The organism is Streptomyces corchorusii (assembly GCF_001514055.1).
GTDB lineage: Bacteria > Actinomycetota > Actinomycetes > Streptomycetales > Streptomycetaceae > Streptomyces > Streptomyces olivaceoviridis.
The window spans coordinates 303,623-357,495 of record NZ_KQ948361.1 but is presented as its reverse complement, the minus strand read 5'-3'; the positions used below and the strand labels follow the sequence as shown (position 1 = coordinate 357,495).

Sequence of the window (53,873 nt, the reverse complement as noted above, 5' to 3'; positions counted from 1 at the left end):
CAATTTTTGAAAAGGTCGGATCCTGAACTTCGGTTCAGGGTCCGGCCTTTTTCTGTTGTGCGTAACGTGTCGTTCACGTTGCGAGCCCAGCATCCCAGACATGGGAACCGCAGCAATGCTCAGGGCCGCCGGCGTAGGAGCCGGTGACGAGGTCGTCGTACCGGCCTTCGGGAACGTCGAGGTCGCCGAGGCCGTGACCCTGGCGGGCGCGCTCCCGGTGTTCGCGGACATAGATCCCGTGACCTACTGCCTCGACCCGGACGCGGTCGAGGCGGCCGTAACCGCACGTACGGCCGCGGTGGTTGTCGTCCACCGCTTCGGACGGCGGGCCGACATCGGGCGGTTGCACGCGCTGGGGCAGCGGCACGGGTTGCTGGTGCTGGAGCAGGGCGAGTCCGAGGCACCGTACGACGAGATAGCGCAGCGCAGGCAGCGCGCGGCCTATCTCGACGCCAAGTTGAAGGGCGTACGGACGCCGGACGGTGGGGACGGGCACACCTATCAGCAGTACGTCGTGCGGGTGCCGGGGAACGGCCGGCCGGACCGGGACGCCTTCGCGCGGGCCGTACGGGCCAAGGGAGTCGAGTGCCGGGTGCCGGTGAAGACGCCCGTGCACCGGCTCCCGGAATTCCGCCGGTGCGTGTCGTTGCCGCAGACCGAGCTGGCCGCCGACGAAACGCTCGCGCTGCCCGTGGACGCCACGCTCACCAAGCGGGAGATGCACCGCATGGTGTCCGCCTGCAACGCCCTGGGCGGTCTGCTTCAGCCCGCCTTCTGACCGGACAGCGCACGAATTTGGGAACTCGGGCCTGCTCGGGGTACAGTTTCTTCGTCGCCGCGAGGGAAACCTCGAAAACGACAGGCCCCTATAGCTCAGTCGGCAGAGCGTCTCCATGGTAAGGAGAAGGTCAACGGTTCGATTCCGTTTGGGGGCTCCAGCAAAAATGCCCCACCCTTCCCGGGTGGGGCATTTTCGTGCTTGCTCAGGCCTCCTTGTGGATTCCCGGGACCCGCATCGCCAGAATCGCCATGTCGTCGGAGGGGGCGTCGGAGGCGAAACGCTCGACCGCGCGCATGATGCGTGCCGCGACCGCGCCCGCCGTCAGACCCGTGCACGTCGTGAGGACGTCGGCGAGGCCGTCGTCGCCCAGCATGCGCGAGCCCTCCCGGCGTTCGGTGACGCCGTCCGTGACGCACAGCAGCACGTCGCCCGGGTCGAGCGTGACCGTCTCCTCGTACAGCTCCAGGTCCTCGATGACGCCGAGCAGCGGCTGGGGTTCGGCCGCGGCCGTCACCGTGCCGTCCTGGCGCAGGCGCAGCGGGAGCGGGTGGCCGGCGCAGACCACCTTCAGCTCGGCGCTGCCGTCCTCCTGTGGGCGCATCTCGCCGTAGAGGAGGGTCAGGAAGCGGCTGCGGTCGCCCTCGTCGAGGATCGCGGAGTTCAGGCGCTCCAGCACGGCCGGGCCGGACAGGCCCTCGCGGGCCAGCAGGCGCAGGGCGTGCCGGGCCAGGCCGGTGACCGCCGCCGCGTTGGGGCCCGTACCGCAGACGTCGCCGATGGCGAAGCCGTACGCGCCGTCGCCGATGGGGAAGAGGTCGTAGAAGTCACCGCCGACCTCGTTGCCCTCGCCGGCCGCGCGGTAGATGACCTCGACCTCGACGCCGTCGATCTGCGGCAGGCCCGGCGGGAGCAGGCTGCGCTGGAGGGACTGGCTGATGGCCGTGCGCTCCGAGTACAGGCGGGCGTTGTCCAGGGCGAGGGCGGCCCGGCGGCTCAAGTCCTCGGCGAGTTCCAGGATTTCCTGGCGGAAGTGCTCGTCGGTGGGCTTGCCGAGGGTCAGCATGCCGATGACACGGTTGCGCGCGACGAGCGGCAGGACGACCGTCTCGCCGCCGACCGCGGAGGCCGTCGCGAGCGTCGGGCCGATGCCGGAGGCGATCTGGTGCGTGGGGCCGCCGGCCAGGCCCAGGCTGCGCATGGAGGTGCGCAGGGCGGCCTGGTGGGCGATCTCGCCGGGGGCCGTCCACACGCGGGCGCCGGGCGTCGGCACCGGGTCCGGCGGGGGGACCTTCGACAGCAGCGACTTGATGCCGTCGATGAGTTCCTCGTCCTCGTGCAGGACGTACGACAGGTACGGCTCGGAGGCCTGGTCGGCGATCGTGTAGACCGCGCACCAGGTGGCCAGCGTCGGGACCGTCATCTGGGCCATCAGGGCGAGGGTCTGGTCGCGGTCCAGGGTGCCGGCCAGCAGGTCGGAGGCCTCGACCAGGAAGCTCAGGGAGCCGCGGCGCAGCCGTTCCAGTTCGCCGAGGCGGGCCGACTCGACGGCCAGGGCGATGCGGTCGGCGGCGAACTGGAGGCGCAGCGCCTCCTCGTTGGTGTAGCGGCCGGGCGCCTCGGCGGCGACGCCGAGGGAGCCGGTGAGGCGGCCCTCGACCTTGAGCGGGACGGTGACGACGGAGCGCATGCCGGTTCCGGCGAGCAGGGGCACGGCGCCGGGGACGGCGGCGAGGTCGTCGTGGACGGCGGGCATGCGGGCGGAGCCGTAGCGGCCGGGGCCCGCTTCGACGGGCACGCGCGCGAAGCGCTGGCGGGCGGAGGGCAGGCCGGTGGAGGCGCGGACCTCCAGTTCCGTCTCGTCGTCGGTGGCGAGCAGCAGGAACGCGGAGTCGCCGTCGAGCATGTCGCGGGCGCGTTCCACCGTGCGCTGGAGGAGGCCGTCTAGGTCGTCCGGGGCGGGGGAGCCGATGAACACCTCGAAGGGGTCGGCGCTCTGCCCGTCGGCGGACGGGGCCGGGTCGGTGGCCGGGACGCGGGAGGGGGTTTGCAGGACGGCGCGCTCGTGGTCGCGGACGAGGAGGCAGACGGTGGAGGGCTCGCCGCCGGTGTCGCGGACCCTGAGGTGGGAGGCGTACACCTGGGCCACGCGGCCGTCGGCGCCGCGGATGCCGTAGGTGCCCTCCCAGCGGGAGAGCTGGAGGGCCTCGGCGATGCCGGTGCCGGTGCCCGGGGTGTGCGGCCAGGCGGCCAGGTCGACGAGGGGCTTGCCGATGACGTCGGAGGACGGGTAGCCGAACAGCTCCTCGGCGTCCTCGTTCCAGGCGCTGATGCCGCCCTTCCGGTCGACCTGGAGGACGGCGACGCGGACGCGGCCGTCGGCCAGCGGGAGGAGGTCGGCGGGCAGGGCCGGGCCGGCGGTGCGGGTGCCGACCGGGCGTTCGGGCAGGTTGAGCTGGAACCAGACGTTCTTGTGGGTGGGGGTGTAGTCCACGCCCCAGCGGGTGGCCAGGGCCGCGCAGAGCTGGAGGCCGCGACCGCCTTCGCGGTCGGGGCTGCTCATGGCGACGGCGGAGCTCTGGAGGGGGACCTCGCGCTCCGGGTAGCGGTCGGAGACCTCGATGCGCACGCCGTCCTCGGTGCGCAGGCACAGCACTTCCGCGTGCGTGCCCGCGTGGACGACGGCGTTGGTCACCAGTTCGCTGGTGAGGACGACCGCGTCGTCGACGATGTCGGCGAACCCCCAGCCCTGGAGGGTGTCGCGGACGAAGGACCGGGCGGTCGCGACCGATCGTCCGACGGGCTCGAAACTGGCAGCCGCGCGCGCGGTGATCACAGAACTCCTCGGCCGGTTGTCGACATGCAGGGCTGCGTGGCCGGCCGGCTCGCTCCGCTGCTGCGGCATCAGCTCGCCGGTCGGCTGTGGCTCCGGGGGATGTCCCCCGGGGATCAGTCCGGTGGTCATGGTGTCCGGCCGCCCCTCCGATGCCCGCTCGTACTCGTGCCACCGCCCAGACCGGTCGGACCGGTGCGGCTGGACAGCCGCATGCAAGGTTACTTACCTTCGCGGTCCCAGCGGATGCCGGTCGCCGGTGTTTACGCCCCCAGGGTGTGCGGACGATGTGCGAAGCTGCCGAACTGTTATGGCCTGGTTCGGCCGGGGTGAAACACTGGGCAGGCTTCTGACGAAGGTCGGGTCGGGTTGCGTGCGTTCCGTGTACGGCGGGCAGCAGCCTCTCGTGTGGCCAGATCCCGTCTGGCAGGAATACGCAGCAGTAACCGGTACGTGGAAGCAACCGGTATGCCGATGACCGGCAGGCCGGGCCGAAGCGATCGAGCACAGCAGTAACGGTCTACCCCTCCGGGAGGGACACAGTGGAGTCTGGCGCGGCGACGCGAGGCACGAGGACGCGCGCGAAAGGCGAATCGTCCCTGGGCAGGAGCGGCGGCACCACCACGGTGGACACGGTTGCCCTGAATCGGCTGCTGGCGGCCCTCGTGTCGATGCGCGACGGGAACTTCCGCAAGCGGCTCACGGTCTCCGGGGACGGCGTGATGTCGGAGATCGCGGCCGTCTTCAACGAGGTGGCCGACCGGAACCTGCATCTGACCGGTGAGCTGTCGCGGGTGCGGCGCATGGTGGGGCGTGAGGGAAAACTCACGGAGCGGCTGGAGACGGGGGCCTGTGAGGGCTCCTGGGCGACGGCCATCGACAACTCCAACGCGCTGGTGGACGACCTCGTCCGGCCGGTCTCGGAGGTCAGCCGGGTGCTCACCGCGGTCGCCGAGGGCGATCTGTCGCCGCGGATGGAGCTGCGGACGCAGGCGCCGGACGGCGGTACGGGGCATCCGCTGCGGGGTGAGTTCCTGAAGGTCGGCCGTACCGTCAACAACCTGGTCGACCAGTTGTCGACGTTCACGGACGAGGTCACGCGCGTGGCCAGCGAGGTCGGCACCGAGGGCAAGCTCGGCGGTCAGGCCCGGGTGCGCGGTATGTCCGGTTCGTGGAAGGACCTGACCGAGTCCGTCAACACGATGGCGGACCGGCTGACCGCCCAGGTGCGCGACATCGCCCTGGTGACGACGGCGGTGGCCAGGGGTGACCTGTCCCGGAAGGTGACCGTCCATGTCGCCGGCGAGATGCTGGAGCTGAAGAACACCGTCAACACGATGGTGGACCAGCTCTCGGCGTTCTCCTCCGAGGTCACGCGGGTGGCCCGGGAGGTGGGCACGGAGGGCATCCTGGGCGGCCGGGCGCAGGTGCCCGAGGTGGCCGGCGTGTGGAAGGAGCTGACGGACTCCGTCAACACGATGGCGGGCAACCTGACCGCGCAGGTGCGTGGGATCTCCCAGGTGACGACCGCCGTGGCGAACGGCGACCTGTCGCAGAAGGTGACGGTGCCGGCGCGCGGTGAGGTGGCGCAGCTCGCCGAGACGATCAACCAGATGACCGAGACGCTGCGGATCTTCGCTGACGAGGTCACGCGGGTGGCGAACGAGGTCGGCGCGGAGGGGCGGCTCGGCGGGCAGGCGAACGTGCCGGGCGCGGCGGGTACGTGGAAGGACCTGACGGACTCCGTCAACACGGTGTTCCGGAACCTGACCACCCAGGTGCGGGACATCGCCGCGGTGACGACCGCGGTGGCCAGCGGTGATCTGTCGCAGAAGGTCACCGTGGACGTGGCCGGCGAGATGCTGGAGCTGAAGAACACCGTCAACGGCATGGTGGACCAGCTGTCGGCGTTCGGTGCCGAGGTGACGCGGGTCGCCCGGGAGATCGGTGTCGAGGGCGAGCTGGGCGGCCAGGCGCAGGTGCCGGGGGCGGCCGGTACCTGGAAGGACTTGACGGACTCGGTCAACACCGCGTTCCGCAACCTCACCGGGCAGGTGCGCAACATCGCCCAGGTGACCACGGCGGTGGCCAACGGCGACCTGTCGCAGAAGGTCACCGTGGACGTGTCCGGTGAGATGCTCCAGCTGAAGAACACCGTGAACACGATGGTGGACCAGCTGTCGAGCTTCGCCGACCAGGTCACGCGGATGGCCCGGGACGTGGGTACGGAGGGCCGGCTGGGCGGTCAGGCCCGGGTGGACGGCGTCTCCGGTACGTGGAAGGAGCTGACGGACTCCGTCAACTTCATGGCCGGCAACCTGACGTCCCAGGTGCGGCAGATCGCCCAGGTGACGACGGCCGTGGCGCGCGGTGACCTGTCGCAGAAGATCGACGTGGACGCGCGCGGCGAGATCCTTGAGCTGAAGAACACGATCAACACGATGGTGGACCAGCTGTCCGCCTTCGCCGACCAGGTGACCCGCGTCGCGCGGGACGTGGGTACGGAGGGCCGCCTGGGCGGGCAGGCGCAGGTGCCCGGTGTGGCCGGTGTGTGGCGGGACCTGACCGACTCCGTGAACGGCATGGCGGGCAACCTCACGGCCCAGGTGCGCAACATCGCGCAGGTCGCCACCGCCGTGGCACGCGGTGACCTGTCCCAGAAGATCACCGTGGACGCGCGCGGGGAGATCCTGGAGCTGAAGAACACCCTGAACACGATGGTCGACCAGCTGTCGTCGTTCGCCCAGGAGGTCACGCGGGTGGCCCGTGAGGTGGGTACGGAGGGCATGCTCGGCGGCCAGGCCGAGGTGCAGGGTGTCTCCGGCACCTGGAAGGACCTCACGCAGTCCGTGAACTTCATGGCGAACAACCTGACCATCCAGGTGCGCAACATCGCCGAGGTGACGACGGCGGTCGCCAAGGGCGACCTGTCGAAGAAGATCACTGTTGACGCGAAGGGCGAGATCCTTGAGCTCGTCACGACGGTCAACACGATGGTCGACCAGCTGTCCAGCTTCGCCGAGCAGGTGACCCGGGTGGCCCGTGAGGTGGGCACCGAGGGCATCCTGGGCGGTCAGGCGCACGTGCCGGGCGTCACGGGCATCTGGAAGGACCTCAGCAACAACGTCAACCTGATGGCCAACAACCTGACCATGCAGGTGCGGAACATCTCCCAGGTGGCCGCGGCCGTCGCCAACGGCGACCTGACGCAGCAGGTGACGATCGAGGCGCGCGGTGAGGTCGCGCAGCTCGCCGACACCATCAACACCATGGTGAAGACGCTGAGTTCGTTCGCCGACCAGGTCACCAAGGTGGCCCGTGAGGTCGGCACGGACGGCATCCTGGGCGGCCAGGCGCACGTGCCGGGTGTGGCCGGCACCTGGAAGGACCTCACCGAGTCGGTGAACCAGATGGCGTCCAACCTGACCGGCCAGGTGCGCAACATCGCCATGGTCACCACGGCCATCGCCAAGGGCGACCTGACGAAGAAGATCGACATTGACGCGCGCGGCGAGATCCTTGAGTTGAAGACGACGATCAACACGATGGTCGACCAGCTGTCCAGCTTCGCCGAGGAGGTCACCCGGGTGGCCCGCGAGGTGGGTACGGAAGGCCAGCTGGGCGGTCAGGCACGCGTGCGTGACGTCGACGGCACCTGGCGGGACCTGACCGAGTCCGTGAACGAGATGGCCGGGAACCTGACCCGGCAGGTGCGGGCCATCGCGCGGGTGGCGACCGCGGTGACCCGCGGCGACCTGAACCTGAAGATCGACGTGGACGCGTCCGGCGAGATCCAGGAGCTTCAGGACTACATCAACAAGATGATCGCCAACCTGCGCGACACCACGATCGCCAACAAGGAGCAGGACTGGCTCAAGGGCAACCTGGCCCGGATCTCGGCCCTCATGCAGGGCCGCCGGGACCTGGAGGACGTGGCTTCGCTGATCATGAGCGAGCTGACGCCGGTGGTGTCCGCGCAGCACGGCGCGTTCTTCGTGGCGATGCCGCTCATGGAGGGCAAGGGCGTCGGCAACGGCGAGGACGACTACGAGCTGCGGATGCTCGGCTCGTACGGCTACTCGATGGGCTCCATGCCGACGTCGTTCCGGCCCGGTGAGGCGCTGGTCGGCACGGCCGCGCAGGAGAAGCGCACGATCCTGGTCTCGGACGCGCCGAGCGGTTATCTGAAGATCTCCTCGGGGCTCGGCGAGGCGCCGCCCGCGCAGGTCATCGTGTTGCCGGTGCTGTTCGAGGGCAAGGTGCTCGGGGTGATCGAGCTGGCGTCCTTCACGCCGTTCACGCACATCCAGAAGGACTTCCTCAACCAGATCGCCGAGATGATCGCGACCAGCGTCAACACCATCTCGGTCAACACCAAGACCGAACAGCTGCTCAAGCAGTCGCAGGAGCTGACCGAGCAGCTGCGGGAGCGGTCGGCCGAGCTGGAGAACCGGCAGAAGGCGCTCCAGGCCTCCAACGCCGAACTGGAGGAGAAGGCCGAGCTGCTGGCCCGGCAGAACCGGGACATCGAGGTGAAGAACACCGAGATCGAGGAGGCCCGGCAGGTCCTGGAGGAGCGTGCCGAGCAGCTCGCGGTCTCGATGCGCTACAAGAGCGAGTTCCTCGCCAACATGTCGCACGAGCTGCGCACCCCGCTCAACTCGCTGCTGATCCTGGCGAAGCTGCTCGCCGACAACGCCGAGGGCAACCTCTCGCCCAAGCAGGTCGAGTTCGCCGAGACCATCCACGGCGCCGGCTCGGACCTGCTCCAGCTGATCAACGACATCCTGGACCTGTCGAAGGTCGAGGCGGGCAAGATGGACGTCTCCCCGACGCGGATCGCGCTCGTCCAGCTCGTGGACTACGTGGAGGCCACCTTCCGGCCGCTGACCGCGGAGAAGGGCCTGGACCTGTCCGTCCGGGTCTCCCCGGAGCTGCCGGCGACCCTGCACACCGACGAGCAGCGGCTGCTCCAGGTGCTGCGCAACCTGCTGTCCAACGCGGTGAAGTTCACCGACTCCGGGTCGGTGGAGCTGGTGATCCGGCCCGCGGGCGCGAGTGTGCCGCAGTCCATCCGGGAACAGCTGCTGGAGGCCGGTTCGCTGCGTGATCCGGGCGGTGAGCTGATCGCGTTCTCGGTGACCGACACCGGTATCGGCATCGCGGCCAGCAAGATGCGGGTGATCTTCGAGGCGTTCAAGCAGGCCGACGGCACCACCAGCCGCAAGTACGGCGGCACCGGCCTCGGCCTGTCGATCTCGCGGGAGATCGCGCAGCTGCTCGGCGGTGAGATCCACGCGCAGAGTGAACCGGGCCGTGGCTCGACGTTCACGCTCTACCTGCCGCTGCACCCGAGCGAACTGCCGCCGCAGGGCTACCAGCAGTCCGTGCCCGCGCTGGAGGCCGGCGACCTGGTCGCCTCCGAGGCGCACCTGTCCTCGGAGCTGTCGGCGGTGGAGATCGAGACGCCGGCCGAGGTGAAGTCGTACCGGGAGACGCAGAACGGCGCCGCCGCGCTCTTCAGGCGCCGGCGGCGGAGCCGGCCGGAGGACGGGCAGCGGCCCGAGCAGTGGACGGCGGTGCCGGAGCAGGAGCACGCGCCGCAGCAGGGCCGCGCGGTGCGGTTCGGCGGCGAGAAGGTGCTGATCGTCGACGACGACATCCGCAACGTGTTCGCGCTGACCAGCGTCCTGGAGCAGCACGGCCTGTCGGTGCTGTACGCGGAGAACGGCCGCGAGGGCATCGAGGTGCTGGAGCAGCACGACGACGTGGCGGTCGTCCTGATGGACATCATGATGCCGGAGATGGACGGGTACGCGACGACCACGGCGATCCGCAGGATGCCGCAGTTCGCGGGGCTGCCGATCATCGCGCTCACCGCGAAGGCGATGAAGGGCGACCGGGAGAAGGCGATCGAGTCGGGCGCCTCCGACTACGTCACCAAGCCGGTCGATCCTGATCACCTGCTGTCGGTGATGCGCCAGTGGATGACCGCGGAGTGACCGCGGGGTGCCCAGGGTGAGCGGATCGGACGGGTGTGCGGTGAACGCCGGGGGAACCTTCGGGGGCCCCGGGGAGTTGCGGCATGATGAAGGCCGGGTACGCGGCGGAATCCCGGATTCCGGGAACCATCCGGGGTCTCGCCGCGTTTCCGCTATGTGCACAGTGACATCGCGGTGACAGGGTGTGGCGACGGGCGGGGTGCGGCTACGATGACCGGCACAAGGACGGGCGGCGAAAGGGAGTCGTCCCCTGGGGCGGCGCCCGGTGTACCGCCGGGGCGAGGAGGGCGGGCCATGGTGCAGAAGGCCAAGATCCTCCTGGTCGATGACCGGCCGGAGAATCTGCTGGCGCTGGAGGCCATCCTCTCTGCGCTCGATCAGACGCTGGTGCGGGCATCGAGCGGGGAGGAAGCGCTCAAAGCGCTGCTCACGGACGATTTCGCGGTCATTCTGCTGGATGTCCAGATGCCGGGCATGGACGGGTTCGAGACCGCCGCGCACATCAAGCGGCGCGAGCGCACCCGGGACATCCCGATCATCTTCCTCACGGCGATCAACCACGGCCCGCACCACACCTTCCGGGGCTACGCGGCGGGCGCGGTGGACTACATCAGCAAGCCGTTCGACCCGTGGGTGCTGCGTGCGAAGGTCTCGGTCTTCGTCGAGCTGTACATGAAGAACTGCCAGCTGCGGGAGCAGGCGGCGCTGCTGCGGCTCCAGTTGGAGGGCGGCGCCAAGGGCGAAGCCGCCGGCAAGGAGCCGGCCGGGCTCCTCGCCGAGCTGTCCGCGCGGCTCGCGGCCGTCGAGGAGCAGGCGGAGGCGCTGTCCAAGCAGCTGGACGACGACTCCGCGGACGCCGCCGCGGTGGCCACGGCGGCCCATCTGGAGCGCAAACTCACCGGGTTGCGCCGTGCGCTCGACGCCCTGGAGCCGGGCGCGGGCGGCGCCGGTGCCTCGGTGCCCTCGCAGAACTGACGTACAGGCGGAACCGACGCGCACCGGAACCGAGGTCACGGATGAGTGTGCGTCAGTTCCGGGCCCCGGCAGGCACGACACGAACGGGTGAAGCTGTGGGCACACGTGTCCGCTGTCGTCTCCCCCGGTAACCTCACACCATGGCCTCACGTCCCTCCGCAGCCAAGAAGCAGCCCGCCAAGAAGGCGGCGGCTCCCGCGAAGGCTCCGACGAAGAAGGCCGCCCCGAGGAAAGCCCCGGCCAGGAAGGCGCCCGCCAAGAAGGCCCCGGCGAGGAAGGCCGTGCCCGCCAAGCCGGCGCCCGCGCCTGCCGGGGGCCTGTACCGGCTCGTGCGCGCCCTCTGGCTCGGCCTGGCGCACGCCGTCGGCGCCGTCTTCCGCGGCATAGGGCAGGGCGCGAAGAACCTCGACCCGGCCCACCGCAAGGACGGCATCGCGCTGCTGCTGCTCGGCATCGCCCTGATCGTCGCCGCCGGCACCTGGGCGGACCTGCGCGGCCCCGTCGGCGACCTGGTCGAGATCCTGGTCACCGGCGCCTTCGGCCGGCTCGACCTGCTGGTGCCGATACTGCTCGCGGTGATCGCCGTCCGGTTCATCCGGCACCCGGAACAGCCGGAGGCCAACGGGCGGATCGTGATCGGCCTGTCCGCGCTCGTCGTCGGCGTGCTCGGCCAGGTCCACATCGCCTGCGGCTCGCCCGCGCGCAGCGACGGCATGCAGGGCATAAGGGACGCCGGCGGTCTCATCGGCTGGGCAGCCGCCACCCCGCTGACGTACACCATGACCGAGGTGCTCGCCGTACCGCTGCTGGTGCTGCTGACCGTCTTCGGACTGCTCGTGGTGACCGCCACCCCGGTCAACGCCATCCCGCAGCGGCTGCGGACGCTCGGCGTGCACCTGGGCCTGCTGCGCGATCCGGAGGAGGACCGGTTCGGGGAGGAGTACTACGACGAGCAGTGGCGCGAGGCGACGCCCGCGCGCCCCCGCCGACGCTCCGCCGCCCCGCAGGCGTACGACCCCGACAGCGCCGAGGAGGACGCCCTCTCGCAGCGCCGCGGGCGCCCCAGGCGCTCCGCGGTGCCCCAGCCGGACCCGCAGCGGCAGATGGACGCCGTGGACGTCGCGGCGGCGGCTGCCGCCGCGCTCGACGGCGCCGTCCTGCACGGCATGCCGCCGTCCCCGCTCGTCGCCGACCTCACCCAGGGGGTGAGCGCGGGCGAACGCGAGGACACCACCCCGGTGCCCGCGCCGGCGCCCGCCGACGAGCAGGACCCCGCTCCTGCCCCCAAGCCGGTCCCGGCGGCCCGCCCCCAGCAGGAGAAGCTGACGACCGGCTCCGTCCCGGACCTGACCAAGAAGGCCCCGGAGGAACCCCGCGACCTGCCCGCGCGCGCGGAGCAGCTCCAGCTGTCCGGCGACATCACCTACGCGCTGCCCTCGCTGGACCTGCTCCAGCGCGGCGGCCCCGGCAAGGCCCGCAGCGCGGCCAACGACGCCGTCGTCGCCTCGCTCACCCAGGTCTTCACCGAGTTCAAGGTCGACGCGCGCGTCACCGGCTTCACCCGCGGCCCGACGGTCACCCGCTACGAGGTCGAACTCGGCCCCGCCGTGAAGGTCGAGCGGATCACCGCGCTGACCAAGAACATCGCCTACGCGGTGGCCAGCCCGGACGTGCGGATCATCAGCCCGATCCCCGGCAAGTCCGCGGTCGGCATCGAGATCCCGAACACCGACCGGGAGATGGTCAACCTCGGTGACGTGCTGCGGCTCGCGGAGTCGGCGGAGGACGACGACCCGATGCTGGTCGCCTTCGGCAAGGACGTCGAGGGCGGGTACGTCATGCACTCGCTGGCGAAGATGCCGCACATGCTGGTCGCCGGCGCCACCGGCTCCGGCAAGTCGTCCTGCATCAACTGCCTGATCACCTCGGTGATGATGCGGGCGACCCCGGAGGACGTCCGGATGATCCTGGTCGACCCCAAGCGCGTGGAGCTGACCGCCTACGAGGGCATCCCGCACCTGATCACGCCGATCATCACCAACCCCAAGCGGGCCGCCGAGGCGCTGCAATGGGTGGTCCGCGAGATGGACCTCCGCTACGACGACCTGGCCGCCTACGGATACCGGCACATCGACGACTTCAACCGCGCGGTGCGCGAGGGCAAGGCCAAGCCGCCCGAGGGCAGCGAGCGCGAGTTGCAGCCGTACCCGTACCTGCTGGTGATCGTGGACGAGCTGGCCGACCTCATGATGGTCGCGCCGCGGGACGTGGAGGACGCGATCGTGCGCATCACACAGCTCGCGCGCGCGGCCGGCATCCACCTGGTGCTCGCCACCCAGCGCCCCTCGGTCGACGTGGTCACCGGTCTGATCAAGGCCAACGTGCCCTCCCGGCTGGCCTTCGCCACCTCCTCGCTCGCCGACTCCCGGGTCATCCTCGACCAGCCCGGCGCCGAGAAGCTGATCGGCAAGGGCGACGGCCTGTTCCTGCCGATGGGCGCGAACAAGCCCACGCGTATGCAGGGCGCGTTCGTGACCGAGGAGGAGGTCGCGGCCGTCGTCCGGCACTGCAAGGAGCAGATGGCGCCGGTCTTCCGGGACGACGTCACCGTGGGCACCAAGCAGAAGAAGGAGATCGACGAGGACATCGGCGACGACCTCGACCTGCTGTGCCAGGCGGCCGAGCTGGTCGTCTCCACCCAGTTCGGCTCGACGTCGATGCTCCAGCGCAAGCTGCGCGTCGGCTTCGCCAAGGCCGGACGGCTCATGGACCTCATGGAGTCCCGCAACATCGTGGGGCCGAGCGAGGGCTCCAAGGCGCGTGACGTTCTGGTGAAGCCCGACGAGCTGGACGGTGTGCTCGCCGTGATCCGCGGGGAGTCTGAGGGGTGAGGTGCGAAGGGCCGTTCGGCGGACGCGGGTTACGCCGGGTGGCGGGGGCGCCGTGACCCACCCGTTAGCGACCGGTGGGCAACCGTTCCCCTTTGTCGTACGTCCAGTTGAGCGAAAGGACAGGTAGGCGCCCCATCATGGGGTACCAGCCTGTCAAACCATCGGATAGTCCGGCCATTCCGATGGCGCACAAATGTCCTACCGTCCGGTTGTCCCACCCTTTCGCACCCCCCCTAGACTGAGCTTCCAGCACAGGTGGCTACACGCTCGAAAGGCGCCCCCGTGTCCATCGGCAACTCCCCTGAAGACGAGCGTCCGTTCCGAGACGAGTCCCAGGAAGCCCGACCCTCCGTGGGCCGCGCCCTCCAGCAGGCGCGGATCGCGGCCGGGCTCACCGTGGACGACGTCAGCACTGCCACTCGTGTCCGAATCGCCATCGTGCGCGCCATCGAGGCGGACGACTTCGCCCCCTGCGGCGGCGATGTGTACGCCCGCGGGCACATCCGCACGCTGGCCAGGGCCGTCCACCTCGACCCCGAGCCGCTGATCGCGCAGTACGACGCCGAGCACGGCGGCCGGCCCGCACCAACCCCCGCCGCACCCCTGTTCGAGGCGGAGCGGATCCGGCCGGAGCGGCGCGGCCCGAACTGGACCGCCGCGATGGTCGCCGCGATCGTCGTCGTGATCGGCTTCGTCGGGTTCACCGCCTTCAAGGGCGGCGGAGCCTCCGGCGACGCCAAGTCGCAGGTCGCCGAGGGCCAGAGCCCCACGCCCGGCAAGTCCGCCTCGCCCACGCCGAAGAAGGACAAGCCCGCCACACCGACCGGCGAGCCCTCCGACAGCGCCATCGCCGCCGCGCCCCAGGACAAGGTCACCGTCCAGGTCAGCGCGCCCAACGGACGCAGCTGGATCTCGGCCAAGGACCACAACGGCCGGATGCTCTACGACGGGCTGCTGAAGAAGGGCGAGTCCAAGACCTTCCAGGACAGCTCCAAGATCAACCTGATCCTCGGCGACGCCGGAGCGATCGAGCTGTACGTCAACGGCAAGAAGATCGAGGACACCTTCCGGCCCGGCGCCGTGGAGCGCCTCACCTACACGAAGGGCGACCCGGTCGCGGGCTGACGAGGGGCCCGCGGGACGGACGTGTGACGGAGTCGGCCACGATCGGCCAACCCCGTCGACGTGGGCTGTCCGTGAGACGAAGTAGTCTTGAGCCCATGCCTGAACGCCGTACCGTCGCACTCGTCACTCTCGGCTGCGCTCGTAACGAGGTGGATTCCGAGGAGCTCGCAGGCCGTTTGGAGGCGGACGGCTGGCAGCTCGTCGAGGACGCCGCGGACGCCGACGTCGCCGTGGTCAACACCTGTGGCTTCGTGGAGGCCGCCAAGAAGGACTCCGTCGACGCGCTGCTGGAGGCCAACGACCTCAAGAGCCACGGCAGAACCCAGGCCGTCGTGGCGGTGGGCTGCATGGCCGAGCGGTACGGCAAGGAACTGGCCGAGGCGCTGCCCGAGGCCGACGGTGTCCTCGGCTTCGACGACTACACGAACATCTCCGACCGCCTCCAGACCATCCTCTCCGGCGGCATCCACGCCGCCCACACCCCCCGCGACCGGCGCAAGCTGCTGCCGATCAGCCCCGCCGAGCGCCAGGAGTCGGCAGCGTCCGTCGCGCTGCCCGGGCACGGCCCGGCCGACCTCCCGGAGGGCGTCGCGCCCGCCTCGGGCCCCCGTGCGCCGCTGCGCCGCCGTCTCGACGGCTCCCCGGTCGCCTCGGTCAAGCTCGCCTCGGGCTGCGACCGGCGCTGCTCCTTCTGCGCCATCCCCTCCTTCCGCGGCTCCTTCATCTCCCGCCGCCCCAGCGACGTCCTGAACGAGACCCGCTGGCTGGCCGAGCAGGGCGTGAAGGAGATCATGCTGGTCTCCGAGAACAACACCTCCTACGGCAAGGACCTCGGCGACATCCGCCTGCTGGAGTCCCTGCTGCCGGAGCTGGCCGAGGTCGACGGCATCGAGCGGGTGCGGGTGAGCTACCTCCAGCCGGCCGAGATGCGCCCGGGACTCATCGACGTCCTGACCTCCACGCCGAAGGTCGCCCCGTACTTCGACCTGTCCTTCCAGCACTCCGCGCCCGGCGTGCTGCGCGCCATGCGCCGCTTCGGCGACACCGACCGCTTCCTGGAACTGCTCGACACCATCCGGAGCAAGGCCCCCGAGGCCGGTGTGCGCTCCAACTTCATCGTCGGCTTCCCCGGCGAGTCCGAGTCCGACCTGGCCGAACTGGAGCGCTTCCTGAACGGCGCCCGGCTGGACGCCATCGGTGTCTTCGGCTACTCGGACGAGGAGGGCACGGAAGCGGCGACGTACGACAACAAGCTGGACGAGGACGTCGTCGCCGAGCGCCTGGCCCACGTCTCCCGGCTCGCCGAGGAACTCGTCTCGCAGCGCGCCGAGGAACGCGTCGGCGAGACCGTCCAGGTCCTGGTGGAGTCCGTGGACGAGGAGGAGGGCGTCCACGGCCGCGGCGCGCACCAGGCGCCGGAGACCGACGGCCAGGTGCTCCTCACGAGCGGCGCAGGTCTGAGCGTCGGACGTATGGTCGAGGCGAAGGTGGTCGGCACCGAAGGCGTCGACCTGGTGGCCGAGCCGCTGACCGGCTCGCTCGCGTGTAGTGAGGAGGCGGGCAGATGACCGGAGTCCCGGCATCCGCCGCGGGCGGCTCCTCCGGCGCGCAGGGCGCACGGGGCCCCGCCGCCGCTGCCGACGGCGGAACCCCGTCCGAGGTCTCCGGTTCTGCTTCGGCTCCGGCCACGGCTCCCGAGGGCGGCAAACCGCCGCGCGGCGGGAAGATCGCGGCGGCGGCCGTCAACCAGGCGAGCGTCTGGAACGTCGCCAATCTGCTGACGATGCTCCGGCTCGTCCTGGTGCCCGGCTTCGTGGCGCTGATGCTGGCCGACGGCGGCTATGACCCGGCCTGGCGCTCCCTGGCCTGGGCGGCCTTCGCCATCGCCATGATCACCGATCTGTTCGACGGTCACCTGGCGCGCACCTACAACCTGGTCACCGACTTCGGGAAGATCGCCGACCCCATCGCCGACAAGGCGATCATGGGTGCGGCGCTCATCTGCCTGTCCGGCCTCGGCGATCTGCCGTGGTGGGTGACGGCCGTCATCCTCGGCCGGGAACTCGGCATCACCCTGCTGCGTTTTCTGGTCATTCGCTACGGTGTCATCCCCGCCAGCCGAGGCGGCAAGCTGAAGACGCTCACCCAGGGCGTGGCCGTCGGGATGTACGTCCTGGCCCTGACCGGGTGGCTCGCCAGCCTGCGCTTCTGGGTGATGGCCGCGGCGGTCGTCCTCACCGTCGTCACGGGCCTCGACTACATAAGACAAGCCATTGTGCTGCGCCGGCGGGGAATCGCCGAGCGGGCGGCAGCGTTGGAGGAGAAGGAAGCGTGAGTTCCAGGGCCACCGAACTGGTGCGACTACTGACCGTGAGGGGAGAGACCCTTGCCGTCGCGGAGTCGCTGACCGGTGGCCTGGTAGCGGCGGAGATCACCGGGGTACCCGGCGCGTCCCGGGTGTTCCGGGGCTCGATCACCGCCTACGCAACCGAACTGAAGCATCAGCTGCTGGGCGTCGATGCCACCCTGCTGGCCCAACGCGGAGCGGTGGATCCGCAGGTCGCGGGCCAGATGGCAGCCGGAGTCCGCAAAGCGCTGGGCGCCGACTGGGGCATCGCGACCACCGGGGTCGCCGGCCCCGATCCGCAGGACGGCAAGCCCGTCGGGACGGTCTTCGTGGCCGTCGACGGACCCTTCACCGCCCGGTCCGGTTCTGCCGGTGGCGGAAAAGTCGAGGGTCTGCGGTTGAACGGCAGCCGTGCGGAAATTCGTATGGAGAGTGTACGGAGCGTACTCGCAGTGCTCCTGGAGCAGCTTGCGGGCGAACAGACTGGGAATGAGCGGGCACAGGATACGGAACGGAACGGGGGGTTTTGATGTTTGCAGCCCTGAGTGAACACGACATCGCTCCCCGCACGGCCGCGGCGCAAGGCGGTACGGTGGGGCGAGAAGGATGCGGCTACGCGGTCCGAGGAGGGAGCCACCGATGATTCTGCTCCGTCGCCTGCTGGGTGACGTGCTGCGTCGGCAGCGCCAACGCCAGGGCCGTACTCTGCGCGAAGTCTCCTCGTCCGCCCGAGTCTCACTCGGCTATCTCTCCGAGGTGGAGCGGGGGCAGAAGGAGGCTTCCTCCGAGCTGCTCGCCGCCATCTGCGACGCGCTGGACGTACGGATGTCGGAACTCATGCGAGAGGTGAGCGACGAACTGGCGCTCGCCGAACTGGCCCAGTCCGCCCGGGCCACCGAGCCCGTGCCCACACCGGTCCGGCCGATGCTGGGTTCCGTGTCGGTGACCGGCGTGCCACCGGAACGGGTGACCATCAAGGCGCCCGCGGAAGCGGTGGACGTCGTCGCCGCGTGAGGTGCGCGTGCGCGGTCTGACGATCCGGGACGAGTGACGATCCGCCACCGTCCGCTACGGCTTGAGCCCCGGCCGGCTTCTCCAGGGAGACCTGAGGAGCCGGCCGGGGCTTCTTCGCGCTCAGCGCCCGGTGTGCGCCCGTTTGCCGGTGGTGTGGGGTGCGGTCATGGTGGGAGGGACGTGACGGCGCCTGAACACCGGAGGAAGCGGATGTACGTCGTGAAGAGCCCGTTGGCCGACGAGGACCTGAAGACCGTGTCCGAGGCGCTCCAGGGCGCCCTCGTCGATCTGGTGGACCTCTCCCTGGTCGCCAAGCAGATCCACTGGAACATCGTGGGTCCGCGCTTCCGCTCCGTCCACCTCCAGCTGGACGAGGTCGTCGACTCCGCCCGCACCCATATGGACACGGTGGCCGAGCGGGCCTCGGCGCTGGGCGTACCGCCCGACGGACGCGCCGGCACGGTGGCCTCCGGCAGCGGCATCAAGACGTCCCCCGCCGGGTGGATCAAGGACGCGGACGCGGTCGGGACGATGGTGGACGCGCTGGGCTCGGTGATCACCCGGATGCGGGAGCGGGTGAAGGCGACGGGGGAGCCCGACCCGGTGTCCCAGGACATCTTCATCGGGATCACCGCGGACCTGGAGAAGCATCACTGGATGTTCCAGGCGGAGAACGCGTAAGCGGTGCGGCCGGGGCCGGTGCCCTGCGCGGGAAGTCCGCCGTGAACGCCGGGCGGGCTGCTTGCCTCCCGGTGCTGCATCAGTGAGCCCTCGGTGCGCCTCCCGCGCGGTCGGGGCGGCGGTCTAGCGTCCGGCTGGAGGTGATGGCGGGCATGGCGGGACGGACAGTGCGCTGGGGACTGGCGCTCGGCCTGGGAGCGGTGTGGTGGTGGGCCGTGCTGCGGCTCGCCGCGGGAGAGGGCTCGGGCGTGCTGGAAGGGGCCGTCGCCGCCGGCGGCTGGGGGCTGAGCCTGCTGCCCGTGCACTGTGTGCCCAAGGGGCGCGCGACCGGCGCCGTGCACCCGGGGCGCTGGGTGGCCGCCTGGCGGGCGGGGGACGTCACCAAGGCATCGCCCCGCCCCCGTTCGGGCGAAGTATCTGGCCCGTCATGAACGCCGACGCGTCCGACGCCAGATACAGCACCGCGTGCGCGACGTCGTCGGTGCGCCGACCCGGCCCAGCGGGGTCATCCGGGTCATCGCGGCCTCCGTGTGCGCCTGCGCCTCGCGGTCGTGCCGGTCGGTCATGGGAGTGCGGATCCAGCCCGGCGCGACCGCGTTGACCCGGATGCCGTGCGGGCCGGCCTCGGTGGCCAGCGTCTTGGCCAACTGCACCACGGCCGCCTTCGCCGCGCCGTAGCAGAGCAGCCCGGCGCCACCGGTGTCCGCCGCGCCGGAGGCCATGGTGACGATGCTGCCGCGGGTCCGGTGGGCGAGCATCAGCCGCGCCGCCTCCTGGCAGGCGTGGAGCACACCCTTGAAGTTGACGTCCAGCACCCGGTCGAGATCCTCCTCACGGGTCTCAGCACCGGACTGCTGTGCATGATCCCGGCGATCGCCGCCAGCACGTCCAGCCGGCCGCAGGACCGGACCGCCTCGCCCAGCCGGACCCAGGCGGCGACGTCGAGGACGTGGATACGGGGCTTGCCGCCGCCCTCCTCGATCAGCGCGGCCGTGCCGTCCAGGCCGTCGGCGTCCCGGTCGGCACAGTGCACCGTGGCACCCGCCTCGGCCAGCAGTACGGCGGAGGCCCGCCCGATGCCGCTCGCGGCTCCGGTGACGAAGGCGGTGCGTCCGCTGAGGTCGTACGCGGTGAGGGCCATGAGGGGACGGTACGAGCATTTCTGACGGACCGTCAATTGGCGGGTCCGCTCGGGGTGCGGGGTGTGGGGTGCGGAAAGTGAGGTGCAGGGTGCGCGGTGCGGGGCCGGTACGGCGGCCTGGGCGAGGGGGTTTCGGCCTGGGGGCTGGGGCCGGTCGGACGGTCAGGCCGGACGGTCAGCGGGTGCGGCGCGGGTACTTGTCGCGCCAGCGTTGGGGTGTGCCGGGTGCGGGGGCGGGGCCCGTCTGGCAGGTGGGGCACCAGTAGGTGGGGCGTTCCTCGGAGCCGTCGCCCTGGTCGGCCACCCGCACGGGCGTGTGGCAGCGCAGGCACGGGCGGGGCGCGCGGCCGTAGACGAACAGGTCGTACCGGTGCAGGCCGGTGGTCTGCCGGACCGGGCGGTCGCGGTTGGTCTCCAGCAGTCGCTTGGCCAGCGCGGGTAGTTGCCGGGCGCGGTCCGCGGGGAGCGCCCCGGCCGGCAGCCAGGGGGTGACGCCGAGGAGGAAGCACAGCTCGCTCTTGTAGACGTTGCCGATGCCGGCCAGGTTGCGCTGGTCCAGCAGGGCCTCGCCGAGCTCGCGGGCCGGGTCCGACAGGACGTTGGCCAAGGCCCGCTCGGGGTCCCAGTCCGGGCCGAGCAGGTCGGGGCCGAGGTGGCCGACGACCCGCTCCTCCTCGGTCGTGCGCAGCAGCTCCAGGACCTGTAGCCGATAGCCGACGGCCGTACGGTCGGCGGTGCCGAGAACCGCCCGGATCTGGTACGCCGGTCCGCCCCGCCAGCGCTCGCCCGTGCCGTACACCTTCCACGCGCCCTCCATGCGCAGGTGGGTGTGCAGGGTGAGGCCGCCCTCGAACCGGGTGAGGATGTGCTTTCCGCGCGGGATCGTGTTCAGCACCCCGCGGCCGGTCAGGTCGACCGTGGCGTACTTCGGCACGCGGAAGTCGCTGCGGGTCAGCGCCTTGCCCGCGAGAGCCTCATGCAGCCGCCGCGCGGCCTGCCAGACCGTGTCACCTTCGGGCATGGGTCAAGGGTGCCATGGTGGGGCGAGAGGGGGCGGGGGCGGCGGGACGCGGGTTGATGGGACCAGGATCGGCCCCCGTGCCGGCGTCGGCCCCGCCGCCGGGCCGACCGGGCCTCACGCTCTCAGGCGCAGGCCGCGCGGTGTTGCCACGAACCCGGCTGCCTCCAGGAGGGTGCCTATGGGGGAGGTCAGGGCCTGGGTGCCGTTGATCCGCTCGACCGTGACCGTGCCGAGCGAGCCCGCGCGGGCTGCCGCGGCCAGCGCCTCGGCGGCCGTGCGCAGACGGGGGTCGTCCGTCGCGGCCGTGTCCGGGGCGGTCGGCCAGGCCAGCAGCGTCTTGCCGCCGCGCTCCATGTACAGCGTGAGCTCGCCCTCCACCAGGACGACCAGCGAGCCCGCCTTACGGCCCGGCTTGTGCCCGGCTCCGGTCGGCGGTTCCGGCCAGGGCAGCGCGGAGCCGTAGGCGTTCGCGGGGTCGGCCGCGGCGAGGACCACGGCGCGGGGGTCGGGCGTGGCGGTGCCCGGGCGACCGCTGCCGTAGCCGCGGTACGGGGCCGCGCCGTAGGAGGCCGGGCCGGAGTGGGCGGGGCCGCCGCCGCGGGGACCGCCATAGCCGGGGGAGGCGAACGGGTCGGCGAGGTCGCGGCCTGCCGTGGGGGTGCCGTCGCCGCCGGAGGGATCCTCCGGGGGCCAGGTGAAGTCGCCGTCCAGGCCGGGATGGCCGAAGCCGCCGTCGGCTCCGTCGAAGGCGCCGGGGGGTGTGTGGCCGTGCGGGGTGCCGGTGGCGCCGCCAGGACCGTCCGGCTCGTCGAACGGGTTCGCGAGGTCCGGCCCTGCGAAGCCGTTCATGGCAGCCGGGGCGCCGAAGCCGTTCGCACCGCCAGGGATGCCGAAGCCCTGGGGGCGGGCCGGGGCCGGCAGGCCCTCCGCCCGCTCGCGGGCGTTCGCCACCGCGCGGAGGCGGTCCACCGCGCCGTCCATGGCGAACTGGGCCGCGCCCAGCCCCTCGACCACGTAACCGCGCCGGGCCTGACCGCTCTCCTCGAACGCCGACAGCACCCGGTACACCGCTGAGAAGCCGCCCTCGACTCCCTCCGCGGCGACCGCGCCCCGGGTGACCACACCGTGCCGGTCCAGGAGTGTGCGGGCCAGCGCGTGGGCGCGCACGGTGGCGTCCGGCTCGGCGGCGGGCAGCAGTGACCAGCGGCCGGCGACGGTCGGCGGGCCGGTGCGGGAGGCGGTGCGCGCGGCGGCCGTCAGGGAGCCGTAGCGCCCGCGCGGGACGGCACGCTTGGCACGATGGGCGGTCGAGCCGGCCGTACGACCCGAGCCCAGCAGGGAGCGCATCGGCGCCAGGGTGTCGTTGGTGAGCCGGCCCGACCAGGCCAGGTCCCACAGCGCGTCGGCCAGCTGGGGGTCGGTGACGTCGGGGTGCGTGGTGGCCCGGACCTGGTCGGCGATCTGCCGGAAGAACAGGCCGTAGCCACCGGAGAGGGCGTCGAGGACCGACTGGTGCAGCGCGGTCAGCTCCAGCGGGTGCGGTGCCGGGAGCAGCAGCGGCGCCGCGTCCGCCAGGTAGAGGGAGACCCAGCCGTCCTTGCCGGGTAGGGCGCCCGCCCCGGCCCACACCACCTCGCCCGCGGCGGTCAGCTCGTCCAGCATCGAGGGCGTGTAGTTCGCCACGCGGGAGGGCAGCACCAGCTTCTCCAGCGCGGAGGCCGGCACGGAGGCACCCTGCAACTGCTCGACGGCCCGCACCAGTCCGTCGATGCCCCGCAGACCATGGCCCTTGCCGATGTGCTGCCACTGCGGCAGGAACTGCGCGAGCGCGGCGGGCGGCACGGGCTCCAGCTCGTGCCGCAGGGCCGCGAGGGAACGGCGGCGCAGCCGGCGCAGCACGGCCGCGTCGCACCACTCCTGGCCGATGCCCGCCGGGTGGAACTCGCCCTGCACGATCCGGCCGGCCGCGGCCAGCCGCTGTAGCGCGCCCTCGGTGACCGCCACGCCCAGGCCGAACCGGGCCGCGGCGGTGGCCGAGGTGAACGGGCCGTGGGTACGGGCGTAGCGCGCGAGGAGGTCGCCCAGCGGGTCCTTGACCGGCTCGGTGAACGCCTCGGGGACACCGACCGGCAGCGCCGTGCCGAGCGCGTCGCGCAGCCGGCCCGCGTCCTCGACGGCCGCCCAGTGCTCGGTGCCCGCGATCCGCACCTTGATCGCCCGGCGGGCCCCGGCCAGCTCACGCGCCCACTGCGCGTCCGCACCGCGCGCGACCAGTTCCGCGTCGGTGAGCGGGCCGAGCAGCCGGAGCACGTCGGCGACGCCCTCGACGTCCTTGACCCGGCGGTCCTCGGTGAGCCACTGGAGCTCGCGCTCCAGCTCGGTCAGCACCTCGGCGTCGAGCAGTTCGCGCAGCTCCGCCTGGCCCAGCAGCTCGGCCAGCAGCCGCGAGTCCAGCGACAGCGCGGCGGCGCGCCGCTCGGCCAGCGGGGAGTCGCCCTCGTACAGGAACTGGGCGACGTACCCGAAGAGCAGGGAGCGGGCGAACGGGGACGGCTCCGGGGTGGTGACCTCGACCAGGCGCACCTTGCGGGACTCGATGTCGCCCATCAGCTCGACCAGCCCGGGGACGTCGAAGACGTCCTGGAGGCACTCGCGGACCGCCTCCAGGACGATCGGGAACGAGCCGAACTCGCTCGCCACCTGGAGGAGCTGCGCCGCCCGCTGGCGCTGCTGCCACAGCGGGGTGCGCTTGCCGGGATTGCGGCGCGGCAGCAGCAGGGCACGGGCGGCGCATTCGCGGAACCTGGAGGCGAACAGCGCCGAGCCGCCGACCTGGTCGGTGACGATCTGGTCGACCTCGCCCTTGTCGAAGGCGACGTCGGCCGCGCCGACCGGGGCCTGGTCGCTGTCGTACTCGGTGCCGGCCTTCACGGGCTCCTGGTCGAGCAGGTCCAGGCCCATCAGGTCGGCGTCGGGCAGCCGCAGCACGATGCCGTCGTCGGCGTGCATGACCTGCGCGTCCATGCCGTACCGCTCGGACAGGCGGGCGCCGAGGGCGAGCGCCCAGGGGGCGTGGACCTGGGCGCCGAACGGCGAGTGCACGACGACCCGCCAGTCGCCCAGCTCGTCACGGAACCGCTCCACGACGATCGTGCGGTCGTCCGGGACGTGACCGCAGGCCTCGCGCTGCTCGCCCAGGTACGACAGCACGTTGTCCGCCGCCCACGCGTCCAGGCCCGCCGCCAGCAGCCGCAGCCGGGCGTCGTCCTTGGGCAGCGAGCCGACCTCGCGCAGGAACGCGCCCACCGCGCGGCCCAGCTCCAGCGGCCGGCCCAGCTGGTCGCCCTTCCAGAAGGGCAGCCGGCCCGGCACGCCCGGCGCGGGCGAGACGAGGACGCGGTCGCGCGTGATGTCCTCGATCCGCCAGGAACTCGTGCCCAGCGTGAAGACGTCCCCCACCCGCGACTCGTAGACCATCTCCTCGTCCAGCTCGCCGACCCGGCCGCCGCCCTTCTTGGGGTCGGAACCGGCGAGGAAGACGCCGAACAAGCCGCGGTCCGGGATCGTGCCACCAGAGGTGACGGCGAGGCGCTGGGCGCCCGGGCGGCCGGTGATGTCGCCGGTCACGCGGTCCCACACCACGCGCGGGCGCAGCTCCGCGAACGCGTCCGACGGATAGCGGCCCGCCAGCATGTCCAGCGTCGCCGTGAACGCCGACTCGGGCAGCGAGGCGAACGGGGCCGCCCGGCGGACCACGGCGAGCAGGTCGTCGAACTGCCAGGTGTCCAGCGCCGTCATGGCGACCAGCTGCTGCGCGAGCACGTCCAGCGGGTTCGCGGGCACCTTCAGCGACTCGATCGCACCCGTGCGCATCCGCTCGGTGACCACGGCGGCCTGGACCAGGTCGCCCCGGTACTTCGGGAAGACGACACCGGTGGAGACGGCGCCGACCTGGTGTCCCGCGCGGCCCACCCGCTGGAGACCGGAGGCGACCGACGGCGGGGACTCGACCTGCACCACCAGGTCCACGGCGCCCATGTCGATGCCGAGTTCGAGGCTGGAGGTGGCCACCACCGCGGGCAGCCGCCCGGCCTTGAGGTCCTCCTCGACGAGGGCACGCTGCTCCTTGGAGACCGAACCGTGGTGCGCGCGGGCGATCACCGGTGGCGCGCCCTGGGCCGCGCCGGAGCCGCCCATCAGCTGGGCGGGGGAGTGGTGCTCCTCCAGGGTCTCGCCGGTGGCGCGCTCGTACGCGATCTCGTTGAGCCGGTTGCACAACCGCTCCGCCAGACGGCGGGAGTTGGCGAAGACGATCGTGGACCGGTGGGCCTGCACCAGGTCGGCGATCCGCTCCTCCACGTGCGGCCAGATCGACGGCCGCTCCCCGCCCTCGGAGGCGTCGGCGGCCGGGGCGCCCGCCAGCTCGCCCATGTCCTCGACCGGGACGACCACGGAGAGGTCGAACTCCTTGCCGGACTCGGGCTGGACGATCTCCACCTTGCGGCGGGGGGACAGATACCGGGCCACCTCGTCCACCGGGCGCACGGTCGCCGACAGGCCGATCCGGCGGGCGGGCTTGGGCAGCAGCTCGTCCAGCCGCTCCAGGGAGAGCGCGAGGTGCGCGCCGCGCTTGGTGCCCGCGACCGCGTGCACCTCGTCCAGGATCACCGTCTCCACGCCCGTGAGCGCGTCGCGCGTGGCCGACGTCAGCATGAGGAACAGGGACTCGGGGGTGGTGATCAGGATGTCCGGCGGGCGCGTGGACAGGGCGCGGCGCTCGGCGGCCGGGGTGTCGCCGGAGCGGATGCCGACCCTGACCTCGGGCTCGGGCAGGCCCAGCCGCACGGACTCCTGGCGGATACCGGTCAGCGGGCTGCGCAGATTGCGCTCGACGTCGACCGCCAGGGCCTTCAGCGGGGACACGTACAGCACCCGGCAGCGCTTCTTCGGATCGGCCGGGGGCGGGGTCGAGGCCAGCTGGTCGAGGGCGGCGAGGAACGCGGCCAGCGTCTTGCCGGAACCGGTCGGGGCGACCACCAGCACGTCCGAGCCCTCCCCGATGGCCTGCCACGCGCCCGCCTGGGCCGCGGTGGGCGCGGAGAAGGCCCCCGTGAACCAGCCGCGGGTCGCGGGGGAGAAGCCGTCGAGGGCTCGGTGTGCGGAGCTGACCATGCGTCCATCCTGCACCCACCCACTGACAATCGCCCTGACCTGGGCAAACGGGGCGAATGCGGGGCGTGTGACGTGGCGGGGCCCGTGGCCGGCCGGACCCGCGGAGTCGGGGAGAGCCGGGGCCGACCGAGCGAGCCGAGTCCGACCGTGCGGAGCCGGGCCGGGACGGCTGGAGTCGGCGAGGTGGCGGGCGGGACGGTGGAGTCGGCGGGGTGGCGGCCGGGGCGGACAATGGGCCCATGGCGGGTTCAGGGGAGCGGGCACGGCACTGGCGGTACGCGGAGCTGCCCGGGGTCGACCTGCTGCGGGCCCGGTACATCCGCAAGACCTTCATCCGGCACACCCACGAGAACTTCGTGATCGCGGCCATCGCCGACGGCGTCGAGGTCTTCCACCACCGGGGCTCCGACGTCTCCGCCGGTGCGGGAGCGCTCGCCCTCGTCAACCCGGACACGCCGCACACCGGCCGGGCCGGAGTGCCCGAGGGCTGGCGGTACGGCGCCCTGTACCCGTCGCCGGACACGGTCGCCGCGATCGCCGCCGAGACCACCACCCTCCGGGGCACGCCGGGCTTCGTCAGCCCCGTCCTCGACGACCCCTACACCGTCCGCCTGGTGCACCAGGTGCTGCGCGCCGCCGACGAGGGCAACGCGCTGGCCGCCGACACGCTCCTGCGGGTCGCCGTGACCAGGCTGCTGCGGCTGAACGGCGGCCCCCTGCCCCAGCGGCGGCCCCGGACGGCCGGCGCGCGGATCGCGGCACGCGCGCGTGCGGTGCTGGAGGAGCGGATGGCCGCACCGCCGACCCTGCAACAGTTGGCCGCCGACCTCGGGACCAGCCCGTTCGCCCTGCTGCGGGCGTTCCGCGACGCCTACGGCATGCCGCCGCACACCTGGCTGACCGACGCCCGCGTGCGTCACGCGCGGCTGCTGCTGGACGCGGGGACGTCCCCCGCCGAGGCGGCCGTCGCCGTCGGCTTCACCGACCAGCCCCACCTCAACCGGCACTTCGCCCGGATCGTCGGCGTGCCCCCGGGCGCGTACCAGCGCGAGCGCGCCGGCTTGGGTGAACGCGCGGAGCTGGGGGAGCGCACCGGGCCGGGAGAGCGCAAGAACGTACAAGACGCGGGCTGACGGCCGCCCGTACCGTCCCGGGCGTGGCACAGCACACAGCACTCACGAACCAGACCGCCGACGGCGCGGACAAGCCGGACGCGGCCGTCGTACGGGACGCCCTCGGGGTCGGCGTCGCCGTAGGCCTGTCCGGATTCGCCTTCGGAGTGACCTCGGCCGGCAGCGGACTCGGACTGCTCCAGACCTGCGCGCTCAGTCTCCTGGTGTTCACCGGCGCCTCCCAGTTCGCGCTGGTCGGGGCGCTCGCCGCCGGCGGCAACCCGTTCACGGCCGCCGCAGGCGCCTTCTTCCTGGGCGTGCGCAACGCCTTCTACGGACTGCGGCTCTCCCAGCTTCTCGCCCTCCCGCGCGCGGTACGGCCGTTCGCCGCGCAGTGGGTGATCGACGAGACCACCGCGGTGACCCTGGCCCAGCCGACCCGGCGGGCCGCGCGGCTCGGCTTCACCGTCACCGGGCTCAGCCTGTACGTGCTGTGGAACCTGACCACGCTGCTCGGCGCCCTGGGGGCGCGGGCGATCGGCGACACGCGCGCGTGGGGCCTGGACGCGGCGGGGCCGGCCGTGTTCCTGGCGCTGCTCGCCCCGATGCTGAAGACGGCCACCGAGCGTGCGGTCGCGGGCCTCGCCGTCCTGCTGGGCCTCGGTCTGCTGCCCGTCCTGCCGGCCGGCGTGCCGGTGCTGGTGGCGGCACTGGCGGCCCCGCTGGCCCTCTTCGCGGAGGGCCGGCGCGGAGACCGTACCCCGCAGGAGGACCTGGACGGCTCGGAGGAGAACCGGTGAACACCTGGATCGCGATCGGCGTGACCGCCCTCGGCTGCTACGCCGTCAAACTCGCCGGCCTGCTGGTCCCGGCACAGGCCGTCGAGCGGCCGTACGTGCGGCGGTTCGCCGCCCTGCTGCCGGTCGCCCTGCTCGCCGCGCTCACGGCCCAGCAGACGTTCGCCGACGGGCACGCGCTGGCGCTGGACGCCCGGGCCGCCGGGCTCGGTGCGGCGGCCGTGGCACTCGTGCTGCGCGCGCCGTTCCTGCTGGTCGTCGCGGCGGCCGTGGTGGTGACGGCGGGCGTACGGGCCGTCGGCGGGTGAGACGGACTGCCGGACCGGGTCAGCGGGGCGGGCGGCCGGGGCGTGAGGCGGCCGGCGGCGGCCGAGCGGGTCGCCCCCCGCGCGACGGGCGGGCCCCTGGGGCGTGGCCAGGACCGGTCAGCCCACGAAACGGCCGTAGGCGCGCAGGGTGCACAGGGCCTCGATCGTCACCAGGGAGCGCGCCTCCAGGGCGGGCGCGGGGGCCCATCGGCGCCATCGGACCGGCCAGCCGCCGTCCTCCTCCTGCCCGGCGGCCAGGTGGTCCAGCGAGCGCGTCATCTCGTCGTCCGTGAACCACGCGCGCGCGAGCGAGTCCGGGCTGCGGGCGAAGTCGTGCGGGAAGTGGTGCTCGCCCGGGGCATAGCCGGACGCGACCGGGAACGCGTCGAGCCGGTCCGGGTCCAGCGCCGCGAGCCGCTGCTCCCGCACCAGGCGGCCCAGCCGGTCGGCGGCGGCCTCCGCGCGCGGGCGGTCGGGAGCGGAGTCCAGGAAGGTCACGGCGGCCTGCACCTCGTAGGGGTGGGACTTCTCCAGGGACTCCACCGCCTGCCAGCAGAAGTCGGTGGCCCGGAACAGCCAGGCGTGCCACACCTCGTTGCGGTGCAGCAGCCCGACCACCGGCCCGGTGGCCAGCAGATCGCTGGGCGGATCGTCGACGACCGGGACGAACGGCGCCGTCGGATACCCGCGCTGACCGGGGAGGATCGCCGGCACGGCGCCGTCCGGGGTGGACACGGAGGTCAGATAGCGGCACACACGCTCCACCCGCTGGCCTCCGCAGCGCCCGATGGCGTCCAGCACGCGCAGGGCGTGCGCCGTGTGCAGGGGCTGGCTGACCGGTCCGCGCAGATCGGGCTCCAGCGCGTGCCCGTAGCCCCCGTCCTCGTTGCGGTAGGCGTCCAGTGCCGCTTCCACCGCCTCCGGGCTGCCGCGCAGGAAGTGGTACGCGAAGAGGTGCTGCTCCAGCACGCGCGCGGTGAGCCACACGAACTGTTCGGCGCGGAAGAGCGGGGAGCGCGCCGGGGGCGTGGAGGGGGGTGGGGAAGCTCCTGTTTCGGCCATGCGTCAGACCGTAGGACGGAAAGCGGTCTCGGCAGGTGCTCCCGGGCAGGGCCCACCCTCAGGGGCGGGATACTGGAGTCATGCGGTTGACGGTCTTCTGGCAGCGGATGGCGGAACACTTCGGTCCGGGGTACGCCGACACCTTCGCGCGCGATCACGTGATGGCGGAACTGGGCGGACGCACGGTGAACCAGGCGCTGGACGCGGGCTGGGAGGCCAAGGACGTGTGGCGCGTGGTCTGCGCGGTGATGGACGTGCCGGGCGAGAAGCGCTGACGCGTCGGCCGGAATGCCGGATTTGCCGGTGAAGAAGCCGACAGTACGGCACTGATCTGTCACGAAGATCGCCGCGGGGCGCCGGTTGTCGGTGGCGTGGGCGAGACTGGGCGCGTGGCACCCAACGAGGACCCCCTGGTATTCACTCCCGAGCACGGCGAGCCGTCCCCCGGGCAGGCAGCACCGGCCGCTGCGACCCCGCCCGGCCCGCCTCCAGCCCCCGGCGCAGTCGCTCCGGCCGCCCGGATGCCGCGCTGGCTGCCGCGTGCCATGGTGCTCGCGCTCGCGCTGATCGCCGCGTTCCAGCTCGGCAGCTGGGCCTTCCACCAGCTGACCGGACTCCTGATCAACATATTGATCGCGTTCTTCCTGGCCCTCGCGATCGAGCCCGCGGTGAGCCGGATGGCGACCCGTGGCATGCGCAGGGGGCTCGCCACCTTCCTGGTCTTCCTCGGGTTGACGGTCTTCGCCGCCGGGTTCGTCACCCTGCTCGGGTCCATGCTGGCCGGCCAGATCGTCAAGATGATCGAGGGCTTCCCGGGCTACCTCGACTCGCTCATCCACTGGATCAACCAGACCTTCCACACCGAGCTCAGACGGGTGGACGTCCAGGAGGGCCTGCTCCACTCCGACTGGCTGCGCAAGTACGTGCAGAACAGCGCGGCCGGAGTCCTCGACGTCTCCGCCCAGGTGCTCGGCGGGCTCTTCCAGCTGCTGACGGTCGCGCTGTTCTCCTTCTACTTCGCCGCCGACGGCCCCCGGCTGCGCCGCGCCCTGTGCTCCGTCCTGCCGCCCGCACGGCAGGCCGAGGTGCTGCGCGCCTGGGAGATCGCCGTCGACAAGACGGGCGGCTACCTGTACTCGCGCGGCCTCATGGCGCTCATCTCCGGCATCGCCCACTACATCCTGCTGGAGGCCCTCGGCGTACCGTACGCGCCCGTGCTCGGCGTCTGGGTGGGCCTGGTCTCGCAGTTCATCCCCACCATCGGCACGTACCTCGCGGGCGCGCTGCCGATGCTGATCGCGTTCACCGTCAACCCCTGGTACGCGCTCTGGGTGCTGGTCTTCGTCGTGATCTACCAGCAGTTCGAGAACTACATGCTCCAGCCCAAGCTGACCGCCAAGACGGTCGACATCCACCCGGCGGTCGCCTTCGGCTCGGTCGTCGCGGGCACCGCGCTGCTGGGCGCGGTCGGCGCGCTGATCGCCATTCCGGCGGTGGCTACGCTCCAGGCGTTCCTGGGGGCCTACGTGAAGCGGTACGCCGTCACGGACGACCCCCGGGTGCACGGGCGCGGCGGCAGCGGCCCGGGCGGCCCCGGGATGCTCACGCGCGTGCGCCGGCTCTGGGCCGGCCGCCGCTCCGGCGGGGTACGGCGGCCGTAGCCGCCCGCGCGCGACCGCGCCGCCTCAGTACGTCAGGAGCGCCCACCCGGCGGCCACGACGACGGCCGCCGTGTAGCAGCCCGCCGCCACGGCCACGATCCGCCCGCGTGTCCGCTCGTCCCACGGGGTGCGGGACAGCAGCCGGGCCAGCAAGGGCAGGACGAGGACCGCGTGCAGGCTCACGCCGTGCAGCGGCTTGAGCGGGGCCGTCGAGTGGTAGGCCGCCTCCTGGTGGCCGGTCCGCGTCAGGACGACCCCGCGCGCGATCATCGCCGCGCCGGAGGCCAGTGCGACCAGCAGGAGCGCGAAACCGGAACGCACGGCGAGCGGCATGCCGGCGGGGCCCGTCGGCCGGTGCCGGAAGGACGCGATGGCGAAGACGGTGAGCAGGACCACCAGGACACCGCCGCCCACCGCGAGCGTCATGGACACCACCGTGTCGAAGGGGGTCTCCCCGTTCAGGTGCGAGGGCACCCGGCGCCACGCCTGGAGGGTGATGCCGCCCACCTCGACCACGCAGTCCGCGGCGAAGACCGGCAGCAGGACCGAGCGCAGCCGGTCACCGGTCCGCAGGTACGACGTGACCCACGTGACCGCGATCAGGGTCACCCCGAACGAGAGCCCGAACGTGACGGGCTTGCGCCAGGAGACGGGACCGTCCCAGGGGCCGCCGTCGACCGCGAACACCACCAGGTGGACGAGGCCGGACAGGACGAGGAGCAGCCCCGTCGTGTGACAGAGGCGGTCGACGGCGGCACGCGGCATCTTCATGGGCCCAAGGCTCCCGGGCGCGGCCCGCGCGGTCGTCGTCCGGCCGGAGACAGCCGTGGTACGTCACCGGGAGCAGGCCGGCCCGTTCACAGGTGGTCGAAGAACCGGGTCCACCAGGTCGCGTGGCCCTCGTCGACGAGCCAGGTGACGCCGTCGTACGGCCGGTGGAGCAGCCGTGGCGCGACCAGCCGGTAGCCCAGGTCGGACAGGGCGGCCGTGATCCGGTCGCGGTCCGCTTCCGACAGCGCTCCCTCGCGCACGGCGTCGTCCAGGTCGTCATGGCTGCCGGGCTCCGGCGTGGTGACCACCGCCAGATCGCCGTAGTTGCTCAGCCGCACGGCGACGGGCACCCCGGCCCCGGTCGCCTCGGCCGGGATGTCCAGGGAGAAGGAGAAGCTCGCGTCCTGGATGCCCTCGTCGAGCCGGCAGGACCGGCCGAAGTCCTGGGTGAGCCGGTCCCGCAGCCTCGCCGCCCGGAGCCGGGCCCCGGCGCGGTCGAAGCCGTCGGGGTACTCCAGGTGGTGCGGTCCGGGCAGGCTGTCCAGGGCGTGGAACAGGGCCGGCGCCCGGTCGTCGTCGTTCATCTCCGCCCACCCTACGGAAGCCCCGTCCGGTGCCGGGTGGCGCGCTTGACACGAAAATCGAACATCCATTCTTATGGAGGCTCAGGCGAGGCTTTCGGTTGGGGATTTCGTCCCGGTTCGCGGGTAGATGTCCCTCGGTTATCCACAGGCTGGGCCTGCGTCGGGGCGCATTGTCAGTGGCAGGCGTTAGCGTCTTTGACGTGAAGCGATCGACTCAAGCAAACCGGGTGGAACCCATGGCAGGAACCGACCGCGAGAAGGCGCTCGACGCCGCGCTCGCGCAGATTGAACGGCAATTCGGCAAGGGCGCGGTCATGCGCATGGGCGAGCGGTCCAAGGAGCCCATCGAGGTCATCCCGACCGGGTCGACCGCCCTCGACGTCGCCCTCGGCGTCGGCGGCCTGCCGCGCGGCCGTGTCGTGGAGATCTACGGACCGGAGTCCTCCGGTAAGACGACCCTGACCCTGCACGCCGTGGCGAACGCACAGAAGGCCGGCGGCCAGGTCGCCTTCGTGGACGCCGAGCACGCCCTCGACCCCGAGTACGCGCGCAAGCTCGGCGTCGACATCGACAACCTCATCCTGTCCCAGCCGGACAACGGCGAGCAGGCCCTGGAGATCGTGGACATGCTGGTCCGCTCCGGTGCCCTGGACCTCATCGTCATCGACTCCGTCGCCGCGCTCGTCCCGCGCGCGGAGATCGAGGGCGAGATGGGCGACAGCCACGTGGGTCTTCAGGCCCGCCTGATGAGCCAGGCCCTGCGGAAGATCACCAGCGCGCTCAACCAGTCCAAGACCACCGCGATCTTCATCAACCAGCTCCGCGAGAAGATCGGCGTGATGTTCGGCTCCCCGGAGACCACGACCGGTGGCCGGGCGCTGAAGTTCTACGCGTCGGTGCGTATCGACATCCGCCGCATCGAGACCCTGAAGGACGGCACGGAGGCGGTCGGCAACCGCACGCGCTGCAAGGTCGTCAAGAACAAGGTCGCGCCGCCCTTCAAGCAGGCCGAGTTCGACATCCTCTACGGCCAGGGCATCAGCCGCGAGGGCGGTCTGATCGACATGGGCGTGGAGCACGGCTTCGTGCGCAAGGCCGGCGCCTGGTACACGTACGAGGGCGACCAGCTCGGCCAGGGCAAGGAGAACGCGCGCAACTTCCTCAAGGACAACCCCGACCTGGCCAACGAGATCGAGAAGAAGATCAAGGAGAAGCTGGGCGTGGGAGTCCGGCCGGAGGAGCCCGCCGCCGAGCCGGGCGCCGACGCGGCGGTCACCGCGGCGGCCGACGACCCCGCCAAGTCGGTTCCCGCCCCGGCAGCCGCCAAGGCCACCAAGCCCAAGGCCGCCGCAGCCAAGAGCTGACCCGTGACACGACGAACCGACTGGGCCGAGTACGAGTACGCCACCCCGGGTGTCCCGCGGGGGAGGGGCACCGGGGGCCACCCGGACTCCGCCCCGGACGGTGACGGCGGACACCGGGGAGGCGGACACGGGGACGACGGCTTCGGCGTGTACGACGGATACGACGCGTACCGCGGGACCGGCGGCCACGGCGGTGACGGCGGTGCGGACCTGGGAGACGAGGGCGGCGAGCCGTACGGGGGCGGTTCGCTCGGCGGTCGGGGGTCCGGGCGGTCCGGGGGAGCGCGCAGCGGTCGCCGGGGGCGTGGCCGGCGGCGCGGGTTCGGTGACGCGTCCGGACCCGGTGAGGACGAAGGCGGCCCTCCCTCGGCGAGGGACGAGCCGGGGGAGTCTTCAGGGGACCCGGTCGAGCGGGCCCGGGCGATCTGCCTGCGCCTGCTCACCGGGACCCCGCGCACCCGCAAGCAGCTCGCGGACGCCTTGCGCAAGCAGGAGATCCCCGAGGAGGCGGCCGAGGAGGTGCTGTCACGGTTCGAGGAGGTCGGGCTCATCGACGACAGTGCCTTCGCGGACGCCTGGGTGGAGTCCCGGCACCACGGCCGGGGGCTCGCCCGCCGCGCGCTCGCCCGGGAGCTGCGTACCAAGGGGGTCGACTCGGCATTGATCGAGGACGCGGTAGCCCGGCTCGACTCCGAGCAGGAGGAGGCGACCGCCCGCGAACTCGTCGCCCGCAAACTGCGGGCCACCCGTGGCCTCGACCGGGACAAGCGGCTGCGCCGGCTCGCGGGCATGCTCGCCCGCAAGGGCTACCCCGAGGGCATGGCCCTCAGGGTCGTCCGCCAGGCCCTGGAGGAAGAGGGCGAGGACACGGAGTTCCTCGGGGACGGCGACTTCTGACGGGTCCCCGGATGGCTTCTGACCGGTCCCGTGATGGAGGCTTCTGACTGCTCCCCGGGGTGAGGGTTTCTCACTGCTCTCCAGAGACGAAGGAGCGCGAGGGCTGCTCGGGACGAGGGGTTGGGCGGCTCTCGGTACGGAGGAGCGCGAGGGCTCCTCGGGACGGGGGCGCGGTGGCTGCTCAGGGTGAGGAGGCCTGACGGGCCAGCCGGGGGCTTGTGACGGGCGTCCCGGGGTGGGGCTAACCCCCGCTGTGGACGGTCGGGGTGGCCCCCGTCGCAAGACGCCGGGCCACCGCAGTGCTCTCCCACCCCCGCAGCGGCGAGTCTGTACGCGCGCTCAGCGCACAACACACCCGATGCGTACAACAGAAGAGAGCCCGCCCCCATGATGCTGCGTTACGCCCTGCAATCGGTCCGCGCCCGCAAGGCGGGGTTTCTCGGCGCCTTCCTCGCCCTGATGTGCGCGGCCGCTCTGATCACCGCTTGCGGCACCCTCCTGGATACCGGCCTGCGCGGCACCATCCGTACCGAGCGTTACGCCGCCGCTCCTGTCGTGGTCTCCGCCGACCAGTACGTGCATCGGACCACCGTCAAGCACAAGAAGGGCAAGACCAAGGTCAAGCACAAGGCGAAGCCCATCGCCGAGCGCGCCTGGCTGCCCGAGAACCTGCGCGGCACCCTCGCCCACACCCCAGGCGTGGCCCGGGTCGTCCCCGAACTCACCTTCTTCGCCGATCCGTTGACCCCGGCCGGCACCGGTGGCCGTACCGCCTACGGCCATGCCTGGGACTCCGCCGCGCTGACCCCGTACCGGCTGACAGCGGGCCGTGCCCCCCAGGCCGCCGGTGACGTCGTCATCGACGGCGACCTCGCCGCGCGGGCCCGGCTGCGGCCCGGCGACCGGCTCACCATGCAGTCCACCCAGGCCCCGCGCACCTACCGGATCACCGGTATCGCCACCCCGGCCACCGCCGTACGCCACCAGACGGCCCTCTTCTTCTCCGCCGGCGAGGCCCGCAGACTGGCCGCGCACCCCGGGCAGGTCACCGCGTTCGGTGTACTGCCGGCCAAGGGGGCGGACCCCGAGCGGGTGCGCCGGGCCGCGGCGAGGGCGCTGCACGGCACCACGGCCCAGGTCAGCACCGGGGACGCCCGCGGACCGGTGGAGTTCCTGGACGCGGCTGCGGCTCGTACCCGGCTGGTCAGCATGGGCGGGGCCATGGGTGGCACCTCGCTGCTGGTCGCGGTGCTCGTGGTCGTCGGCACCTTCGCGCTCACCGTGCAGCAGCGCCACCGTGAACTCGCCCTGCTGCGGGCCGTCGCCGCCACGTCCGGGCAGATCCGCAAGCTGCTCGGCCGGGAGGCGCTGATCGTCGGCGCGGCGGCGGGCACGGCCGGTGCCCTGCTCGGGCTGCCGCTCGGCGGCTGGTTGCACACCAGGTTCGTCGCCCTGGGCGCCGTACCCGACACGCTCGACCACACCGTCAGTGTCTTCCCGCCGCTCGCCGCACTCGCGGTCACCCTCCTCGGGGCCTGGGCGGCGGCCCGGATCGCCTCCCGCAGGATCGCCCGGATCCGCCCGGCCGAGGCCCTGGCCGAAGCCAGGACCGAGCGCACCCGGCCCGCCTGGGGCCGCATCGCCGCCGGGCTGCTGCTCCTCGCCGGCGGAGTCGTCCTCGTCGTCGTCCTCACCTCTCTGCGCACCGAGCCCGCCTCGACTCCCGTGACCTTCCTCGCCGTCGTCGTGCTGTCCGCTTCCGTCGCCCTGCTCGGTCCGCTCCTGGTCAAGGCCGCCGCGCTGCTGCTCGCCGGCCCGCTCCGGCTCACCGGTCACGGCGGCAGGCTCGCCACCGCCAACCTGCGCGGCAACGCCGCCCGCATGGCCTCCGTCGTCACCCCCCTCACCCTGCTCGTCGGCATGACCTGCACCGTCCTGTTCGTCCAGGACACCCTCGGTGACGCCGTCCGCGCCCAGGTCCGCGAGGGTGTCCGGGCCGACTGGGTCGTCACCGCCCAGGGGCCGGGTGTTCCCGGCGAGGCCGCCGAGCGACTGCGCGCACGGCACGACACCGTCACCGAGGTGGTCCGTACGACCGTCCGCGTCGGCCTCGACAAGTACCCCGCGCAGGGCGTCACCCCCGCGGGTCTGACCCGCACCTGGGACCCGAAGGTGACCGCCGGCTCCCTCGACCGGCTCGGCCCCGGCACCGTCGCCGTCAGCGAACTGGCCGCCGACCAGCAGCACCTGAAGCCGGGAAGCACCCTGAAACTCACGCTCGGCGACGGCACGCCCGCCACGCTGACCGTCGCCGCCGTCTACGCCCGGGGTCTCGGCTTCGGCGACCTCACCCTCGCCCACGACCTCGTGGCCCCCCACGTGGACAACCCGCTCGCCTCCTCCGTCCTCGTCCGTACGACCCGTACACAGACACAACTCGCGACTACTCTCCGTGAGTTCCCGGGACTGAGAATTCTTTCGCCGGCCGCCGCCGACGCCCTCCAGGCCGATCGGCAGCAGACGAACGCCGAGGTCAACTACCTGGCCATGGGGCTCGTCCTGGCCTTCACCGCCATCGCCGTCGTGAACACGCTCGCCATGTCGGTCGCCGAGCGTGTCCGGGAGTTCGCGCTGCTCCGCCTCGCCGGCGCGACCCGCCGTCAGGTGCTGCGGATGCTGCGTACCGAGGCGCTGTCCGTCCTGCTCCTCGCCACGTCGGTCGGCAGCGGTATCGCCCTCGCCGTGCTCACCGCGTTCAGCGTCGGCATGACGGGCCGGGCCGCCCCGACGGTCACCCCGCTGCTCTACGTCGGCGTCGTCGCGGTCGCCGGCCTCCTCGCGCTCGTCGCCACTGCCGTACCGGGGCGCGCGGCGCTCCGGGTGCGGGCGGTGACCGTGGCCACGGCGAAGGAGTAGGACCGGCCCCTCGTGCGTACGGGTTTCCGGCCGGCGCTGGACAGGGCGTGTCCAGCGCCGGTCAGGACGTCCGGTGCTGGTCGGGTTCAGGTGCCGGTCAGGGCGTCGCCGGGCTGACCGGCAGGCCCTCCGCGCGCCACGCCTGGAAGCCGCCCACCAGGTCCGTGGCCCGGTGCAGGCCCAGTTGGTGGAGGGAGGCGGCGGCGAGGCTGGAGGCGTAGCCCTCGTTGCAGATCACCACGATCCGCAGGTCGTGACCGGTGGCCTCGGGGAGGCGGTGGCTGCCCTGGGGGTCGAGTCGCCACTCCAGTTCGTTGCGCTCGACCACGACGGCGCCCGGGATGAGTCCGTCCCGGTCGCGCAGGGCGGCGTACCGGATGTCGACCAGGAGCGCGTCGCCGGACCGCGCCGCCTCGTACGCCTCCCGCGCCTCGACGCGCCGGTAGCCGGCTCGCAGGCGCTCCAGCAACTCGTCGATGCCCAGCGGCCGTTCCGCCGGCACACCCGTGGTTCCCGGCTGCTCGATCGTGCCGCTCACTGCCAGTCCTCCGGGCGTTCGACCTGCTCCAGGCGCAGCACCTGGTCCGTGCGACTGTAGCGGCGGATCCTGGGCAGCGGCGGGTAGTAGGCGTGGACGGAGATCGCGTGTCGATCGCGGGACTCGTTGAGCACCTCGTGCACATGGTGGCGGCCGAAGGCGCGGCCCTGTCCGGCGGGCAGCCGGCGTACGCGGTCCACCCCCTCGGTGAGCTCCAGGGTCTTCCAGCCGTCGGTGGGCAGCCGGGCGGCGAGGGAGTTCTCGGTGAGCTCGCCCGAAGCCGTGAGGAAGGCGCCGACCGAGTCGGCGTGGTCGTGCCAGCCGGTGCCGGTACCGGGCGGCCAGCCGATCAGCCAGGCCTCGCTGCCGCCGGGGCCCTCCAGCCGTACCCAGGTGCGGCCCTCCGGATCGAGCGGTAGGGAGGCGATCAGCTCGGCGTCGGCCGCCGTACGCCGGACGAAGTCCAGGAGGTCCGCCTGGGTGGGCGCCGGGCCGGAGGCGGGGGAGACGGGCGCGGGCAGGGAAGGGGAAGGGGAGGGGGAGGGGACAGACACGTACACCGTCCTGAGGAGCGTTCGCGGAACGGGCGCGCGACGGCGCCCGGAAAGGGGGGAGAGGGTGCGAATTCAGCAGGACGGGCGACACACGCAGCCCGCATAGCGGACGAGGTCCATATGGACCCTCCGCCACAGGCGCACACAGGTGTCGGTCACGATCCGGAGTACAGCATTGCCGCCGCGCCCCGGTCAACCGGGTGTCACCTTGTGGACGGGGGTGCGAGGGGGTGCGGCCGGCGCGTACGGGAGCCCCCCACGGAGCACGGTCGGGCGCGTACGGAAGCCCCCCGGAACACGGTCGGGCACGTACGGGCCCCGACGGAATACGGTAGGGCGCGTACAGGCCCCCCACGGAACACGGTCGGCCCGCGCTGGGAGCCGTCGCCGGAATCCGGCGTCGGTGCGCGAGCGGGTGTGCCGTCAGCGTGTGCCCGAGCCGGCCTCCGCCGCTGCCTTCTTCTCCTCCTGCCCGTCCCCCTCCCTCTCCTCCTGTTCCGCCTCCCCCGCCTGCGCCGCGCCCCCCACCGTGGCCTCGGCCGCCGCGTACAGGTCGGCCGGGCGGACCCCGCTGAGCGCGGTGACCAGGTGGCCGTCGGGGCGGACGAGCAGCACGCTGTGCGCCGGCGCTCCCGGGTAGCTCTCGGCCACCAGGAGCTCGGCGGGGTTCGGCAGCGCGGCCACGGCCGCCGCGAGCCGGGGCATCACCCCGGCGGACATCCAGTGCTTGCGGTCCCAGACACCCGTACCGGGCGCGATGAGCACGACGAGCAGCGCGCCACGGCCGAGCCGGTCGCGCAGCCGGACGAAGGACCCGTCCTCCGCCGTGACCCGGACGTCGGTGACCGGTGCGCCGGGCGGGGTGCCGACCGGGATCTCCCCTTCCAGCCGCGGGGGTGCGAGCGGCGAGTCGGCGTACGTGCCGGGCGCGCCCAGCGGACCGCGGCCGAGGTGGCCGTCGGTGAGCAGCGTGTCCTGGTTGCGGGCCGCGCCCGGGACGATGTGGCGCAGCCCACCCCCGCCGCGCAGCACCGGCAGGGCCTGGTCGGCGGCGCGCAGCCGGGCGGAGACCAGCGCGCGCCGCTCGGTCTGGTAGCTGTCCAGCAGGGCCTCGTGCGGACCGTGGTGCCAGGCCGTGGCCAGCTTCCAGGCGAGGTTGTCGGCGTCCCTGAGGCCCTCGTCGAGCCCCTGGGTGCCGAGCGCGCCGAGCAGGTGGGCCGCGTCCCCGGCGAGGAAGACCCGGCCCGCGCGCCACCGGCGGGCGAGGCGGTGGTGCACCGTGTGGACGCCGGTGTCGAGCAGCTCGTACACCGGTGTGGCGTTGTCCGTCCAGCCCGTGAGGGTCTCATGGATCCGGGCCAGCAGGATCTCGGGTGTGACCAGTTCCTTGCCCGGCGGCAGCAGCCAGTCCAGGCGCCACACGCCGTCCGGGAGGGGGCGGGCGGTCACCTCCCCGGCCGAGGGCCCGGACGACCGCCACGGCGGCGTCCGATGGAGCAACGCGTGACCCTCCCACGGAAGTTCCGTGCGCAGCGCGGCGACCGCGTACCGCTCCACCGCCGTACGGCCCGGGAAGCGGATGTCCTGGAGCTTGCGCACGGTCGAGCGGGCACCGTCGCAGCCGACCAGGTAACTGCCGCGCCACCAGGTTCCCTTGGGTCCACGGGTGCGCGCGGTGATGCCGGAACGCTCCTGCTCTATGGCGTCCAGACGGCTCTCCACCGCCGTCTCCACCAGGGGCTCCATGGCGATGGCCCCGCGCAGGAGGTCCGTGAGCACATGCTGGGCGATGTGCAGCGGCGCGGTTCCGGTCTCGGCGAAGGTGATCTCGCTCATCACCTGCTTGCGCCTGACGGACCGCCAGCCGGCCCAGCGCACACCCTGTTCCGCGAGCGCGACCCCGGTCAGCCGCTCCAGCAGGGCGGTCGTGTCCTCGCGCAGGACGACGGTGCGCGCCGGACGGGGCTCCTCCTTGCCGACGCCCTCGTCCAGCACGATGGACGGCACCTGCTGACGCGCCAGCGCCAGGGCGAGCGTGAGCCCGACGGGCCCCGCTCCGACGATGATCACCGGGTCCACGGTGTGGCGCCCCCTGCTCGCGGCGATGCCTTGACGGAGACAAGTGAACAGGAAGGTGAAGCGGGGTGCACGATCACACAACGTATGCAACCCATTGGCAGAGTTTGCGTCAAGCGACCGGGGGTAGTGGCGATCATGCCACTGCCCCCGGGTGACGCATTCGGGTCTGATCCGGGGTCAGGCCGCGGTTCCGGTACCGGCGTGGCCGGGGATGTTCACGGTCTCGTCGACGCCGAGCACCGCCCCGGTCGACTTCTTGCCGCGCCGCAGCCGGCCCTCCAGCCAGCTCGCGAACGAGGTCAGCGAGAAGTTGATGACCACGAAGATCACGGCCACCACCGTGAAGGAGGCGATGGTGTTGGCGCCGTAGTAGCCGCTCATGGTGTTCGCCGAGGCGAGCAGTTCGGGGAAGGTGAGGACGGCGCCGCCGAGCGCGGTGTCCTTCACGATGACCACGAGCTGGCTGACGATCGCCGGGAGCATGGTGGTGACCGCCTGCGGCAGCAGGATGAGCCGCATCGCCTGGTTCTTGCGCATACCGATCGCCATGGCCGCCTCGGACTGGCCCTTCGGCAGGGCGAGGATGCCCGCGCGGACGATCTCGGCGAGCACCGACGCGTTGTACAGCACCAGGCCGGTCACGACCGCGTACAGCGGACGGTCGTCGGAACTGACGTCGGTGTACTGGCTGTACAGCTCGTTGCCGAAGATCATCAGGACCAGGACGGGGATCGCCCGGAAGAACTCGACCACGACCGTGGCCGGGACCCGCACCCATATGTGGTCCGAGAGCCGGGCGATGCCGAGGACGGCACCCAGCGGCAGCGCGATGACCATCGACAGGGCCGCCGCCTTCAGGGTGTTCTCCAGGCCGGGCCAGATGTACGTCGTGTACGCCTCGGAGCCGCTGAAGAACGGCTTCCACAGCGCCCAGTCCAGCTGGTGCTTCTCGTCCAGGGACGAGTACACCCACCACAGGACGGCCGCGAGCGCGACGACGAAGAACGCCGTGTAGAGGATGTTGCGCCGTTTGGCGCGCGGTCCCTGGGCGTCGTAGAGGACCGAGCTCATCGCTTCACCGCCACCTTCTTGCCCACCCAGCCGAGGATCAGACCGGTCGGCAGGGTCAGGCAGCAGAATCCGAAGGCGATGATCGCGGAGATCAGCAGCAGCTGGGCCTCCTTCTCGACCATGTCCTTCATGAGCAGGGCCGCCTCGGCGACGCCGATCGCGGCCGCCACGGTCGTGTTCTTCGTCAAGGCGATCAGGACGTTGGTCAGCGGGCCGACGGCCGCCCGGAAGGCCTGCGGCAGCACCACCAGGAACAGCACCTGGGAGAAGCTCAGGCCGATGGCCCGCGCGGCCTCGGCCTGGCCCACCGGCACCGTGTTGATGCCGGACCGGATCGCCTCGCACACGAAGGCCGACGTGTAGAGGATCAGGCCCAGCACGGCGAGCCGGAAGTTGATCGCGTCGGTGTCCTTCGCGGCGAGGGTGATGTTCAGCGTCTGGTAGAGGCCGAGCGAGGAGAACAGGATGATCACCGTGAGCGGGATGTTCCGCACGATGTTCACGTAGGCGGTGCCGAAACCGCGCATCAGCGGTACGGGACCCACCCGCATGGCTGCCAGCAGAGTGCCCCAGACCAGGGAGCCCACGGCGGACAGCAGCGTCAGCTGCACTGTCGTCCAGAAGGCGCCCAGTACGTCGTAACCGTCAAGAAAGTCGAACACGATCTCCCGCGCTTTCGCGTGTAGGGATGCCCGGATGCGCCGCCCTCGGGGACGGCGCATCCGCCGGGCGTTGCCTCAGCTCTTGATGTCGCCGATCTTCGGCGCGGGCTCGTTCTTGTAGCCGGCCGGGCCGAAGTTCTTCTTCACGGCCGCGTCCCAGGAACCGTCGGAGACCATGGCCTCCAGCGCCTTGTTGATCTTGTCCTTGAGGTCGCTGCCCTTCTTGACGCCGATGCCGTAGTTCTCGTTGGTCATCTTCAGGCCACCGAGCTTGAACTTGCCCTTGAACTGGGACTGGGAGGCGTAGCCGGCGAGGATCGAGTCGTCCGTGGTCAGGGCGTCGATCACCTTGTTCTGGAGACCGGTCAGGCACGCGGAGTACGTCGGGTACTGCTGGAGCTGCGCCTTGGGGGCGAGCTTGTCCTTGACGTTCTGCGCGGAGGTGGAGCCGGTGACCGAACACAGCTTCTTGTTGTTCAGGTCGGCCGGCGACTTGATGCTGCTGTCGTCCGCGCGGACCAGCACGTCCTGGTGGGCCAGCAGGTACGGCCCGGCGAAGTCGACCAGCTTCTGGCGCTCCGGGGTGATCGAGTAGGAGGCGGCGATGAAGTCGACGTCACCGCGCTTCAGCATGGTCTCGCGGTCGGCGCTCTTCGACTCCTTCCACTCGATCTGGTCGGCGTTGTAGCCGAGCTTCTTGGCGACATAGGTGGCCACGTCGACGTCGAAGCCCGAGTAACCCTGCGGGGTCTTCTGGCCGATGCCCGGCTGGTCGTACTTGATGCCGATGGTGATCTTCTGGCCGCCGCCGGAGGAACCGGCGTCGTCGTCCTTCTTGTCGCCGCCGCAGGCGGTGGCGGTCACGGAGAGGGCGAGGAGGACGGCCGACGCGGCGGTGACCTTGCGGAGCTTCATGCTGAACATCCTTCTGAGTGGTGAGGAACGAGTGCCTGAGGCAGGGGTGACGCGGACCCGGCCGGGCGGCGGGTGCGGCCGGGCGGCCCGGCCGTGCCGTCAGTGGTGCAGGATCTTGGACAGGAAGTCCTTGGCCCGGTCGCTGCGCGGGTTGCTGAAGAACTGGTCGGGCGTGGCCTGTTCGACGATCCGGCCGTCCGCCATGAAGACCACCCGGTTCGCGGCCGATCGCGCGAAGCCCATCTCGTGGGTGACCACGATCATCGTCATGCCCTCGCGCGCGAGCTGCTGCATGACCTCCAGGACCTCGTTGATCATCTCGGGGTCGAGGGCGGAGGTCGGCTCGTCGAAGAGCATGACCTTCGGGCCCATCGCCAGCGCCCGCGCGATCGCGACCCGCTGCTGCTGGCCGCCGGAGAGCTGGGCGGGGTACTTGTCGGCCTGCGTGCCCACGCCGACCCGGTCCAGCAGGGCCCGGGCCTTCTCCTCGGCCTGCTTCTTGTCGGCCTTGCGGACCTTGACCTGACCCAGCATCACGTTTTCGAGCACGGTCTTGTGCGCGAAGAGGTTGAACGACTGGAACACCATGCCCACGTCCGCCCGCAGCCGGGCCAGCTCGCGGCCCTCGTGCGGCAGGGGCTTGCCGTCGATCGTGATCGTGCCCGAGTCGATCGTCTCCAGGCGGTTGATGGTGCGGCACAGGGTCGACTTCCCGGACCCGGAGGGCCCGATGACCACGACGACCTCGCCGCGGGCGATCGTCAGGTCGATGTCCTGGAGCACGTGCAACGCGCCGAAGTGCTTGTTGACGCTCCTCAGGACGACCAGTTCGTCGGACGTGGCCACATCTTCCTTGGCCACCGATACATTGGTCATCGCTCTCAGGCTCCGTCCTCCTCGGGTTTCCGAGGACAGTAATGAGGGGCTGTGACCTGCGTCATCACATCTGAGGGAGATCTGAGCATCACGATCCGATAGCAATCGGACACATGTCGTAGCACTTGTCTCCGGTGCGCGTATCGGCCGGATAACGGAAGCGGCGGGCAACCGGAAGCCTCTTGACGCCGTCCTTGTCCATCAGCGTCACTGCACTGGTGCACGCGCGCGTGCGCGTGATCCACACGCCCGACGCGAACCGAGACCGTACGACCGCTGAACCGGAGGGGGCCGGGATGAGACTGCTCCTCGTCGAGGACGACAACCACGTCGCCGCGGCGCTGTCGGCCGTCCTCGCGAAGCACGGCTTCCAGGTCACCCACGCGCGCAGCGGCGAGGAAGCCCTCCAGGCGCTCGTCCCCGAGGGCAACGGCTTCGGTGTCGTCCTGCTCGACCTCGGCCTGCCCGACCAGGACGGCTACGAGGTCTGCGGCAAGATCCGCAAACGCACCAGCACCCCGGTGATCATGGTCACCGCGCGCTCCGACGTCCGCTCCCGCATCCACGGGCTCAACCTGGGCGCCGACGACTACGTCGTGAAGCCGTACGACACCGGGGAACTGCTCGCCCGGATCCACGCCGTCAGCCGGCGCACCGCCCACGAGGATCCGACGACCGTCGGCGAGAGCGCCCTGCTCCTCGGCCCGGTCCGGATCGAACTGCCCACCCGCCAGGTCAGCGTGGACGGTTCGGTCGTCCAGCTGACCCGCAAGGAGTTCGATCTGCTCGCCCTGCTCGCCCAGCGCCCCGGCGTGGTCTTCCGGCGCGAACAGATCATCAGCGAGGTGTGGCGCACCAGCTGGGAGGGGACCGGTCGCACCCTGGAGGTGCACGTCGCCTCCCTGCGCGCCAAGCTGCGGATGCCCGCGCTGATCGAGACCGTACGCGGCGTCGGCTACCGGCTCGTCGCCCCGGCCGCCTAGCGGGGACGGGTGCGCACACGCCTCCTCCCGCTGCTCATCGTCCTGCTGGCGGCCGTCCTGCTCGCGCTCGGCATCCCGCTCGCCGGCAGCGTGGCCGCCGCACAGCAGCAGCGGGTCGTCGTCGACCGGATAGACGACACGGCGCGCTTCGCGGCGCTCGCCCAGTTCGTCACCGACGGGCCCGGCGGACCCCACCGCACCGCCACGGACGAGCGCGGGGAGACGCTGCGCAGCGAACTGGAGAGCTACTACGGCGTCTACGGCATCCGCGCCGGTGTCTTCTACCGCAACGGCTCCGCCATGGCCAACGCGCCCGGCGACTGGTTCGTACCGCGGACGGGGGAGGTGCGCAGGGCGTTCGACGAGGCGCTGCTCAGCCGGCGCAGCCATGACCCGCGGCAGGTGTGGCCCTGGCAGCGCGGTTGGCTCGTCGTCGCCTCCCCGGTGATCCGGGACGGGGACGTCGTCGCGGTCGTGGTCACCGACTCGCCCACCGGGCAGCTCCGTTCGCGCATCCTGCGCGGCTGGCTGCTCATCGGGGCCGGCGAGATCGCGGCCATGCTGCTCGCCGTCGGCGCCGCGCTCAGGCTGACCGGCTGGGTGCTCAGGCCGGTACGCATCCTGGACGCCACCACCCACGACATCGCCACCGGGCGCCTGAAGTCCAGGGTCGCGGTCGCCGGCGGGCCGCCGGAACTCAGACGGCTGGCCCGCTCGTTCAACGAGATGGCGGACAACGTCGAGAACGTGCTGGAGCAGCAGCGCGCCTTCGTCGCCGACGCCTCGCACCAGTTGCGCAACCCGCTCGCGGCGCTGCTGCTGCGCATCGAACTACTCGCCCTCGAACTGCCGGAGGACAACGAGGAGATCGCCTCGGTCCGCACCGAGGGCAAGCGTCTCGCGCAGGTCCTGGACGACCTGCTCGACCTGGCGCTGGCCGAGCACGCCGAGGCCGACCTCGTGCTGACCGACATCGGCGCGCTGGCCGAGGAACGGGTGGCCGCCTGGGCGCCGGCCGCCCGGACCAAGGGCGTCCGGATGACCGGCGACTGCCCGCCCACCACCGGCTGGGCCGACCCGATCGCCCTGTCCAGCGCCCTGGACGCGGTGATCGACAACGCCGTGAAGTTCTCCCCCGAGGGGGGCACGGTCGAGGTCACCGTCGCCACCGACGGCGACACCACCACCGTCGTCGTCACGGACACCGGCCCCGGCCTCACCGACGAGGAACTGGCGCGCGTGGGCGACCGTTTCTGGCGCAGTGGCCGGCACCAGAACGTGAAGGGCTCGGGTCTCGGCCTGTCCATCACCCGCGCGCTGCTCGGTGCGGGCGGCGGCTCGATCGACTACGCTCACCACGAGCCGCGGGGACTGCGGGTGACGGTCCGGGTGCCCCGGCACGCGGAGGCCGGCGGGGGCGCGGCGGACGCCGCCTCCTAGGCTCCGCCGGCCCGGCGCCGGCTCCGGGACTCCGTTGCCGGGCTTCCCTCGCGCCTGTCACTGCTTCACCGTGAGGCCCTTACGGCTTGACCGACCGGTAGTACCGCCGGGCGCCCTCCTGCAAGGGCAGGGGGTCGGTGTAGATGGCGGTGCGCAGGTCGACGAGCTGGGCGGAATGGACATGGGCGCCGATGCCGTCCCGGCTCTTGATCACCGTACGGGTCACCCACTCGGTCAGCCGGGGGTCCATGTCCGTGCGGGTCATCAGCAGGTTGGACACGGCGATCGTCGGAACCTGCACCCCCTGCTGCACGTCGGGGTAGGCCGACTCGGGGATCTTGGTGGTCCGGTAGTAGCGCGCGCCCTCGCCCTGGCCGTGCAGCCGGGTGACGAGGGTGTCGTCGATCGGCAGGAACCGGAACCCGCCCTGCTGTGCCAGCGCCACCAGCCCCTTCGTGGGCAGGCCGCCGGACCAGAAGAAGGCGTCGATCTTCCCGTCGCGCAGCCGCGCGGGCCCGGTGTCGATGCCGTCCGCGACCGGCGTGATGTCCTTGTGCGGGTCGATACCGGCGGCCCGCAGCACCCGGTCGGCTATCAGCCGCACCCCGGAATCGGGCAGTCCGGTCGCCACCCGCTTGTGCCGCAGGTCGGCGACGCTCCGGAGGTCCGAGTCGCGCGGGACGATGAGGTGCACATAGTCGTCGTAGAGCCGGGCCACACCGCGCAGCCGTCCGGCGCCGCTGCCGTGCCGCAGCTTGTACGTCGCCACCGCGTCGGCCGCCGCGATGGTGAAGTCGGCCTGCCCGGTGGCCACCCGCTGGACGTTCTCCTGGGAGCCGGCGCTGGTGAGCAGCTTCACCTTCAGGCCCGGCATGTCCCTGCCCAGCTCGGTGCGCAGCCGCTCGCCGTACTCCTGGTAGACCCCGCGGGACGTACCCGTGCTGAACACGATCGTCCCGCTCGGCGGCTTCTCGCCCAAGGGCAGCAGCCACCACAGCAGCAGCGCGAGGGCGACGGCACCGACGGCCGCGCCCTGCAACGCTCGGCGCCTGCCGAGCCGGGGGAACACCTTGGGCATGCGGCGATCCTGCCAGGCGACGCGCGCCACTGACCAGGGCCGGGGTCACTCGGGGCACTCGGGGGACCGGTGAGCGGAGGCCGAGGGGACCGACACGGGCCGAGGGGCGTTGTCAGTGGCCGCCGTTAGAGTCGCCGTATGACCACTTCGCCCGCCGACCGTACGAGCACGTCACCCGCCCGCCTCGTCCGCGAGTTCCACCACGCCTTCGGTCTCGACGCCCGCAGCACGCCGACGGAGGTGGACCCGGAGCTGGCCGCCCAGCGCGGTGAACTGCTCGCCGAGGAGGCCGCGGAGGTGGCCGAGGTCGCGGTGGAGGGGCCGCTGGACCGGCTCGCGCACGAGCTGGCCGACGTGGTGTACGTGGCGTACGGCACGGCCCTGGTGCACGGCATCGACCTCGACGAGGTGATCGCCGAGATCCACCGCGCCAACATGAGCAAGAGAGGCCCGGACGGGACGGTCGCCCGCCGGGCCGACGGCAAGGTGCTCAAGGGCGAGCACTACCGGGCGCCGGACGTCTCGGCCGTACTGCGCCGCCAGGGCTGGATACCGGGCGGCGCGGCCTGACATCGGTGCCTGGTATCCAGCCCTGGCGGCCAGAGGCCGAGGGTCCCCTCTCAACGTGACCCGCGCGACGAGGAGTTGGCGGCGCGGCGGTGCGAACTCAGCCTCCCGTCAGGCCCGTGCCGCCGAGACGGGTGAGCAGGTCCGCGAGGCGGGCGATGTCCGCCGCGGGCCACGCCGGGCCCGCGAAGACCTCGGCGGCGGTCTCCTCCGCCGTGGTCCGCATCTCCGCCAGCAGGCGCCGGCCCGTCCCGGTCAGCGCCGCGTACGCCACCCGCGCGTCCCGGGCGTCCGTCTCCCGGGTCACCAGCCCGATCCGCTCCAGCGGAGCGAGCCCGCGCGTGACGCCCGAGGCGGTCAGCCCCAGCGCCTCGGCGAGGTCCACCCGGCGCATCCGGCCGCCGGGCGCCTGCTCCAGCCGCAGCAGCAGGGTGAAGTCGGCCAGGCTGACACCGTGCAGGCCGCCGAGCCGGGCGTCGAAGCGCCGTACGAGCGCCGACTGGGCCCGTACCAGGCGCAGTGCCGCGTCCAGGCCCTCACTCATGACCCACTCCCTCGACCCACTCCCTCGACCCACTCCCTCGACCCACTCCCACGCGAACCTCTTGCCTTGTCCTTGAGTGCTCAAGTTTAGGGCGGACGTCAGAGACCGGTCGTACGGGCCGCGCGGCGCTGTCGCTTGCCCAGGGGCGCCTGGGAGAGGTCCTCGGCGGTCGTCCGCAGGTGCTTGAAGCCGTAGCCGCGGGCCGTCAGCCAGGACTTCGCCGACTCCTCGGCCCGTTCCGTCGCCTCCAGGATGTCCTCCTCCTTCTCTCCCGTCGCGGAGAAACGGAAGACGAAGGCGGGCCGGGCGGCGATGTCGTAGGTGAGGGTGCCCTCGGGGGTGAAGGCGGCGCGCAGGACGTCGTGTTCGGCGGCGTCGGCCAGCAGGGCGGCGCGCTGGGTGTCGGTGAGGGCGTCGAAGGCGCCGCGGACGGTGATGCGGAAGGTTCGTGTACTCATTCCGCGACCCTAGGCACAGCCCGGGCGACTCCTCCACCGGGTTTCCCGGTCCGGGTGGCGCCCGTCGGGCCGGGCCGGCCGGTGGAGCCGGGCGCTGGCGGGGCGGACACCGGGCGAGGTCCGGCTCGGCTGTTCACTCGGCGCGCGGGGTGCTGATTTCCTGACAGCGTGGGCCATGACGGGGACGGAGGGCGGGGTGGATGTCGGGGAAGCGACCGCGCCCGTGGTCGCGGTCGTCGGGGTCGTCGGCACGCTCCTGTCCGCGCTGCTGACCCAGCGCGCGGCCGACCGCAGCCGCCGGCGGGAGCAGGAGCGCGCCGAGGAGGTGCGCGAGCGGCGCCGGCACGCCCAGGAACTGCGCGCGTGCTACGTCGCCCTCAACACCAGCGCGCGGCAGTACCTGGCCGCGCTCACCGACCAGGTGCACGCCCTGGGGCGTGAGGAGGAGCTGCCGGCCGCACGGCAGCGGCTCACGGAGGCACGCGACCAGTACCGGGACGTGTACGCGGAGGCCCAGATGCGGTTGCCGGACCGGGTGCTCGGTCTCGCGGGCGGCCTCAGCCACGACCTCGGGGCGGTCTACGGCATGGTCCGGCGCCTGGACGACGGCACCCCGCGCGCCGGTGACTCACCGGCCGCGGTGCGGGAGAACATCGACGAACTGTGGGGCCGGCTGCGCGGGATGCGGCGCGAGATGCGCTCACAACCGGGTGGCTTCCGGGCGGATTCCGGGCGGTGAGGAGGCCGGGAGCGGGATCGTGCCGCCGTGCGCGCCGGGGGTCGGCAGAGTACGGCGCAGACGGCGGACGCGGAGGGGAGGACGGCGTGCACGAGGAGCGCGCGGGACCGGCGGAGCGGCTGCTCGCCCTGATCGGCGCACACCGGGGCACCCTCCACGAGGCGCTGGGCGATGAGCAGTACACGGTGCTGCTGGCCTGGCTGACGGCGCTCGCCGAAGCGCCGGCGGACGACGACCGGGCGGTGCGCAGGGCACTCCACGGCGTCAGACTGGTGCTGCTGAAGCTGCCGCCGGCCCATCCGGTGCGCGGGGAACTGGACTCCCCACGCGGTGCCGTGACCCTGCCCGGACCGGGGGCCGTGGCCGGGGCGCGGGAGCTGATGGCCTGGTTCGGCCTGCCGTCGCCGGCGCGTGGACCGGTGTACGAACCGGACCCCGGGCAGGAGCGGCTGCTGCGGGAACCGGCCCTGTCGGCCCCGGGGCGCGGGCCCGCTGCGGTGGCGCCCCGCCTCCCGAGCTGATCAGACTGCGCGCTCCCGACGGCGGCGACCGCTACCCGGAGTTCCAGTTCGCACCGGACGGCGGCGCCCCGTACGGGGTCGTCCTGGAGGTCAACCGGCTGCTGCTCGCGGACATCGACCCGTGGGGGGCCGCGGCCTGGTGGTTCAGCGGCAACAGCCGGCTGGGCGGCACCCCCGCCGCGCTGCTCGGCCGGCTGCCCGACCACCGGCTGACCGGCGCGGCTCGCGAACTGGCCGAGGGGGAGTGATGAGCGGCTTCTTCCCCATGATCGACCTCAAGCTGCGGCCCCGTCGCCGGGTGATCCCGGCCGGCACGGTGCTGTGGCGGGTGCACCAGTCCCGGTCCGCGGCGGACGAGTTCAACCCGAGACTCGCGGACATCCACTTCGAGGGAGGCCGCTTCGACGGCACCGTGCTGGACGCCTACCACAGCCTGTACCTGGCGGACAGCGCGCTGACGGCGCTGGCCGAGAGCGTGCTGCGCTCCCGGCCGTTCGAACCGCCCGTCGGCGAGCGCACGATCCCCTACCGCGCGGTCTGGCAACGGTCGCTCGGCTGTCTGCGCACCCGCTGCTGGAGGACGAGGGCAACTACGCGCGGGCGCGGCGCTGGTCGAGCGAGATCCGGGCGCAGGCATCCGAGCCATGGGCCTGATCTGGGAGTCCCGGCGCAACCGGTCGGAACACGCGCTGGTGCTCTCTCACGACCGCTGCGCGGGTCCGGACGGCAGACCGCTGGAGGTCCTGCCGGGGCGGGGCATCCGGGACCTCGGTTCCGAGGAGGGCTGGGAGCGCGCCAACGAACTCCTCGCACCGCTGCGGGTGAGAATCGCCAAGCCCGAGTGGCCATGTTGAGAGCGAGGTGGACGTCCCGATGTCCGTCATCGCCCTGTGGTGGGCGACCGGGGATCGCGGGCCGGGAGGAGGTCGTGATCGGCGGCGGTGTGCGGCTGCAAGAGCGAGAGAAGCGGCCCCGCCATCGCCGTGGTCACGACGGCCATGGCGACCATCAGGGAATACAGCCGTTCATTGAGGACACCGAGTTGCAGACCGGCGGTCAGAATGATGAGCTCGGTGAGACCCCTGGTGTTCATCAGCGTGGCGAGCACCGCGGATTGGCGCGCCGTGACGCCGTGCGCCCGGGCGCTCAGGAACGCGCCGAGGAATTTGCCGCTGACCGCGACCAGCAGGATGAGGGTGAAGTCCAGCCATCCGGACCGCCCCAGATTCGACAGGTCGACTTTCAGGCCCACGCTGATGAAGAAGACCGGCAGCAGTAAATGGCTGCTCATATGGCCGATCCGCTCGGTGATGTCCGCGCGCAACTGCCCGGTGGATTCCTTCGGCATCACCACGCCGAAGAAGAAGGCGCCGAAGATGAAATGGAGCCCGATCCTCTCGGTGACCGCCCCCGACATGAGGAGCCCGGCGAGGACGACCGTCAGCGCGGTGGGACTCAGCCGGGCGGCACCGTCGGCGCCGACCAGTCCGCGCAGCAGCGGACGCACCACCCAGAGCATCACAGCGGCGTACGGCACGAGCAGCAGCAGGTACCACTGGTCGGCGTCGGCCCCGCCGACCAGTGCGACCACGGCGGCGAGCATGCACCAGGCGAGCACGTCACCGATCGCGGCGCAGGCCAGCGCCAGTCCGCCGACCGCGGTGTGCTGCATCTTCCGGTCCGTGAGAATGCGGGCCAGCACCGGAAAGGCGGTCACCGCCATCGCCGTGCCCATGAAGAGCACGAATCCCAGCCGGTGATCCGGGGCGTTGCCGTCGACCAGCAGCAGGGCGAGCAGAGCGCCGAGTCCGAACGGCAGCACGATGGAGGAGACCGACACGGTGACCGCCAGTCGTCCGGTCCCGCGCAGGAGTCCGCGGTCCAGTTCCAGGCCCACGATGAACATGAAGACGGCCATGCCGACATCGGCGAGAGCCGTGAGCATCGGCCGGATACCGGTGGGAAACAGGAAGTCCGACACCGTATGGCCCAGGAAAGTCGGGCCGAGTGCGATACCCGCGAGCACCTCGCCGATGACCGCGGGCTGGGATAATCGTCGGGCCACCATGCCCAGGAGATGGGCGAGGACGAGAAGGAGAGCCAGGTCGGAGAAGAGCGCGAACAATTGGTTCGTGGTCACCGGTCCCTGCCTTCATGACGGGCCGCGTGTGCCGCCCGGAATTGGATGGGATGCCGCCGACGTGCCCAGCCATGCTTCGGTGCGCCGACCCTCTTTGTCAACGGCTTCCGTGGTCCCGGAAAGGCGACCGGGATTCCCCTTGACGCGGAAGGTGCCGGGAGAACCGGAAACGGGAGGCGCCGAGCGCGTCGAGCGCGCCGGTCGCCTCCCGTGAGGTCACCGCGAGAGCCCCGGGCCCCCTGGCGGTGTCCGCCGCCGCCCGGGGCCGGGCCGGTCAGCCGGTGTAGCCGGCGAAGACCCGTGTGTAGTCCCAGGCGGACTGGCTGACGCCGGAGCAGCTGTCGGCGGGCCCGCCGGTGCAGGGACGGTCCCGGTTGGCGGACCAGAAGGTCAGCCGAGCCAGGTGGTGCTGCTGGGCGTACCCCAGGATGGTGCGGAAGTCGGCCACCGTGACGGTCTCGTTCTGGTCGGTGACGCCGTTCATGGACGAGATGCCCATGTCCCGGTAGGCCTGGTCGTCGCTGTAGTGGTAGGCGTTCTTCAGGGCGTTCTTCAGCCCCTCGGCCGCCTGCACGGTCAGGTTGCCCATGTTCTGGCCCGCGCCGTCGAAGTCGAACGGCATGATGGCCCAGGCGTCGACGGTCAGACCGGAGGCGGCGGCCCGGTTGATGAGGCTGGTGTCGGGGCCGCTCTGCCCGGTGCCGATGGTGATGTACACCTTCAGACCGGGGTTGTTGGCCTTCACGGTCTTCAGCGCGTCGACCGTGCGCTGCTGGACGGTGCCGTTGCTGTAGGCGTCGGCCTCCAGGTCGATGTCGATCGCCTTCAGGCCGTAGGTGTTGATGACCTTCTGGTAGGCGGCGGCGAGCTCGCCGGCGCTGGAGCAGGAACTCTCCAGCTTGTTGCCGCTGTAACCGCCGAAGGACGGGATGACGTCACCGCCGTTCGCCCGCACGGTGTTGACCGTCTGCTGGTCCACTCCGCCGGTCAGCGGACGGCTGCCGTCCCACTGCGGGTTGCAGTAGCCGTTGCTCAGCACGAAGGCGAGCGTGAACCACTTGACGCCCGTGGCCTGGGTGATGGTGGTCGGGTCGGGCGGGCTGCCCCAGCCGTTGTACAGGTACGGCGCCACCGCCATCGGCGCCGAGGGGGTGCTGCCGCCGGCCGCGGGCGCGTTCCACTTCTGGTTGGCGGCGCCGGTGCAGGTCCAGATCTGTGCCCGGGTGCCGTTGGCGGAGTTGTTGCCGGTGACGTCC

At 72.0% G+C, this 53,873-nt stretch carries 44 protein-coding genes, 1 tRNA gene and 1 pseudogene; 26 read left to right on the top strand and 20 right to left on the bottom strand.

The genetic code is table 11. From position 1 onward, the window contains the following. Window positions 1–115: 115 nt before the first annotated feature. Entirely contained in the window at window positions 116–778 is a 663-nt protein-coding gene (locus AQJ11_RS28730) for a DegT/DnrJ/EryC1/StrS family aminotransferase (RefSeq protein WP_059265083.1), read from the top strand. An 84-nt stretch (window positions 779–862) separates the two neighbouring features. Next, a tRNA-Thr gene (locus tag AQJ11_RS28725) sits at window positions 863–938 on the top strand. A gap of 45 nt (window positions 939–983) precedes the next feature. Here the strand turns inward: AQJ11_RS28725 and AQJ11_RS28720 are convergent. Then, window positions 984–3,743, bottom strand: a complete 2,760-nt coding sequence (locus AQJ11_RS28720) for a SpoIIE family protein phosphatase (RefSeq protein WP_059265082.1) — start codon at window positions 3,741–3,743, stop codon at window positions 984–986. A gap of 410 nt (window positions 3,744–4,153) precedes the next feature. Here AQJ11_RS28720 and AQJ11_RS28715 point away from each other — a divergent pair, with 410 nt between their 5' ends. The 10 genes from AQJ11_RS28715 to AQJ11_RS28665 all read left to right on the top strand — a co-directional run bounded on the left by AQJ11_RS28715 (window position 4,154) and on the right by AQJ11_RS28665 (window position 19,077). Beyond that, complete coding sequence (locus AQJ11_RS28715; RefSeq protein ID WP_107120888.1) at window positions 4,154–9,613, top strand: HAMP domain-containing protein; 5,460 nt, start codon at window positions 4,154–4,156, stop codon at window positions 9,611–9,613. Between the two features lie 294 nt (window positions 9,614–9,907). After that, window positions 9,908–10,588, top strand: a complete 681-nt coding sequence (locus AQJ11_RS28710) for a response regulator (RefSeq protein ID WP_014675391.1) — start codon at window positions 9,908–9,910, stop codon at window positions 10,586–10,588. A gap of 140 nt (window positions 10,589–10,728) precedes the next feature. Continuing rightward, window positions 10,729–13,479 carry a DNA translocase FtsK gene (locus AQJ11_RS28700; RefSeq protein WP_208616634.1) on the top strand — a complete coding sequence of 917 codons (2,751 nt, stop codon included), beginning with the start codon at window positions 10,729–10,731 and terminating at the stop codon, window positions 13,477–13,479. 282 nt (window positions 13,480–13,761) lie between these two features. Then, complete coding sequence (locus AQJ11_RS28695; protein WP_058082131.1) at window positions 13,762–14,604, top strand: helix-turn-helix domain-containing protein; 843 nt, start codon at window positions 13,762–13,764, stop codon at window positions 14,602–14,604. Between the two features lie 95 nt (window positions 14,605–14,699). Then, the gene (gene rimO / locus AQJ11_RS28690; protein ID WP_078611831.1) at window positions 14,700–16,172 is read left to right on the top strand and encodes a 30S ribosomal protein S12 methylthiotransferase RimO; all 1,473 of its coding nucleotides are present in this window, start codon (window positions 14,700–14,702) and stop codon (window positions 16,170–16,172) included. After that, entirely contained in the window at window positions 16,169–16,939 is a 771-nt protein-coding gene (gene pgsA, locus AQJ11_RS28685) for a CDP-diacylglycerol--glycerol-3-phosphate 3-phosphatidyltransferase (protein ID WP_059265078.1), read from the top strand. Before rimO ends, pgsA begins: the two co-directional genes overlap by 4 nt. Then, entirely contained in the window at window positions 16,936–17,481 is a 546-nt protein-coding gene (locus AQJ11_RS28680) for a CinA family protein (protein WP_041665524.1), read from the top strand. The genes pgsA and AQJ11_RS28680 overlap by 4 nt, the downstream gene beginning before the upstream one ends. Window positions 17,482–17,590: 109 nt before the next feature. Further along, window positions 17,591–17,965: a helix-turn-helix domain-containing protein gene (locus AQJ11_RS28675; RefSeq protein WP_014675397.1), complete on the top strand. Its 375-nt coding sequence runs from the start codon at window positions 17,591–17,593 to the stop codon at window positions 17,963–17,965. 210 nt (window positions 17,966–18,175) lie between these two features. Continuing rightward, a complete protein-coding gene (locus tag AQJ11_RS28670; protein ID WP_014675398.1) occupies window positions 18,176–18,646 on the top strand; it encodes a Dps family protein in 471 nt (156 codons plus the stop codon). A 152-nt stretch (window positions 18,647–18,798) separates the two neighbouring features. After that, on the top strand, window positions 18,799–19,077 hold the full coding sequence (locus AQJ11_RS28665) for a hypothetical protein (RefSeq protein WP_059265098.1): 279 nt from the start codon (window positions 18,799–18,801) through the stop codon (window positions 19,075–19,077). Here the strand turns inward: AQJ11_RS28665 and AQJ11_RS28660 are convergent. The 3 genes and pseudogenes from AQJ11_RS28660 to AQJ11_RS28650 all read right to left on the bottom strand — a co-directional run bounded on the left by AQJ11_RS28660 (window position 19,025) and on the right by AQJ11_RS28650 (window position 25,980). Then, a pseudogene (locus AQJ11_RS28660) lies at window positions 19,025–19,787 on the bottom strand (SDR family NAD(P)-dependent oxidoreductase). The gene AQJ11_RS28665 and the pseudogene AQJ11_RS28660 overlap by 53 nt on opposite strands. A 175-nt stretch (window positions 19,788–19,962) precedes the next feature. Next, complete coding sequence (locus AQJ11_RS28655) at window positions 19,963–20,808, bottom strand: Fpg/Nei family DNA glycosylase (protein WP_058082135.1); 846 nt, start codon at window positions 20,806–20,808, stop codon at window positions 19,963–19,965. A gap of 114 nt (window positions 20,809–20,922) precedes the next feature. Further along, window positions 20,923–25,980, bottom strand: a complete 5,058-nt coding sequence (locus AQJ11_RS28650) for an ATP-dependent helicase (RefSeq protein WP_059265077.1) — start codon at window positions 25,978–25,980, stop codon at window positions 20,923–20,925. Between the two features lie 239 nt (window positions 25,981–26,219). On the opposite strand from AQJ11_RS28650, the gene AQJ11_RS28645 reads away from it, so the two are divergent. From AQJ11_RS28645 to AQJ11_RS28635, 3 genes are read left to right on the top strand one after another with little or no spacing between them, the layout of a single operon-like run. Beyond that, window positions 26,220–27,113, top strand: a complete 894-nt coding sequence (locus AQJ11_RS28645; protein WP_059265076.1) for an AraC family transcriptional regulator — start codon at window positions 26,220–26,222, stop codon at window positions 27,111–27,113. A gap of 23 nt (window positions 27,114–27,136) precedes the next feature. Continuing rightward, the gene (locus AQJ11_RS28640) at window positions 27,137–27,892 is read left to right on the top strand and encodes an AzlC family ABC transporter permease (RefSeq protein WP_059265075.1); all 756 of its coding nucleotides are present in this window, start codon (window positions 27,137–27,139) and stop codon (window positions 27,890–27,892) included. After that, window positions 27,889–28,197: an AzlD domain-containing protein gene (locus tag AQJ11_RS28635; RefSeq protein WP_059265074.1), complete on the top strand. Its 309-nt coding sequence runs from the start codon at window positions 27,889–27,891 to the stop codon at window positions 28,195–28,197. Before AQJ11_RS28640 ends, AQJ11_RS28635 begins: the two co-directional genes overlap by 4 nt. 117 nt (window positions 28,198–28,314) lie before the next feature. On the opposite strand, the gene AQJ11_RS28630 is transcribed toward AQJ11_RS28635, so the two are convergent. Continuing rightward, window positions 28,315–29,259, bottom strand: coding sequence for a hypothetical protein (locus AQJ11_RS28630; protein WP_203349032.1), 945 nt, complete (start codon window positions 29,257–29,259; stop codon window positions 28,315–28,317). 80 nt (window positions 29,260–29,339) lie between these two features. Here AQJ11_RS28630 and AQJ11_RS28625 point away from each other — a divergent pair, with 80 nt between their 5' ends. Both AQJ11_RS28625 and AQJ11_RS28620 read left to right on the top strand, forming a co-directional pair. Further along, window positions 29,340–29,534, top strand: a complete 195-nt coding sequence (locus tag AQJ11_RS28625; protein WP_014675407.1) for a DUF3046 domain-containing protein — start codon at window positions 29,340–29,342, stop codon at window positions 29,532–29,534. A 246-nt stretch (window positions 29,535–29,780) separates the two neighbouring features. Then, complete coding sequence (locus AQJ11_RS28620; protein ID WP_244218374.1) at window positions 29,781–30,920, top strand: AI-2E family transporter; 1,140 nt, start codon at window positions 29,781–29,783, stop codon at window positions 30,918–30,920. A 24-nt stretch (window positions 30,921–30,944) separates the two neighbouring features. Here AQJ11_RS28620 and AQJ11_RS28615 read toward each other — a convergent pair whose 3' ends face one another. Then, the gene (locus AQJ11_RS28615; protein ID WP_059265072.1) at window positions 30,945–31,691 is read right to left on the bottom strand and encodes a hypothetical protein; all 747 of its coding nucleotides are present in this window, start codon (window positions 31,689–31,691) and stop codon (window positions 30,945–30,947) included. Between the two features lie 86 nt (window positions 31,692–31,777). Further along, window positions 31,778–32,275, bottom strand: coding sequence for a hypothetical protein (locus AQJ11_RS28610; RefSeq protein WP_059265071.1), 498 nt, complete (start codon window positions 32,273–32,275; stop codon window positions 31,778–31,780). Window positions 32,276–32,511: 236 nt separating this feature from the next. Between AQJ11_RS28610 and recA the strand changes: the two genes are divergently transcribed. From recA to AQJ11_RS28595, 3 genes are all read left to right on the top strand, one after another. Further along, the gene (gene recA / locus AQJ11_RS28605; RefSeq protein WP_041665525.1) at window positions 32,512–33,639 is read left to right on the top strand and encodes a recombinase RecA; all 1,128 of its coding nucleotides are present in this window, start codon (window positions 32,512–32,514) and stop codon (window positions 33,637–33,639) included. 3 nt (window positions 33,640–33,642) lie between these two features. Next, entirely contained in the window at window positions 33,643–34,536 is an 894-nt protein-coding gene (recX, locus tag AQJ11_RS28600; protein WP_059265069.1) for a recombination regulator RecX, read from the top strand. 387 nt (window positions 34,537–34,923) lie between these two features. Beyond that, window positions 34,924–37,452 (top strand): FtsX-like permease family protein, encoded by a 2,529-nt coding sequence (locus AQJ11_RS28595; RefSeq protein WP_059265067.1) that lies wholly within the window; start codon window positions 34,924–34,926, stop codon window positions 37,450–37,452. A 97-nt stretch (window positions 37,453–37,549) separates the two neighbouring features. Here AQJ11_RS28595 and AQJ11_RS28590 read toward each other — a convergent pair whose 3' ends face one another. From AQJ11_RS28590 to AQJ11_RS28560, 8 genes are all read right to left on the bottom strand, one after another. Further along, a complete protein-coding gene (locus AQJ11_RS28590; RefSeq protein ID WP_059265066.1) occupies window positions 37,550–37,990 on the bottom strand; it encodes a rhodanese-like domain-containing protein in 441 nt (146 codons plus the stop codon). Further along, window positions 37,987–38,544 carry a cupin domain-containing protein gene (locus AQJ11_RS28585; protein ID WP_059265064.1) on the bottom strand — a complete coding sequence of 186 codons (558 nt, stop codon included), beginning with the start codon at window positions 38,542–38,544 and terminating at the stop codon, window positions 37,987–37,989. The genes AQJ11_RS28590 and AQJ11_RS28585 overlap by 4 nt, the downstream gene beginning before the upstream one ends. Before the next feature lie 72 nt (window positions 38,545–38,616). Then, window positions 38,617–38,664, bottom strand: coding sequence for a hypothetical protein (locus AQJ11_RS52460; protein WP_309506048.1), 48 nt, complete (start codon window positions 38,662–38,664; stop codon window positions 38,617–38,619). A gap of 303 nt (window positions 38,665–38,967) precedes the next feature. Continuing rightward, window positions 38,968–40,623: an FAD-dependent monooxygenase gene (locus AQJ11_RS28580; protein ID WP_059265062.1), complete on the bottom strand. Its 1,656-nt coding sequence runs from the start codon at window positions 40,621–40,623 to the stop codon at window positions 38,968–38,970. A gap of 177 nt (window positions 40,624–40,800) precedes the next feature. Beyond that, window positions 40,801–41,694 carry an amino acid ABC transporter permease gene (locus AQJ11_RS28575; RefSeq protein WP_014675417.1) on the bottom strand — a complete coding sequence of 298 codons (894 nt, stop codon included), beginning with the start codon at window positions 41,692–41,694 and terminating at the stop codon, window positions 40,801–40,803. Beyond that, window positions 41,691–42,356 (bottom strand): amino acid ABC transporter permease, encoded by a 666-nt coding sequence (locus AQJ11_RS28570; protein ID WP_014675418.1) that lies wholly within the window; start codon window positions 42,354–42,356, stop codon window positions 41,691–41,693. The genes AQJ11_RS28575 and AQJ11_RS28570 overlap by 4 nt, the downstream gene beginning before the upstream one ends. A 75-nt stretch (window positions 42,357–42,431) precedes the next feature. Next, window positions 42,432–43,271 (bottom strand): glutamate ABC transporter substrate-binding protein, encoded by an 840-nt coding sequence (locus AQJ11_RS28565; protein WP_014675419.1) that lies wholly within the window; start codon window positions 43,269–43,271, stop codon window positions 42,432–42,434. A 99-nt stretch (window positions 43,272–43,370) separates the two neighbouring features. Next, window positions 43,371–44,147 carry an amino acid ABC transporter ATP-binding protein gene (locus AQJ11_RS28560; protein WP_014675420.1) on the bottom strand — a complete coding sequence of 259 codons (777 nt, stop codon included), beginning with the start codon at window positions 44,145–44,147 and terminating at the stop codon, window positions 43,371–43,373. Window positions 44,148–44,443: 296 nt separating this feature from the next. Between AQJ11_RS28560 and AQJ11_RS28555 the strand changes: the two genes are divergently transcribed. Together AQJ11_RS28555 and AQJ11_RS28550 are read left to right on the top strand one after the other, a co-directional pair. Beyond that, window positions 44,444–45,130: a response regulator transcription factor gene (locus AQJ11_RS28555; protein ID WP_059265061.1), complete on the top strand. Its 687-nt coding sequence runs from the start codon at window positions 44,444–44,446 to the stop codon at window positions 45,128–45,130. 9 nt (window positions 45,131–45,139) lie between these two features. After that, window positions 45,140–46,570, top strand: a complete 1,431-nt coding sequence (locus AQJ11_RS28550) for a sensor histidine kinase (RefSeq protein ID WP_059265058.1) — start codon at window positions 45,140–45,142, stop codon at window positions 46,568–46,570. Window positions 46,571–46,649: 79 nt separating this feature from the next. Here AQJ11_RS28550 and AQJ11_RS28545 read toward each other — a convergent pair whose 3' ends face one another. Further along, on the bottom strand, window positions 46,650–47,648 hold the full coding sequence (locus tag AQJ11_RS28545) for a TAXI family TRAP transporter solute-binding subunit (protein WP_058082152.1): 999 nt from the start codon (window positions 47,646–47,648) through the stop codon (window positions 46,650–46,652). A 138-nt stretch (window positions 47,649–47,786) separates the two neighbouring features. On the opposite strand from AQJ11_RS28545, the gene AQJ11_RS28540 reads away from it, so the two are divergent. After that, window positions 47,787–48,218 carry a pyrophosphohydrolase domain-containing protein gene (locus tag AQJ11_RS28540; RefSeq protein ID WP_014675425.1) on the top strand — a complete coding sequence of 144 codons (432 nt, stop codon included), beginning with the start codon at window positions 47,787–47,789 and terminating at the stop codon, window positions 48,216–48,218. Window positions 48,219–48,315: 97 nt separating this feature from the next. Here AQJ11_RS28540 and AQJ11_RS28535 read toward each other — a convergent pair whose 3' ends face one another. Together AQJ11_RS28535 and AQJ11_RS28530 are read right to left on the bottom strand one after the other, a co-directional pair. Next, window positions 48,316–48,759 (bottom strand): MarR family winged helix-turn-helix transcriptional regulator, encoded by a 444-nt coding sequence (locus AQJ11_RS28535; protein ID WP_059265056.1) that lies wholly within the window; start codon window positions 48,757–48,759, stop codon window positions 48,316–48,318. 98 nt (window positions 48,760–48,857) lie between these two features. Next, window positions 48,858–49,217, bottom strand: a complete 360-nt coding sequence (locus AQJ11_RS28530) for a DUF6204 family protein (protein WP_058082154.1) — start codon at window positions 49,215–49,217, stop codon at window positions 48,858–48,860. 196 nt (window positions 49,218–49,413) lie between these two features. Between AQJ11_RS28530 and AQJ11_RS28525 the strand changes: the two genes are divergently transcribed. From AQJ11_RS28525 to AQJ11_RS51295, 3 genes are all read left to right on the top strand, one after another. Further along, window positions 49,414–49,956: a hypothetical protein gene (locus AQJ11_RS28525; protein ID WP_063807696.1), complete on the top strand. Its 543-nt coding sequence runs from the start codon at window positions 49,414–49,416 to the stop codon at window positions 49,954–49,956. Between the two features lie 86 nt (window positions 49,957–50,042). Then, window positions 50,043–50,477, top strand: a complete 435-nt coding sequence (locus tag AQJ11_RS52755) for a hypothetical protein (protein WP_398780681.1) — start codon at window positions 50,043–50,045, stop codon at window positions 50,475–50,477. 644 nt (window positions 50,478–51,121) lie between these two features. Next, entirely contained in the window at window positions 51,122–51,331 is a 210-nt protein-coding gene (locus tag AQJ11_RS51295; RefSeq protein ID WP_014675431.1) for a hypothetical protein, read from the top strand. Window positions 51,332–51,357: 26 nt separating this feature from the next. Here the strand turns inward: AQJ11_RS51295 and AQJ11_RS28510 are convergent, their stop codons facing one another. Together AQJ11_RS28510 and AQJ11_RS28505 are read right to left on the bottom strand one after the other, a co-directional pair. Continuing rightward, entirely contained in the window at window positions 51,358–52,617 is a 1,260-nt protein-coding gene (locus tag AQJ11_RS28510) for a cation:proton antiporter domain-containing protein (RefSeq protein ID WP_059265052.1), read from the bottom strand. 274 nt (window positions 52,618–52,891) lie between these two features. Continuing rightward, a partial coding sequence (locus AQJ11_RS28505; protein ID WP_059265050.1) for a glycosyl hydrolase family 18 protein occupies window positions 52,892–53,873 on the bottom strand: 982 nt, incomplete at its 5' end.

Excerpts from the sequence above, each read along its gene's own strand:
- AQJ11_RS28730 (WP_059265083.1), top strand. The coding sequence starts at position 116 with ATGCTCAGGGCCGCCGGCGTAGGAGCCGGTGACGAGGTCGTCGTACCG.
- AQJ11_RS28720 (WP_059265082.1), bottom strand. The coding sequence starts at position 3,743 with ATGACCACCGGACTGATCCCCGGGGGACATCCCCCGGAGCCACAGCCG.
- AQJ11_RS28710 (WP_014675391.1), top strand. The coding sequence starts at position 9,908 with ATGGTGCAGAAGGCCAAGATCCTCCTGGTCGATGACCGGCCGGAGAAT.
- AQJ11_RS28700 (WP_208616634.1), top strand. The coding sequence starts at position 10,729 with ATGGCCTCACGTCCCTCCGCAGCCAAGAAGCAGCCCGCCAAGAAGGCG.
- rimO (WP_078611831.1), top strand. The coding sequence starts at position 14,700 with ATGCCTGAACGCCGTACCGTCGCACTCGTCACTCTCGGCTGCGCTCGT.
- pgsA (WP_059265078.1), top strand. The coding sequence starts at position 16,169 with ATGACCGGAGTCCCGGCATCCGCCGCGGGCGGCTCCTCCGGCGCGCAG.
- AQJ11_RS28675 (WP_014675397.1), top strand. The coding sequence starts at position 17,591 with ATGATTCTGCTCCGTCGCCTGCTGGGTGACGTGCTGCGTCGGCAGCGC.
- AQJ11_RS28670 (WP_014675398.1), top strand. The coding sequence starts at position 18,176 with ATGTACGTCGTGAAGAGCCCGTTGGCCGACGAGGACCTGAAGACCGTG.
- AQJ11_RS28665 (WP_059265098.1), top strand. The coding sequence starts at position 18,799 with ATGGCGGGACGGACAGTGCGCTGGGGACTGGCGCTCGGCCTGGGAGCG.
- AQJ11_RS28655 (WP_058082135.1), bottom strand. The coding sequence starts at position 20,808 with ATGCCCGAAGGTGACACGGTCTGGCAGGCCGCGCGGCGGCTGCATGAG.
- AQJ11_RS28650 (WP_059265077.1), bottom strand. The coding sequence starts at position 25,980 with ATGGTCAGCTCCGCACACCGAGCCCTCGACGGCTTCTCCCCCGCGACC.
- AQJ11_RS28645 (WP_059265076.1), top strand. The coding sequence starts at position 26,220 with ATGGCGGGTTCAGGGGAGCGGGCACGGCACTGGCGGTACGCGGAGCTG.
- AQJ11_RS28630 (WP_203349032.1), bottom strand. The coding sequence starts at position 29,259 with ATGGCCGAAACAGGAGCTTCCCCACCCCCCTCCACGCCCCCGGCGCGC.
- AQJ11_RS28625 (WP_014675407.1), top strand. The coding sequence starts at position 29,340 with ATGCGGTTGACGGTCTTCTGGCAGCGGATGGCGGAACACTTCGGTCCG.
- AQJ11_RS28620 (WP_244218374.1), top strand. The coding sequence starts at position 29,781 with ATGCCGCGCTGGCTGCCGCGTGCCATGGTGCTCGCGCTCGCGCTGATC.
- AQJ11_RS28615 (WP_059265072.1), bottom strand. The coding sequence starts at position 31,691 with ATGAAGATGCCGCGTGCCGCCGTCGACCGCCTCTGTCACACGACGGGG.
- AQJ11_RS28610 (WP_059265071.1), bottom strand. The coding sequence starts at position 32,275 with ATGAACGACGACGACCGGGCGCCGGCCCTGTTCCACGCCCTGGACAGC.
- recA (WP_041665525.1), top strand. The coding sequence starts at position 32,512 with ATGGCAGGAACCGACCGCGAGAAGGCGCTCGACGCCGCGCTCGCGCAG.
- AQJ11_RS28595 (WP_059265067.1), top strand. The coding sequence starts at position 34,924 with ATGATGCTGCGTTACGCCCTGCAATCGGTCCGCGCCCGCAAGGCGGGG.
- AQJ11_RS28575 (WP_014675417.1), bottom strand. The coding sequence starts at position 41,694 with ATGAGCTCGGTCCTCTACGACGCCCAGGGACCGCGCGCCAAACGGCGC.
- AQJ11_RS28565 (WP_014675419.1), bottom strand. The coding sequence starts at position 43,271 with ATGAAGCTCCGCAAGGTCACCGCCGCGTCGGCCGTCCTCCTCGCCCTC.
- AQJ11_RS28560 (WP_014675420.1), bottom strand. The coding sequence starts at position 44,147 with ATGACCAATGTATCGGTGGCCAAGGAAGATGTGGCCACGTCCGACGAA.
- AQJ11_RS28555 (WP_059265061.1), top strand. The coding sequence starts at position 44,444 with ATGAGACTGCTCCTCGTCGAGGACGACAACCACGTCGCCGCGGCGCTG.
- AQJ11_RS28545 (WP_058082152.1), bottom strand. The coding sequence starts at position 47,648 with ATGCCCAAGGTGTTCCCCCGGCTCGGCAGGCGCCGAGCGTTGCAGGGC.
- AQJ11_RS28540 (WP_014675425.1), top strand. The coding sequence starts at position 47,787 with ATGACCACTTCGCCCGCCGACCGTACGAGCACGTCACCCGCCCGCCTC.
- AQJ11_RS28535 (WP_059265056.1), bottom strand. The coding sequence starts at position 48,759 with ATGAGTGAGGGCCTGGACGCGGCACTGCGCCTGGTACGGGCCCAGTCG.
- AQJ11_RS28530 (WP_058082154.1), bottom strand. The coding sequence starts at position 49,217 with ATGAGTACACGAACCTTCCGCATCACCGTCCGCGGCGCCTTCGACGCC.
- AQJ11_RS51295 (WP_014675431.1), top strand. The coding sequence starts at position 51,122 with ATGGGCCTGATCTGGGAGTCCCGGCGCAACCGGTCGGAACACGCGCTG.